Origin of the sequence: Streptomyces sp. NPDC101118, from assembly GCF_044759445.1 — a bacterium.
Lineage (GTDB): Bacteria > Actinomycetota > Actinomycetes > Streptomycetales > Streptomycetaceae > Streptomyces.
Genome location: NZ_JBIVZG010000011.1, coordinates 141,720 through 199,390 on the forward strand (window position 1 = coordinate 141,720; position 57,671 = coordinate 199,390).

43 protein-coding genes and 1 pseudogene (1 of these 44 only partly in view) are annotated in these 57,671 nt (G+C 73.2%); 15 read left to right on the top strand and 29 right to left on the bottom strand.

Translation table 11 applies throughout. From position 1 onward, the window contains the following. Positions 1 to 12 precede the first annotated feature (12 nt). Together ACIQUQ_RS19500 and ACIQUQ_RS19505 are read left to right on the top strand one after the other, a co-directional pair. Entirely contained in the window at positions 13 to 900 is an 888-nt protein-coding gene (locus ACIQUQ_RS19500) for a response regulator transcription factor (protein ID WP_403977260.1), read from the top strand. Then, positions 897 to 2,003: a sensor histidine kinase gene (locus ACIQUQ_RS19505; RefSeq protein WP_403977262.1), complete on the top strand. Its 1,107-nt coding sequence runs from the start codon at positions 897 to 899 to the stop codon at positions 2,001 to 2,003. The genes ACIQUQ_RS19500 and ACIQUQ_RS19505 overlap by 4 nt, the downstream gene beginning before the upstream one ends. 94 nt (positions 2,004 to 2,097) lie before the next feature. Here ACIQUQ_RS19505 and ACIQUQ_RS19510 read toward each other — a convergent pair whose 3' ends face one another. Both ACIQUQ_RS19510 and ACIQUQ_RS19515 read right to left on the bottom strand, forming a co-directional pair. Beyond that, positions 2,098 to 3,177: an NAD-dependent epimerase/dehydratase family protein gene (locus ACIQUQ_RS19510; RefSeq protein ID WP_403977264.1), complete on the bottom strand. Its 1,080-nt coding sequence runs from the start codon at positions 3,175 to 3,177 to the stop codon at positions 2,098 to 2,100. A gap of 175 nt (positions 3,178 to 3,352) precedes the next feature. Then, on the bottom strand, positions 3,353 to 4,531 hold the full coding sequence (locus tag ACIQUQ_RS19515; RefSeq protein WP_403977266.1) for a sulfite oxidase: 1,179 nt from the start codon (positions 4,529 to 4,531) through the stop codon (positions 3,353 to 3,355). 179 nt (positions 4,532 to 4,710) lie between these two features. Here ACIQUQ_RS19515 and thpR point away from each other — a divergent pair, with 179 nt between their 5' ends. Continuing rightward, on the top strand, positions 4,711 to 5,298 hold the full coding sequence (thpR, locus tag ACIQUQ_RS19520) for an RNA 2',3'-cyclic phosphodiesterase (RefSeq protein WP_403977268.1): 588 nt from the start codon (positions 4,711 to 4,713) through the stop codon (positions 5,296 to 5,298). Here thpR and ACIQUQ_RS19525 read toward each other — a convergent pair. Genes ACIQUQ_RS19525 through ACIQUQ_RS19545 form a run of 5 tightly spaced genes read right to left on the bottom strand, consistent with a single transcriptional unit; the run spans position 5,256 to position 12,508 of the window. After that, complete coding sequence (locus ACIQUQ_RS19525) at positions 5,256 to 6,659, bottom strand: lysine N(6)-hydroxylase/L-ornithine N(5)-oxygenase family protein (protein WP_403977270.1); 1,404 nt, start codon at positions 6,657 to 6,659, stop codon at positions 5,256 to 5,258. The two genes, thpR and ACIQUQ_RS19525, sit on opposite strands and share 43 nt — an antisense overlap. Further along, on the bottom strand, positions 6,656 to 7,405 hold the full coding sequence (locus tag ACIQUQ_RS19530; protein ID WP_403977272.1) for a GNAT family N-acetyltransferase: 750 nt from the start codon (positions 7,403 to 7,405) through the stop codon (positions 6,656 to 6,658). The genes ACIQUQ_RS19525 and ACIQUQ_RS19530 overlap by 4 nt, the downstream gene beginning before the upstream one ends. Next, the gene (locus tag ACIQUQ_RS19535) at positions 7,402 to 9,174 is read right to left on the bottom strand and encodes an IucA/IucC family protein (protein ID WP_403977274.1); all 1,773 of its coding nucleotides are present in this window, start codon (positions 9,172 to 9,174) and stop codon (positions 7,402 to 7,404) included. Before ACIQUQ_RS19535 ends, ACIQUQ_RS19530 begins: the two co-directional genes overlap by 4 nt. Next, on the bottom strand, positions 9,171 to 10,709 hold the full coding sequence (locus tag ACIQUQ_RS19540; protein ID WP_403977276.1) for a pyridoxal phosphate-dependent decarboxylase family protein: 1,539 nt from the start codon (positions 10,707 to 10,709) through the stop codon (positions 9,171 to 9,173). The genes ACIQUQ_RS19535 and ACIQUQ_RS19540 overlap by 4 nt, the downstream gene beginning before the upstream one ends. Before the next feature lie 11 nt (positions 10,710 to 10,720). Next, complete coding sequence (locus ACIQUQ_RS19545) at positions 10,721 to 12,508, bottom strand: IucA/IucC family protein (protein ID WP_403977278.1); 1,788 nt, start codon at positions 12,506 to 12,508, stop codon at positions 10,721 to 10,723. Positions 12,509 to 12,739: 231 nt separating this feature from the next. On the opposite strand from ACIQUQ_RS19545, the gene ACIQUQ_RS19550 reads away from it, so the two are divergent. The 3 genes from ACIQUQ_RS19550 to ACIQUQ_RS19560 all read left to right on the top strand — a co-directional run bounded on the left by ACIQUQ_RS19550 (position 12,740) and on the right by ACIQUQ_RS19560 (position 16,231). Beyond that, the gene (locus tag ACIQUQ_RS19550; protein WP_403977280.1) at positions 12,740 to 14,338 is read left to right on the top strand and encodes an MFS transporter; all 1,599 of its coding nucleotides are present in this window, start codon (positions 12,740 to 12,742) and stop codon (positions 14,336 to 14,338) included. 70 nt (positions 14,339 to 14,408) lie between these two features. Then, a complete protein-coding gene (locus tag ACIQUQ_RS19555; RefSeq protein WP_403977282.1) occupies positions 14,409 to 14,948 on the top strand; it encodes an ArsR/SmtB family transcription factor in 540 nt (179 codons plus the stop codon). Further along, the gene (locus ACIQUQ_RS19560) at positions 14,945 to 16,231 is read left to right on the top strand and encodes an MFS transporter (RefSeq protein WP_403977283.1); all 1,287 of its coding nucleotides are present in this window, start codon (positions 14,945 to 14,947) and stop codon (positions 16,229 to 16,231) included. The genes ACIQUQ_RS19555 and ACIQUQ_RS19560 overlap by 4 nt, the downstream gene beginning before the upstream one ends. Positions 16,232 to 16,358: 127 nt before the next feature. Here ACIQUQ_RS19560 and ACIQUQ_RS19565 read toward each other — a convergent pair whose 3' ends face one another. The 3 genes from ACIQUQ_RS19565 to ACIQUQ_RS19575 form a co-directional block, all read right to left on the bottom strand. Further along, positions 16,359 to 18,518: an iron ABC transporter permease gene (locus ACIQUQ_RS19565; RefSeq protein WP_403977285.1), complete on the bottom strand. Its 2,160-nt coding sequence runs from the start codon at positions 18,516 to 18,518 to the stop codon at positions 16,359 to 16,361. Beyond that, on the bottom strand, positions 18,518 to 19,513 hold the full coding sequence (locus tag ACIQUQ_RS19570) for an ABC transporter substrate-binding protein (RefSeq protein ID WP_403977287.1): 996 nt from the start codon (positions 19,511 to 19,513) through the stop codon (positions 18,518 to 18,520). Before ACIQUQ_RS19570 ends, ACIQUQ_RS19565 begins: the two co-directional genes overlap by 1 nt. A gap of 163 nt (positions 19,514 to 19,676) precedes the next feature. Beyond that, positions 19,677 to 20,486 carry an ABC transporter ATP-binding protein gene (locus ACIQUQ_RS19575; protein ID WP_403977289.1) on the bottom strand — a complete coding sequence of 270 codons (810 nt, stop codon included), beginning with the start codon at positions 20,484 to 20,486 and terminating at the stop codon, positions 19,677 to 19,679. Positions 20,487 to 20,708: 222 nt separating this feature from the next. Between ACIQUQ_RS19575 and ACIQUQ_RS19580 the strand changes: the two genes are divergently transcribed. Both ACIQUQ_RS19580 and ACIQUQ_RS19585 read left to right on the top strand, forming a co-directional pair. Beyond that, positions 20,709 to 21,365 carry a DUF2278 family protein gene (locus tag ACIQUQ_RS19580; protein WP_403977291.1) on the top strand — a complete coding sequence of 219 codons (657 nt, stop codon included), beginning with the start codon at positions 20,709 to 20,711 and terminating at the stop codon, positions 21,363 to 21,365. Between the two features lie 207 nt (positions 21,366 to 21,572). Continuing rightward, positions 21,573 to 21,944, top strand: coding sequence for a hypothetical protein (locus tag ACIQUQ_RS19585; RefSeq protein WP_403977293.1), 372 nt, complete (start codon positions 21,573 to 21,575; stop codon positions 21,942 to 21,944). 7 nt (positions 21,945 to 21,951) lie between these two features. Here the strand turns inward: ACIQUQ_RS19585 and ACIQUQ_RS19590 are convergent, their stop codons facing one another. Continuing rightward, complete coding sequence (locus ACIQUQ_RS19590; protein ID WP_403977295.1) at positions 21,952 to 23,193, bottom strand: styrene monooxygenase/indole monooxygenase family protein; 1,242 nt, start codon at positions 23,191 to 23,193, stop codon at positions 21,952 to 21,954. 132 nt (positions 23,194 to 23,325) lie between these two features. On the opposite strand from ACIQUQ_RS19590, the gene ACIQUQ_RS19595 reads away from it, so the two are divergent. Then, on the top strand, positions 23,326 to 24,999 hold the full coding sequence (locus ACIQUQ_RS19595; protein ID WP_403977297.1) for an AMP-binding protein: 1,674 nt from the start codon (positions 23,326 to 23,328) through the stop codon (positions 24,997 to 24,999). A gap of 19 nt (positions 25,000 to 25,018) precedes the next feature. On the opposite strand, the gene ACIQUQ_RS19600 is transcribed toward ACIQUQ_RS19595, so the two are convergent. Both ACIQUQ_RS19600 and ACIQUQ_RS19605 read right to left on the bottom strand, forming a co-directional pair. Further along, positions 25,019 to 25,372: a hypothetical protein gene (locus tag ACIQUQ_RS19600; RefSeq protein ID WP_403977299.1), complete on the bottom strand. Its 354-nt coding sequence runs from the start codon at positions 25,370 to 25,372 to the stop codon at positions 25,019 to 25,021. Between the two features lie 100 nt (positions 25,373 to 25,472). Then, positions 25,473 to 25,886, bottom strand: a complete 414-nt coding sequence (locus ACIQUQ_RS19605; protein WP_403977301.1) for a PaaI family thioesterase — start codon at positions 25,884 to 25,886, stop codon at positions 25,473 to 25,475. Positions 25,887 to 25,987: 101 nt separating this feature from the next. Between ACIQUQ_RS19605 and ACIQUQ_RS19610 the strand changes: the two genes are divergently transcribed. The 4 genes and pseudogenes from ACIQUQ_RS19610 to ACIQUQ_RS19625 all read left to right on the top strand — a co-directional run. Further along, positions 25,988 to 26,383 carry a hypothetical protein gene (locus ACIQUQ_RS19610; RefSeq protein ID WP_403977303.1) on the top strand — a complete coding sequence of 132 codons (396 nt, stop codon included), beginning with the start codon at positions 25,988 to 25,990 and terminating at the stop codon, positions 26,381 to 26,383. Between the two features lie 334 nt (positions 26,384 to 26,717). Then, positions 26,718 to 27,656: a MerR family transcriptional regulator gene (locus ACIQUQ_RS19615; RefSeq protein WP_403977305.1), complete on the top strand. Its 939-nt coding sequence runs from the start codon at positions 26,718 to 26,720 to the stop codon at positions 27,654 to 27,656. Positions 27,657 to 27,754: 98 nt separating this feature from the next. Further along, positions 27,755 to 28,297, top strand: coding sequence for a GNAT family N-acetyltransferase (locus ACIQUQ_RS19620; RefSeq protein ID WP_403977422.1), 543 nt, complete (start codon positions 27,755 to 27,757; stop codon positions 28,295 to 28,297). 309 nt (positions 28,298 to 28,606) lie between these two features. Beyond that, positions 28,607 to 28,795: pseudogene (locus ACIQUQ_RS19625) on the top strand (hypothetical protein); the annotation flags it as partial. Between the two features lie 419 nt (positions 28,796 to 29,214). Here the strand turns inward: ACIQUQ_RS19625 and ACIQUQ_RS19630 are convergent. The 15 genes from ACIQUQ_RS19630 to ACIQUQ_RS19700 all read right to left on the bottom strand — a co-directional run bounded on the left by ACIQUQ_RS19630 (position 29,215) and on the right by ACIQUQ_RS19700 (position 51,622). Continuing rightward, positions 29,215 to 30,534 carry a hypothetical protein gene (locus tag ACIQUQ_RS19630; protein WP_403977307.1) on the bottom strand — a complete coding sequence of 440 codons (1,320 nt, stop codon included), beginning with the start codon at positions 30,532 to 30,534 and terminating at the stop codon, positions 29,215 to 29,217. Beyond that, positions 30,531 to 35,546 (bottom strand): RICIN domain-containing protein, encoded by a 5,016-nt coding sequence (locus ACIQUQ_RS19635; RefSeq protein ID WP_403977309.1) that lies wholly within the window; start codon positions 35,544 to 35,546, stop codon positions 30,531 to 30,533. Before ACIQUQ_RS19635 ends, ACIQUQ_RS19630 begins: the two co-directional genes overlap by 4 nt. Positions 35,547 to 36,227: 681 nt before the next feature. Further along, positions 36,228 to 36,374: a hypothetical protein gene (locus tag ACIQUQ_RS19640; protein WP_403977311.1), complete on the bottom strand. Its 147-nt coding sequence runs from the start codon at positions 36,372 to 36,374 to the stop codon at positions 36,228 to 36,230. A gap of 527 nt (positions 36,375 to 36,901) precedes the next feature. Further along, positions 36,902 to 37,483, bottom strand: coding sequence for a hypothetical protein (locus tag ACIQUQ_RS19645; RefSeq protein WP_403977313.1), 582 nt, complete (start codon positions 37,481 to 37,483; stop codon positions 36,902 to 36,904). A 2-nt stretch (positions 37,484 to 37,485) separates the two neighbouring features. Beyond that, complete coding sequence (locus ACIQUQ_RS19650) at positions 37,486 to 41,409, bottom strand: hypothetical protein (protein WP_403977315.1); 3,924 nt, start codon at positions 41,407 to 41,409, stop codon at positions 37,486 to 37,488. A gap of 189 nt (positions 41,410 to 41,598) precedes the next feature. After that, complete coding sequence (locus ACIQUQ_RS19655; RefSeq protein WP_403977317.1) at positions 41,599 to 42,648, bottom strand: ALF repeat-containing protein; 1,050 nt, start codon at positions 42,646 to 42,648, stop codon at positions 41,599 to 41,601. Between the two features lie 75 nt (positions 42,649 to 42,723). Next, on the bottom strand, positions 42,724 to 44,343 hold the full coding sequence (locus tag ACIQUQ_RS19660; protein WP_403977319.1) for an AbfB domain-containing protein: 1,620 nt from the start codon (positions 44,341 to 44,343) through the stop codon (positions 42,724 to 42,726). 631 nt (positions 44,344 to 44,974) lie between these two features. Next, positions 44,975 to 45,430 carry a hypothetical protein gene (locus ACIQUQ_RS19665; RefSeq protein ID WP_403977321.1) on the bottom strand — a complete coding sequence of 152 codons (456 nt, stop codon included), beginning with the start codon at positions 45,428 to 45,430 and terminating at the stop codon, positions 44,975 to 44,977. An 83-nt stretch (positions 45,431 to 45,513) separates the two neighbouring features. Then, a complete protein-coding gene (locus tag ACIQUQ_RS19670; RefSeq protein ID WP_403977323.1) occupies positions 45,514 to 45,708 on the bottom strand; it encodes a hypothetical protein in 195 nt (64 codons plus the stop codon). A gap of 15 nt (positions 45,709 to 45,723) precedes the next feature. Next, positions 45,724 to 46,227, bottom strand: a complete 504-nt coding sequence (locus tag ACIQUQ_RS19675; protein ID WP_403977325.1) for a DUF4241 domain-containing protein — start codon at positions 46,225 to 46,227, stop codon at positions 45,724 to 45,726. A gap of 216 nt (positions 46,228 to 46,443) precedes the next feature. Continuing rightward, positions 46,444 to 46,911 (bottom strand): hypothetical protein, encoded by a 468-nt coding sequence (locus ACIQUQ_RS19680; RefSeq protein WP_403977327.1) that lies wholly within the window; start codon positions 46,909 to 46,911, stop codon positions 46,444 to 46,446. 103 nt (positions 46,912 to 47,014) lie between these two features. Further along, entirely contained in the window at positions 47,015 to 47,377 is a 363-nt protein-coding gene (locus ACIQUQ_RS19685) for a hypothetical protein (RefSeq protein WP_403977329.1), read from the bottom strand. 225 nt (positions 47,378 to 47,602) lie between these two features. After that, positions 47,603 to 48,943, bottom strand: a complete 1,341-nt coding sequence (locus tag ACIQUQ_RS19690) for a caspase domain-containing protein (RefSeq protein ID WP_403977331.1) — start codon at positions 48,941 to 48,943, stop codon at positions 47,603 to 47,605. A 3-nt stretch (positions 48,944 to 48,946) separates the two neighbouring features. Further along, the gene (locus ACIQUQ_RS19695) at positions 48,947 to 49,363 is read right to left on the bottom strand and encodes a hypothetical protein (protein ID WP_403977333.1); all 417 of its coding nucleotides are present in this window, start codon (positions 49,361 to 49,363) and stop codon (positions 48,947 to 48,949) included. A gap of 237 nt (positions 49,364 to 49,600) precedes the next feature. Next, positions 49,601 to 51,622 carry an FAD-dependent oxidoreductase gene (locus tag ACIQUQ_RS19700; RefSeq protein WP_403977335.1) on the bottom strand — a complete coding sequence of 674 codons (2,022 nt, stop codon included), beginning with the start codon at positions 51,620 to 51,622 and terminating at the stop codon, positions 49,601 to 49,603. Between the two features lie 239 nt (positions 51,623 to 51,861). Here ACIQUQ_RS19700 and ACIQUQ_RS19705 point away from each other — a divergent pair, with 239 nt between their 5' ends. Beyond that, positions 51,862 to 54,225: an FG-GAP repeat domain-containing protein gene (locus tag ACIQUQ_RS19705; RefSeq protein ID WP_403977337.1), complete on the top strand. Its 2,364-nt coding sequence runs from the start codon at positions 51,862 to 51,864 to the stop codon at positions 54,223 to 54,225. 344 nt (positions 54,226 to 54,569) lie between these two features. Further along, positions 54,570 to 56,810 carry a VCBS repeat-containing protein gene (locus tag ACIQUQ_RS19710; protein ID WP_403977339.1) on the top strand — a complete coding sequence of 747 codons (2,241 nt, stop codon included), beginning with the start codon at positions 54,570 to 54,572 and terminating at the stop codon, positions 56,808 to 56,810. Between the two features lie 52 nt (positions 56,811 to 56,862). Here the strand turns inward: ACIQUQ_RS19710 and ACIQUQ_RS19715 are convergent, their stop codons facing one another. Then, on the bottom strand, positions 56,863 to 57,671 hold the 3' portion of the coding sequence (locus ACIQUQ_RS19715; protein ID WP_403977341.1) for an alpha-mannosidase. 2,296 nt of this gene lie beyond the right edge of the window; the window shows 809 of its 3,105 coding nt (coding positions 2,297–3,105); its start codon lies beyond the right edge, outside the window; it ends in the stop codon at positions 56,863 to 56,865.

Here is a 57,671-nt window from a genome sequence, read left to right on the forward strand (position 1 = left end):
ACACTGGGGCGCATGAGCACGCCAGCACCCCCCGCGGGACGGCCGGGCCCCGCGGAGCCCGCCCGGATCCTCGTCGTCGACGACGACCCGACCGTCGCGGAGGTCGTCACCGGATACCTCCGCAGGGCCGGCCACACGGTCGGGCACGCCGCCGACGGGCCCGGCGCCCTCGCCCTGGCCGCCGCCGACCCGCCCGAACTGGTCGTCCTCGACCTGATGCTGCCGGGCATCGACGGGCTGGAGGTGTGCCGGCGGCTGCGCGCCGACCGCCCGGTCCCGGTGATCATGCTGACCGCTCGGGGCACGGAGGAGGACCGGATCGCGGGGCTCGAACTGGGCGCCGACGACTACGTCACCAAGCCGTTCAGCCCGCGGGAGCTGGTCCTGCGGGTGGAGTCCGTGCTGCGCCGCAGCCGGCCCGGCGCGGAGTCCGCCGTCGTGCGGGTGCCCGCACCGCTGCGGGCGGCCGGGATCACGGTCGACCCGGTGACCCGCAGGGCGACCCGGGACGGCGCCGAACTGGCGCTCACCCTGCGGGAGTTCGACCTGCTGGCCCACTTCCTGTCGCACCCCGGGCGGGCCCACACGCGCGAGGAGCTGATGCGGGACGTGTGGGGCTGGGACTTCGGGGACCTGTCCACGGTCACGGTCCACGTACGACGGCTGCGCGCCAAGATCGAGGAGGACCCGGCCGTACCGCGGCTGATCCACACGGTGTGGGGCGTCGGCTACCGCTTCGAGGCCGGTGCCGGTTCCGCGCGACCGGACACGGCCCCGTCCACGCCGGCCGCCGCCCCGCCCACGCCGGACACGGCCCCGCCCACGCCGGACGCCGCCCCCGCCCCGCCGCCGGGCCCCGCCCCCGGACCGGCCGCCGCGCCGCAGGGCGGCCGGCCGTGACGGACTTCCTGCTCATCGCCCTCTTCGCGCTCGGCGGTGCCGTGTGCGCCGGGGCCGCCGGGGCGCTGGCCCTGCGCCTGCTGCGGCGGCGGTCGGTCACCGTGTCTCTGGCCGTCGTCGCCGTGGTGGCGGTCACGGCCATGCTCGCCGGGACCCTCGCCGTCGCCCGGGCCATGTTCCTGTCCCCGCACGACCTGACGGTGGTGACCCTGGTCGTCGCGATGGCGGCCCTCGTCTCGCTCGCCACGGCCCTGCTGATGGGCCGGTGGGTCGTCGCCCGCAGCCGCGATCTGGCGCTCGCCGCACGCGACTTCGGGGACGACGGCAGCTTCGCCGCCCCGCCCGCGCCCGCCACCGCCGAACTCTCCGCACTGGCCGCGGAACTGGCCGCCACCAGCGCCAGGCTGACCGCCTCCCGGGAGCGGGAGCGCGCGCTGGAATCCTCCCGCCGCGAACTGGTCGCGTGGATCTCGCACGACCTGCGCACCCCGCTCGCCGGCCTGCGCGCCATGGCGGAGGCCCTGGAGGACGGCGTGGTGGACGACCCCGCCCGCTACCACCGCCGGATCCGCACCGAGGTGGAACGCCTCGACACGATGGTGGGCGACCTGTTCGAGCTGTCCCGCATCCACGCCGGGGCGCTGGAGCTGACCCCCAGCCGGATCTCGCTGCGGGACCTGGCGGCCGACGCGCTGCTGGGCGCCGACCCGCTCGCCCGGGAGCGCGGGGTGCGGCTGGTGGGCGAGGAGATCGCCCACGTGCCGGTGGACGTGGACGGCAAGGAGATGACCCGGGTGCTGGCGAACCTGCTGGTCAACGCCATCCGCCACACCCCGGCCGACGGCACGGTCGCCGTGGCGGTCGGGCAGGGCGCCGACGGGGCCGTGCTGTCCGTCACCGATGCCTGCGGCGGCATTCCCGACGAGGACCTGCCACGGGTGTTCGACACCGGGTGGCGGGGCAGCCCCGCGCGTACGCCGCCGTCCGGCGCGGGGCTCGGGCTGGCGATCGTACGGGGCATCGTCGAGGCCCACTCCGGCCGTGCCGAGGTGCGCAACGTACCGGGCGGCTGCCGCTTCGAGGTGACGCTGCCCCTGGCCTGACGGGGCCGCGGCCCCCGGGGCCCGCCCGACCGGGGCCCCGCCCGACCAGGGCCCCGGCGCGCCCCGCCGGGCCCCCGCGCGGCGCCCGGCGGGGCTACCGGCCCCCCGCCGCGGCCCGCTGCGCCGCGGCCGCGAACTCCGTCATGCCCTCCTCGAAGCCGACCCGCGGCAGCCAGCCCAGCTCCCGCCGGGCGAGCGACGAATCGGCCGTGACGTGCCGGACGTCCCCGAGCCGGAACTCCCCCGTCACCACCGGTACGGGCCCGCCGTGGGCCCGGGCCAGCACCGCGGCCATCTCGCCGACGGTGTGCGGTTCGCCGCTGCCGATGTTGTACGCCGCGTGCCGCCCCGCCCCGGCTCGCCGCCCCTCCCCCGGGTCCGCGAGCCGCGCCAGCGCGGCCGTGTTGGCCGAGGCCACGTCCCGTACGTGGACGAAGTCCCGGCGCTGGCCCCCGTCCTCGAACACCCGGGGCGCCTCGCCGCGGGCCAGGGCGGACCGGAAGAAGGAGGCCACCCCCGCGTACGGGGTGTCCCGCGGCATCCCCGGCCCGTACACGTTGTGGTAGCGGAGCGAGACCGCCGAGCCCCCGGTCGAGCGGGCCCAGGAGGCGGCCAGGTGTTCCTGGGCCAGCTTGGTGGTCGCGTAGACGTTGCGCGGGTCGGCCGGGGCGTCCTCGGCCACCAGCCCCGGCGCCAGCCCGGCGCCGCAGCGGGGGCAGCGTGGCTCGAAGCGGCCGGCTTCGAGGTCCGCCACGGCCCGCGGTCCCGGCCGTACGACGCCGTGGACGGGGCAGGCGTACCGGCCCTCGCCGTACACCACCATCGACCCGGCCTGTACGAACCTCCGGACCCCGGCCCCCGCCATGGCGGCCAGCAGCACGGCCGTCCCCAGGTCGTTGCAGGCCACGTAGTCCGCCGCGTCGGAGAAGTCCTTGCCCAGCCCGACCATGGCCGCCTGGTGGCACACCGCGTCCACCCCGCGCAGGGCCCGCCGGACCGCGTCGGCGTCCCGTACGTCGCCGCGCAGGAACTCCGCGTCGGGGAGCACCGGCTCCGCGGGGTGGGCGGCCGGCAGCAGCACGTCGAACACCACCGGTTCGTGCCCCCGGCTCCGCAGGTCGTCGACCACGTGGGCGCCGACGAACCCGGCGCCTCCCGTCACAAGTACGCGCATGCCCGGCACGCTACGCAGCGGGGCGCCGGACCGCGCCGTCCCACACCGCCCCGTAAGACTTCCGTCATGCCGGGCCGGCCCGGGCGGGCGGAACGGGCCGGGCGGGGCCGGGCGGGGCCGGGCGGGCCGGCCAGTCCGGTCGGTCCAGTCGGTCCAGTCGGTCCGGTCAGTCTGGTCAGTCCGGTCGGTCCGGTCGGTCCGGTCCCTGCGTGCCCGGTCGGTCCTGACCGGTGCCGGCCACGCACAGCACCGGCTGGCGCTGGACCTGGTTGTTCGCGAAGCCGCCGCGGTTCCACGGGGGCCGGTCCGGCTGCCGGTTGCCCCGCGCGTCCGCGGCCCGGGCGCACAGCACGTACCGGCCCGGCCCGGCGGACCAGGGGAACGTCCACCGGCGCCAGGCCCAGCGGTGCCGGGCACCGGCCGGCGCCGGCTCCAGCTCCGCGGGCCGCCACGTCGCGCCGTCGTCCGTGCTCACCTCCACGGACGTGACCGGGGCGCGCCCCGACCAGGCGCGGCCCTCCAGCAGCACCGGCCCCGGCCGCAGCACCCGGGTCCGCGACATGAAGTCGGGGAAGCCGGGCGGTACGAGCAGGGCGCGCGGCGCGATCCGGGTGACGGGTTCGCCCGCCTCGCCCGGTTCCTGCCGCAGCCGGTAGGCCACGGTCTGCTGGAAGCCCGTGAACGGGGCGTCGAGGACGGTGATCCGGCGCAGCCACTTCACGTGCGCCATGCCGTACCAGCCCGGCACGACGAGCCTCAGCGGGTACCCGTGCTGGGGCGGCAGCGGGGCGCCGTTCATCGTGTGGGCGACGAGTACGCCGTCCTCGTCACCCAGCGCGGTGCGCACCGGCAGTGCCCGTTCGTAGTCCTGCTCCACGCCGCGCTCGACGCCGTGGTCGGCGCCGGTGAAGACGACGTCCACGGCGTCCGGCCCGACGCCGGCCTCGGCGAGGAGCTCCCGGAGCGGGACGCCCGTCCACTCGGCGGTGCCGACGGCCTCGGTCAGCCACGGCTGGCTGACGGGGCGGGGCGAGAGCAGGGCGCGGCCGTTGCCCGCGCACTCCAGGGTCACGCGCAGCGTCAAGGACGGGCGGGCGCGCAGGGCGGCCACGTCGAGTTCCAGGGGCCGGCGCACCCGGCCGCCGACCGTGAGGGTCCAGTCCTCGCCGTCCGCCCACGGGATGTCGTAGTGGGTCAGGACGTAGTGCAGGCCGGGCGGCGTGACGGAGTGGCGCAGCGCCTCCAGGGGCAGGCCGTGGTTGCGGGCCGCCAGCGCGAGCTCGTCGCGCCCGATCCCTTCCTCCGGGCCGGCCAGCCGGGCCGGGCCGCTGACCTCGCCGAGGCCCTCTGCCATGTGCCAAGTCTGCGCCCGCCGCGCGCCGGTCCACCACCGCGGGCGGCGCCTCGCCCGCCCTGACGGGGCCTGTCCACCTCCGCGGGCGGCGCCCGTCCCGCCCCGGGGCGGGGCCGGTCCCACCGCCCGGGGGCGGGGCCGGTGTGACCGGGGCGGGCGCGGCGCGGTACGAAAGGGGGGTGAACGAGACGACCCGGGACGCGAGCACCGTACGGATATTCATCGCCCTCGCCCCGCCCGACGACGCGAAGGACGAGCTGGCCCGGGCGCTGGGGCCGGCGTACGCGGCGTACCCGGACATGCGCTGGAACCGCATCGAGGACTGGCACGTCACCCTGGCGTTCCTCGGCGAGCTGCCCGCCGGCAGCGTGCCGGGGCTGCAGCCCCCGCTGGCGGAGCTCGCGGCGGCCCGCGGGCCGGTGCGGCTGGCGCTGAGCGGCGGCGGGCACTTCGACGAGCGGGTGCTGTGGAGCGGGATCGAGGGGGACCTCGACGAGCTGCACCTGCTCGCCACGGACGTGCGGGCGCTGGTGAAGGAGTGCGGGATCGACTTCCCGGACCGGCCGCTGCGCCCGCACCTGACGCTGGCGCGGGCCCGCAGGGGCGACAACGCCTCCGTGGTGGAGGCGGCCGGCGGGCTGGCCGGGTTCCGCGGCCGTGGGTGGGCGGCCGCCCGGCTGCACCTGGTGGGCAGCGACTTCGGGCGCGGCCCGGGGCCGATCCGCTACCGCGACATCGAGTCCTGGGGGTTCGGCGGGGCCGGGTGACCGGGCGGCTCCCGGTGACGGGGCGGCGCGAAGCTGGTGAACGCGCTGCGGCGCGGGAGGCGGTAGGCCTCGCGGCCGGTGACGGCGTTGAGGATCGCGGCGTTGCGGACGGCGCCGATGTCGAGGTTCGGTGACGAGACGCCGTGCGAGTGGGTGCCGGCGTTGGCCACGAAGATCCGGCCGGTGACGTCCCCGGCGAGTTCGAGGGAGTGGTCGAGGCGCACCCGGGGGCGGCCTCTGCCGTCCCGCGCGACCAGGCCGGCGACGGGCCCGAGGAAGGCCGGGGTGCGGTCGCGGTAGCCGGTGGCTGCGACGACGAGGTCGGTGGTGTGCGCGAAGGCCCGTCCGGTGTCGCGGTGCCGGCAGCGCAGCACCGCCCGCCCCGCGGGGTCGACGGCGGCCGACTCGACGGTGGTGCCCGGGCGCAGTTCCACGTCGGCGAGCCCCGGCTCCAGCTGCCGCCGGTAGAGCAGTTCGTGGATCTCGTCGAGGGTGCCGGTGGAGATGCCCTTGTGGAACTGCCACTGCTCGCGGGCCAGCCGGTCCCGCGTCTCCTCGGGGAGGGAGTGGAAGTACCGCATGTAGGCCGGGGTGGTCATCTCCAGGACGAGCCGGGTGTAGTCGAGGGGCGCGAAGGACCCGGTCCGGGTGAGCCACGCCACCGCGGGTCCGCCGGCGAGGTTGCGGCCGAGGAGGTCGGCGGCGACCTCGGCGCCCGACTGGCCGGAGCCGACGACGGTGACCCTGCGGGCGGCGGCCACGTCGGCCGTCCGGTACAGGTAGTCGCCGGTGTGCAGCAGCCGGTCCGGGGGCAGGCCGGCCAGGGCGTCGGGGACGTACGGTGCGCTGCCGATGCCGAGTACGAGGTCCCGGGCGCGCAGCACGGGCCGGGTGCCGTCGCCGCGTACCGCGTGGACGGCGAACCGCCCGTCCGCCGGGTCCCAGTGGACCCGCTCGACGCGGTGCGCGAAGCGGAGGGAGGGCAGCCGGGCCGCCGCCCAGCGCAGGTAGTCCTCGTACTCGCGGCGGGAGGGGAAGAAGTTCTCGCGGACGGTGAAGGTGTAGAGCCGGTCGTTGTCGTGGAGGTACTCCAGGAACGACAGGGGGTGGCGGGGCGAGACGAGGGTGACCAGGTCGGCGAGGAAGTTCACCTGCATCGAGGCGTCGCCGAACATCAGCCCGCGGTGCCAGGTCAGTTCGGGGCGCTCCTCCAGGACCACGAGGTCGAGGCCGTCCACGGTGGAGGCCAGGGCGGCCAGTCCCAGGTTGAAGGGGCCGCAGCCGATCGCGATCACGTCGTGTGCGGTGCCGCTTCCCGGGCCGGGGCCGTTGCGCGTGCCACTGGGGGTGCCGTCGGTCACGGGAGGTCTCCGTCCGTCCGCGGGTGGACGAGCAGGGCGGCGGTCTTGTCGGGGAGGACGACCTTCCCGGCGGGGCGGAAGCCGGCGGCCTCGAAGGCCCTGAGGGAGGGCGCGTTGGTGACGTCCGGTTCGGCGACGACGCGGGTGCAGGCCGGGTCGGCGGCCAGCAGCGCCTCGGCGAGGGCGCGCAGCAGGGCGCGGCCCCGGCCCCGCCCGGTGCGGTCCGGATCGCCGATGGCGAGGTGGACGCCCAGGTCGTGGGGCAGGTGCGGGTAGTGGCCGGCGAGGCGGTCGCGGGCCACCCGGTACACCTCGGCGTAGGCGAACGGACGGCCGTCGAGGGCGACGAGCAGCGGCAGCACCGCGTCGCCGGCGAGGTGTCCGGCGATCTCCTCGTGCCAGCGGGGGCGCGGCCAGGCCTGGTGCCAGAAGGCGGCGACGTGCGGGGCCGCCATCCAGCGGTGTACGAGGTCCAGGTCGGCGCCGTCGGGCCGGGCGACGCGGGCCGACCAGGGGGCGGGCAGGCGCGGCAGGGGCGGGGCCGGTGCGGGTGCCGGGTCCGGGGTGGCGGGGGCGGACACCGGGTCCGGAAGGTCGGGGGCGGACACCGGGTCCGGGGGGTCGGGGGCGGACACCGGGTCCGGGGGGTCGGGGGCGGACACCGGGTCCGGGAGGTCCGGGGCGGACACCGGGTCCGGGGTGGCGGCGGGGTCGTCGGCGTCGGGGTTCCCGGGTGGCGGGGTCATGGGGCGGCCTCCCTCAGGGGGTTGGGCGCGTCGAGGTAGACGGACTGGGCGTCGAGCGGGGCGAGCACCTCGTCGATGCCGTGCAGCCGCGTGAGCAGGTTGGCCTTGCAGGGCAGGGTCGCGGCCGTCAGCCAGCGGCGGGCGAGCCGGTCGCCGTCGGGGCCGGCCTCGGCGAGGGCGGGCAGGGCGGCGCGCAGCCGGCCGGCCAGGACCCCGAGCAGCCGCCGCTCGTCGGCGAGCCCGTCGACGGCGAGGCAGCCGACGACGGCGAGGGCCTGGTTGCGCAGCAGGTAGTACGAGAGGCGGTCGTCGACGAGGGCGTCGTCGGTGACGGCCAGGGTGGTGGCGCCGGTGCCCAGCCGGTCCAGCACGTCCGGCAGGCGGGAGGCGGCCAGGTAGTAGCCCTGGTTGTCGCGGAAGGCACCGCCGGTGACGCGGCCGCGCGGGTCGAGCCGGACCAGGGTGTTCTGCTGGTGGGCCTCCAGACCGATGCCGGTGGCGGCGTACAGGTGGAGCATCGGGACCAGGACGCGGTCGGTGTAGGCGGCGGTCCAGCGCTCGGCGGCCCCGGTGCCGAGGGCGGCGACGATCCCGCCGAGGGCACTGCGGCCGAGGCCGGGGCGCGGGGCGACCAGGCCGGCGAGGCAGCGCAGGTCGGCGATGCCGTCGGGCACCTCGCGCACGGCGACGTCGAGTCCGGTCACCTCCGGCCCGCCGGGGCGGCCGGGTTCGTCGACGGCGAGCCAGGCCGGGTCGCGGGTGACGGTGAAACCGGGGTGGGCCTTGAGGGTGCCGTCGGCGTGCCCGGCGTCGAGGAGCCGGTGGACCTCGACGCCCCGGTGCAGCTCGGTACGGGTGGACTCGCGGCGGGAGTTGGTGAGCCTCAGGCCCAGCGAGAGCTTGAGCATCACGCGGGCGTCCGGCCGGTACACGGTGCGCAGGCTGGACGTCGGCCACCAGAGGGGGCCGAGCGCGCCGAAAAACTCCAGCGCGCCGGAGTCGAGCAGGGCCCGGATCCGGGGGCGCTGGAGCAGGTCGCGGGCCTGCCAGGGGTGGGCGGGTACGAGCACCCGGCCGGGGCCGGGCCGCCGGCCGGCGAGGCGGGCGAGCAGTCCGGGGGCGTCCCGGCCGTCGAGGGCGGGGGCGCTCGCGACGGCGTCGTGCGAGACGGCGGACGCGTCGGCGGAGAACCAGTGCAGGGGGAAGGAGCCGCGCAGTTCGGGCGAGAAGGCGGTGGCGTCACGGTCGGAGAGGCCGTCGCGGCTCTTGGGGGCGGGGTGGTTCAAGTGCCCGAGGAGGAGGGCCTGTTCGGCGTCGAGGAAGCCGTCGGTGCCGGGCGGGGGCTGGGGGCGGGCGCGGCGGTCGGCGACGAACAGGGCGGTCCGCCGTACGGACTCGGCGGTCCGCTCGACCAGGTCGGCGGCCTCGGGCCGGGGTACGCCGCCGGGGCGGGCGCCGCCGCGCAGCGCGGCCTCGGTGGCCAGCAGGGCGACGGCGGTGACGGGGTCGGCGGTCGGACCGAGGGGGCCGCCGGGGCCGTCCAGGCGGACGGCGGCGAAGCGGTGCCAGCCGGTGGGCGAGCGGTGGGTGACCTCGGTGACGAGGGAGAGTCCGGCGGTGGGCAGCCCGACGCGGAGCGGGCCGGGGGCGACGGGGGTGCCGGTCTCGCGCAGCCAGCACCGCAACAGGGCTTCGAGGTGGGCGTGTTCGGCGGCGGCCCGCGGGTCGGGGTCGTCGAGCGGGTCGGGGACGGATTGCGCCGTGCTCATGCGGCGTCCTCCTCCAGGAGTGGTGCGCAGGTGCGGCCCGCGTCCAGGACGGCGTCCAGCAGGCCGTCGATGTCGGCGGGGGTGGCGGCGGGGTTGAGCAGGGTGAGCTTCAGGCAGACGCGCGGGCGCGTGCCGGGACCGCCGGTACGGGCCATGGTGCGGCCGACGAGTGCGGCGCCGCTCTCCAGCAGGTGCCGGCGCAGGGCGGCGTTGAGGGCGTCGGCGGTGCCCGGCCGCGTGCCGCGGTGGCGGAACACGACGGTGGTCAGCTCGGCCGGGCCGACGAGTTCGAGGTCCGGTTCGCCGCGGACGCGGCGTTCGGCGTGGCGGGCCAGGTCGTGGCAGGTGTCGACCAGCCGGCCGAGGCCGGTGCGGCCGTAGGCGAGGAAGGTGGCGGCGGCCTTGACGGCGTCCGCGCGCCGGGTGGTCTGGAGGCTCCGGCCGAGCAGGCCGTCGTACCCGGCCTCGGCGTCGTCGGCCGGGTTGAGGTAGGCGACCTCGCGTTCGAGGGCGGCGAAGGCCGCGGGGTCGGCGACCAGCAGGGCGCCGGCGGCGGCCGGCTGCCAGCCGGTCTTGTGCAGGTCGAGGGTGACGGAGTCGGCGAGTTCGAGTCCGGCGAGGCGGCCGGCGAGGCGCTCGGAGAACAGCGCGCCGAAGCCGTACGCGGCGTCGACGTGCAGCCACAGGCCGCGCGCGGCGGCGATGCCGGCGATCTGCGGCAGCGGGTCGACCGTGCCGAAGTCGGTGGTCCCGGCGGTGGCGACCACCGCGACGGGCGTACGGTCCGGGCCGAGCGCGTCGAGGGCGGCGGCCAGGGCGTCCGGCCTCATGCGGCGGCGGGCGTCGACGGGCAGAGGGTGGACGGCGGCCTCGCCCAGGCCGAGGGCGGCGCAGGCGCGGTGGGTCGAGAAGTGGGCGAGTTCGGAGCAGAACACCACCGGCCCGGGCAGGGCCGCGACGCCGTGCCGCCGGACGTCGAGGCCGCGCCGGTGCGCGGTGGCGTCCCGGGCCAGGAGCAGGGCCATCAGGTTGGAGAGGGAGCCGCCCGGGGTGAGGACGCCGTCGGCGCGCTCGCCGAGGCCGGCCAGGCCGGCGAGTACGCCGACGACCCAGCGTTCGACCGCGAGGGCGCAGGCGCCGGAGTCGTAGGTGTCCAGGGAGGCGTTGCCGGCACCGGCCAGGGCGTCGGCGGCGACCGCGACGGTGAGCGGGGGCGGCTGGAGGTGGGCGGCGGCCCAGGGGTGGGCGAGGTCGATGCCGTGTTCCGCCAGTACGCCGGCCAGCAGCCGGAGCGCCCGGTCGGTGCCGAGTCCCCGGTCGGGCAGCCGGGCGGGGCCGAGGGCGGCGGCCGCTGCGGCGAGGACGGCGGCCGGTGTGCCGGCGGGCAGGGGTCCGTCGGCGCGGCGGGCGGCCGAGGCGGCGCCGGCGGCGACGGCCAGGGCGGCGGTGACCCGGGCGAGGCCGTCGCGGGCGGCGGCGAGCCGGGGCGGAGGGAGGGACGACGCCGGGGGGCGGGTCCCGGTCAGGGGTGTCACGGCGGTACTCCTCAGCCGTCGGCGAGCGGGTTGGGGTGCGTGCCGTTCGGGTGGAGCGCGTGGCGCAGGGCGCGGTCGCCGTAGCGGGTGACGACGATGCGGTCGCGGTTCAGGCCGTACCGGGGGATCTCGGGGGTGAGCAGGTCGTACTCGGTGAACCGCGGGGCGAGTTCGGGGTGGCGGTGCTGGAAGTCCAGGACGGTCTGGCGGACCAGGCGCCAGAACTCCGGCTCGGGGACGCCGAGCTGGTCGGCGCAGAGGGGTGCGAGGTAGCGGAAGTGGCCGACGAAGACCTGGTCCATGACGTGCTGCCTGATGACGGAGGGGTGCTTGCGGGGCAGGACGTGGTCGTGGCCGTCGGGTTCCGGGCCGCGCTCCGGCACGTCGGTGAAGGAGACGCAGACGTCGTCGACGAAGTCCTTCAGGTAGAGGCGGACGGGCACCTCGTCGCGGTCGTAGCCGATGAGGGTGTTCTGGCCGTGCGGGTTGAAGGTGATCCCGTACCGGTAGAGCACGTGCAGGAGCGGTACGAGCAGGGTGTCGAAGAGGCGGCGCAGCCAGTCGCGCGGGTCGAGGCCGGAGGCGCGGGCGAGTTCGGCGGCGAAGGCGGTGCCGGTGTGGTCGGTGTGGAGGAGGGCGGCGAAGGTGCGGACGCGTTCGTCGGGGTCGCGGTGGGCGGAGACGGGTTCGCGCCAGATGCAGCCGAGGGTCTCCAGGTGCTGGTACGGCGCGTCGGGGAGGGCGGACAGGTAGGGGTGGCGGACGGTGACGGACGCGACCTCGCCGAGGAAGGCGGTCCGGCACGTCCCGGTGAGGAAGGCGTCGCGTGCGACGAGTCCGGTCAGCCACTGGGTGACGACGGGGGCGCCGAGGGCGCAGTGCGGCGGGATGCCGCGCCAGACCAGGGTGTTGAGGATCCGGAGGGGGAGCTTCACGTCGTGACGGCCGGGGCGGCTGGTGTTGGCCATGGTGCGGACGGACTGGCCCGGCAGGTACTGGTCGGGGCCCTCGCCGAGGGGGACGATGCGGCGCTGCGCCACGTCGGCGGCGTGCAGGGTCTGGACGGCGTGGTCCCACTGCCAGGGGTGTACGGGCAGCCACACGTAGGCCCGGGGGTCGAGGCCGGCGTCGCGCAGGACGGCGGCGAAGCGGCTGCGGGTCTCCTCGTCGAGTTCCCGGGCGAGCAGCGCCTCCTCGGACAGCTCCGAGGTGCCGCGGAACTCGGCGAGGCCGCGGTGGACGGCCGCCCAGCGGAGCCGGAGGGGGCGGGCGGACTCGGGGGCGTAGCGGCGTACGTCCTCGGCGGAGAAGCCGATGCGGCCCTTGTTGGCGACCAGCAGGCTGTGTCCGGTCATCCGGCACTCCAGCTCGGTGTGGCCGAGGGCGCGCAGTTCGGCGGCGGTCTCCCCGGGGCGGGTGAGGCGGGCCGCGTCGGCGGCGAGGGTGGCGGAGAGTTCGGTGAAGTAGGTGGCGATGGTGGAGGGGTCGCTGTCGAGGGTCGATGCGGCCTCCATGAGGAAGCGGAGTGCGTCCCAGGCGGGCTGGGCGACGGAGTTGCCGAGCATGCCGGTGGCGGTGCGGGTGATCGAGGCGGGGTCGACGCGCAGCCAGCCGAAGGCCCCGGGGGTCGCGGAGAAGGCGTAGGTCGTGCCGCTGTGGAGGTCGACGCGGTAGCCGCCGCCGTCGGTCGCGACGGCCTTCAGCATGTCCTCGAAGCACCATTCGCCGATCGCCTTGGCGAGCAGCCGGCGGTTGGCCTCCCGCCACGCGGAGGGGGCGACCTGGGGCAGATCGGGCACGGGATGACGGGGACGACTGGGCATCGGGCGGCTCCGCGGTCTGTCCGGATCGGTGCGCACGGGGCGTCTGGACGCCCAGGCCCGGCCAAGATTAGGTTAGGCTTACCTTAGGGACAAGGTGCGCTTTCGGACGCCCGGGCGATCACTGCCAGTTGACGGTTCATCAGGTGCTCACCAGGTGCAACACCGGTGGCAGACCGGCCTGTTGCTCCGGATCGGAGAGGTCCGCCGATGCCCCACCGCTCTCGTACGCCCCGCTGGACGCTCGCCCTCGTGAGTGCCGGGGGCGTGATGATGACCCTGGACGTCACGGTCGTGAACGTCGCGCTGCCGGGCATCGCCCGCGACCTGGACAGCGGGCTCGGCACCGTCCGGTGGACGGTGTCCGCGTACTCCCTGGCCTTCGGCGCCCTGCTGCTGTCCGCGGGGGCGCTGTCGGACCGGACCGGCCGCCGGGCCGTCTTCACCGCCGGCATGGCCCTGTTCACACTGGCCTCGGCCGGGTGCGGGCTGGCGCCGGACGCCGGCGCCCTGGTGGCCGCGCGGGCCGTCCAGGGGGTGGGCGGCGCGCTGGCGTTCGCGCCCACCCTCGCCCTGATCGCCGCCGCGTACGAGGGCACCCGCCGGCAGTCGGCGATCGCCGCGTACGCCGCCCTCGCCTCCGCGGCCGGGGCGCTCGGGCCCGTCGTGGGCGGCGTGCTGGTCCAGGCGCTGGGCTGGCGGTGGATCTTCCTGGTCAACGTGCCGATCGGGGTGCTGGTGGTGGCCGGGGCGCTGGCCAGGATGCCGGAGCCGGCGGCGCCGGGGGGTGCGGGGCGCCGGGCCGATCCGCTCGGCGCGCTGCTGGGGGTCGGGGCGCTGCTGGGCGTCCACTACGCGCTCACGGCCGGGCCGGACGCGGGGTGGACGGCGTGGCCGGTGCCGGTGTCGGCGGCGGCCGGCGTCGTCCTGGCGCTCGGACTGGTGGCCAGCCAGCGCCGCGGGGACGGGCTGGTGGACCTGGACCTGCTGCGGATCCGCGCGTTCGCGGGGGCCGCGGTGCTGGGGTTCCTGGCGCGGCTGTCGGGGCTGGGCGTGCTGGCCTTCGTCACGCTGTGGCTCCAGGGTGCGCAGGGCCACTCGCCCCTCGAAACGGGCCTGCGCCTGCTGCCGCTGACGGGCAGCCTGCTGCTGGCCGGCCTCTTCGCGGCCCGCCTGCAGCGCGCCTTCCCGGCCTCGACGCTGGTGGCCTGCGGGTTCACGGCCCAGGGGCTCGGCCTCCTCGCCCTGGCGGCATCGGCGTGGCCGGGGGGCGTGGGCGGGGAGGGAACGACCGTCGCGGGCCCCGGCACCTGGGAGTCCCCGGCCGCCGCCACGTGGCCCGGCGCCGGGCCGGCCCTGGCCTTCGCGGGCCTCGTGGCGATGGGCGTGGGAGCAGCCGTCATCTTCCCGCCGCTGCTGGGCGTGGCGGTGGGTGCGGTGCCGGCCGACCGGGCGGGCATGGCCTCCGGGCTGACCAACGCCTGCCACCCCCTGGGCACCGCCACGGGGGTCGCCGTCCTCGGGGCCCTGTTCTCGGCCCGCCTCGACGAGGTCCCGGGTTCCGCCGCGACGGCGGCGGGCGGGGGCGCCTCGCGGGAGGCCTTGGAGACCGGCCGGTTCGACCTGCTCTCCCCCGCCCTGCGCCCGGCGGCCGAGGCCGCGTTCTCGGCCGCCTTCGCCGCGGTCTGCCTGGCCGCCGCCCTGGTCTGCCTCCTCGGCGCCCTGACCGCCCGCACCCTCAGGGCACCGGCGGACCCCGCCGCGGACCGGGCCGGACGCGCCCGTTCCCGTACCGCACGCAGCAGTTGAAGAACAGGTTCCGGAAACGCGCACGGATAACCCCTTGCCCAATGGTCAAGAAGTGTTGACCATTGGGCTCATGCCCACTGACGATCTTCCCGAGACGTTCCACGTCACCACGGACGAGCAGCTGCGCGCCGTCTCCAACCTCACGCGGCACCGGATCATGGCCGTGCTCCGCTTCGAGCCCGCGACGATCACCCAGATCGCCGAGCGGGTGGGCCTGGCCAAGGGGAGTTCGAGCTACCACGTACGGCTCCTCGAACGCGCCGGCCTGGTGAAGGTGGTGCGCACCCGGAAGGTGCGGGGGGTCAACGAGCGGTACTACGCGATGGCCGCGCGGTCGATCGCGCTGCCCGATCCCGGCGAGGGCGGCCCGGACGTGCTGATGCGGCACGCGGTGGCGGACCTGGAGGCCGCGCCGGCGGACGGTGCGCGGCACGTGCGGATGGCGCACCTGCGGCTCACCGACGAGCAGTTCGCGGAACTGGGCGCCCGCCTGCAGGCGCTGGCGGACGAGTACCGGGAGCTGTCCGACCCGGCGCTGCCGGACACGTCACTCGTCTTCGCCCTGTTCCACCCGGCACAGGGCGCGCAGGCCGGGGGTGACGCCAAGTGACCTCTGACGCAAGGAAGTTCCCGACCGGGTTCGGACGGCTCTGGACCGCGCAGACGGTCTCCTCGCTCGGCGACGGCGTGCTGCACGCCGCACTCCCCCTGCTCGCGCTGACGCTGACGCGGGACCCGATGGCGCTCGCCGTCGTCACGGCCGCAGGGACGCTGCCGTGGCTGCTCTTCGGCATGCTCGGCGGTGCGCTGGTCGACCGCTGGGACCGCCGGCGCACGATGTGGGTCGCGGACGCGGCGCGTGCGGCGCTGCTCGCGGTGCCGGCGGCAGCGGCCGCCCTGAACGTCCTCACGATCCCCCTGCTCGCGGCCGTCGCCTTCCTGCTCGGCCTCGGCGGGCTCTTCTTCGACACGGCCGCCACGGCCTACCTGCCGGACCTGCTCGGCCGTGACCCCGCGCTCCTGGAGCGCGCCAACTCCCGCCTCCGCGGCACCCAGACCGCCGCCTCCGGCTTCGCGGGGCCGCCCGCGGGCAGCGCCCTGCTCGCGCTCGGGCGGGCGGTTCCGCTGCTCGCCGACGCGGTGTCGTTCGCCCTCTCGGCGCTGCTCGTACGGTCGCTGCCCGCCGCGCCCCGGCCCGTACCGCAGGTCCGCGAGTCGCTGCCGCGGCAGGCCCGGGCCGGTGCCTCGTACGTGTTCCGGGACAGGCTGCTGCTCGGGCTGGCGCTGCGGCCCGCCGTCGGGAACGTCGCCTTCGTCACCGTGGAGACCGTCCTCGCCCTCTTCGCGCACGACCGTCTCGGCATCGGCACGTTCGGCTTCGGCCTGCTCCTCACTGCGGAGGCCACCGGCGGTCTGCTCGGCGCGGGCATCGCGTCGTTCCTCGGCCGGCGGCTCGGCACGGGCGCCGCGCTCACCTGCACGGCCGCCGTCGAGGGGCTCGCCGTCCTGGGCCTCGCCGCCGCCCCGAACCCGTACGCCGCCGGGCTCGCGCTCGCCGTCTGCGGAGCGGGGGTCGGCGCCACGATGGTGCTCGCCCCCTCCCTCCGGCAGGCGATCGTCCCCGGCCACCTGATGGGCCGGGTGGCGTCCACCTCCCGCATGCTCGCCATGTGCGCCGCCCCGTTCGGCGCCTTCCTCGGCGGCTGGCTGGCCACCGCCTACGACGTGCGCACCCCGCTCTACGCAGCCGCCGGCCTCCTCCTCACCATGACCGCCGTCACCTCGACGATGACCGGCAACCGGCGCGTCGAGGCGGCCCTGCGTGCCGCAGCGCAGGGCGCCGAGCCGGACCGCCCGGAATCCCGTGAGCCCGTCGGGCGGGAGGCCGTCTGAGGCTCCGCGCCCGCCGGGGCCGTACGGCCGGCCCCGGCCGGGGTGGTACGGCCGGGCCCCGGCCGGGGTGGTCCTGCCTCGCGGACGGAGGACCGGCTGTCGGGCTGCCGGGCGGGCGGTCGGGCGGTCAGGTCCGGCGCAGGAGCCAGATCAGGTACGGGGCGCCCAGGACGGCGGTGACGATGCCGGCCGGAATCTCGGTCGGGGCCAGCAGGCGGCGGCCCAGGGCGTCGGCGGCCACCACCAGCACCGCCCCCAGCACGGCCGCCATCGGCACGGCGCGGGCCGCGGCACCGCCCACGAGCCGCCGGGCCAGGTGCGGGGCCACCAGTCCGACGAAGCCGACCGCACCCACCGCCGCGGCCGTGCCCGCGGCCAGCACCGCCCCCGCACCGAGCACGAGCAGCCGGGCCCGGCCCAGGTCCAGCCCGAGGGCGCGCGGCAGTTCGTCGCCCAGCGCCAGGAGGTTCACCGGCCGGGCGGCGGCCACCAGCGCCACCGCGGCCAGGGCGGGCAACGCGAGCCAGCCCAGTGCCGTGAAGTCCCGCCCGTACGTGCTGCCGGCGAGCCACGCCAGCGCGGAGCCGAGGTTCAGCTGCGCGCCGACCACGATCATGTTGACCAGCGCCATCGCCGTGGCAGCGGCACCCAGCCCGACCAGCACCACCCGGGTCGGGTCCAGGCCGCCCGCGCCGCCCCTCCCCCGGGCCACCAGCACGACCAGCGCCAGCATCAGCACACCGCCCGCCCCGGCGGCCGCCGGCAGCACGGCGAGCGGCGCCGAGGGCACCAGGACGATGACCGCGACCGCGCCGAGTGAGGCACCCCCGGTCACCCCCAGCAGCCCCGGTTCCGCCAGCGGGTTGCGCACCACCGCCTGCACCGCCGCCCCGGCCACCGCCAGGCACGCCCCGGCCAGCGCGGCCACCAGCACACGGGGCAGCCGGAACGCCACCACCGCCTCGGTGAGTTCCCCGGCCGAGCCGGACACCGCGGCGGCCAGCTCGCCCCATCCGACGTGGACGTCGCCCACCCGCAGCGACACCAGCACCGCCGCCGCCAGCACCGCGAGTCCGCCGCCCAGCACCACGGCGAACGCGGGCCCGCGCCGCCGGGCGGACACGGTGACCGCCGCCCCCGTGTCCGCGTCCCCGGTGCTCACCCGCCGGGCCAGGACCATGAACACCGGGCCGCCGACCAGCGCCGTCACCACCCCCACCGGGATCTCCGCCGGCTGCGTGGCGGAGGGCCGCACCACCAGCTGCGCGGCCGCGTCCGCCCCCAGCACCAGCACGGCGGCCACCAGCCCCGACAGCGGGAGCAGCAGCGCGTGGGCGCGGACGCCGGTCTGCCGTACGACGACCGGCGCGATCAGCCCCACGAAGCCGACCGGGCCGGCCAGCGCCACCGCGGCCGCCGCCAGCACCACCGCCAGCAGGAACGCGAGCGGCCGGACGCGCTCCACCCGTACGCCCACGGACCGGGCCGTCTCGTCGCCCAGGGACAGCAGGTCCAGCGGCCGGGCCAGCAGCGGCGCGGCCAGCGCACCGGCCGCCACCAGCGCGCCCAGCGTGAGCGGCCGCGCCAGCCCGGTCTGCATCAGCGTGCCGTTGCCCCAGAAGAACAGCCCCCGGGTGGCCTGCACGTCGAGCATCTGGAGGAACTCGGCCGCCGCGGTGCAGGCCAGCGCCACGGTCGCCCCGGCCAGCAGCACCCGGCCCGGGGCCGGCACGCCGCCGGCGCAGAGCACGTACACCAGCGCCACGGCCAGCAGACCGCCGAGGAACGCGGCGCCGCCGGCCGGTACGGGACCCAGCCCGGCGCCGGTGAACGCGACGGCCACCACGGCGAGGTGGGCCCCGGCGTTCACGCCGAGCGTGTCGGGGGCGGCGAGGGGGTTGCGGGTGGCCCCCTGGACCAGCGCCCCCGACACGCCGAGCGCGATGCCGACGACGAGGCCGGTGAGGGTGCGCGGCAGCCGGCTGCCCAGCAGGACGTCCTCGGTGCGCGGGTCGCCGTGGCCCAGCAGCAGGCCGGCGATGTCGCCGAGCCCGGTCCCGGACGGGCCGAGGCCGAGGTGGACCACGGCCGTCAGGCACAGGGCGAGGACGAGGCCCCCGCCCACGAGCAGGGCGCGCGAGCGGGGGGTGGCCGGGGGGCCGGCCCTGCGACCGGCCGGGCCGGTGACCGGGTGCCCTGCCGCGCGGGAGGCGAGGCCGGTGGCGGTGCCGGCAGGAGCACCCCCCTCTGCGCCGCCCCCGCCTCCGCCGGGTTCGTGACGTGTCATCAGACCTTCAGTGCCTTGCCGGTCTCGACCAGCAGGTGGACGGCCGACAGCGGTCCGCCGAAGAGCCAGGTCCCCGGGTCGAGCGGCAGCGCCCGGTCGTTCTTCACGAAGTCCAGGCCCCGCCACACCGCGTTTCCGGCCAGTTCGCCGGTGAACGGGTCGTCGTCCTTCGCGGCGACGTAGAGGAAGGTCGCGTCCCGCTCCACCCGGGTCAGCCCCTCGACCCCGACCGTGGTCATGCCCCAGCTGTCCGGCTGCCCCCGCCAGCCGTTGCGCATCCCGGCCAGGCCGAGGACCTGCGGCGCGAACGCGTCGTCGGTCAGCATCCGGATCGAGGCGGCGCCGTTGGCCGTGAACCCCTGGGCGAGGGCGTACGTGAGGCCCGCCTTGCCCGCCCGGTCCAGCCGGCCCCGCAGCCCGGCCGCCTCGGCGTCGATCCGCGCGACCACCCCGGCGGCCCGGTCCGCCCTGCCCACCGCCTTCGCCAGCTCCGTGAAGTTCCGCTTCATGGTGCCGAGCTGCGGCTTGGTGGTGTACGTGAACGACACGACCGGCGCGATGTCCCGGAGCTGCCGCAGGCCGGCCTTCGAGCGCTCGTCGTCGATGACGATGAGGTCGGGCCGGAGCGCTTTGATCTTCTCCAGGCTGGGTTCGTTCCGGCTGCCGACGTCGGCGACGGCTCCGGGCAGGCCCGCGCCTGCGGCGGTGATCCAGGTGCGGTAGCCGGTGTTGTCGGCGTTGCCGACCGGGGTGACGCCGAGGGCGACGAGCTCCTCGGCGTACGTCCACTCCAGGGTCACCACCCTGGTCGCGGGCCGGTCCAGGGTGACCGTGCCGCGCGCGGTGGCCACGGAGACGCGGGCGGCGGTGTCCCCGTCGCCCTCCGTCCCCTTCTCCCCGTGGTCGCCGACGGTCCCGGATCCGCAGGCCGCCAGGGTCAGGGCCAGGGCCGCCGCGGTGGCGCCCCTGGCGAGGGTGCGCAGGAAAGCGTGCATGGTGGGTCCTCCTCGTGTACCGGTACCGGCCGTGCGGGCGCAGCGCGCCCGCGGTGGGGTGACAGGGCTGACGGGGTGACACAGGTGGCTGGGGCGACGGACGGCCCGAGCCGTGCGGGTGGGGCCCCGGCCGTGCGGTGGGCGCCCGGGCCGGCGTACGCGGTCAGTCCGCCGCCGGGCTTCCCGGCCGCCGCGGGAAGCAGGCGAGGTACCCGCTCGCCGGATCGCGTACGACGTCGACGCGCAGCCCGAACGCGCGGTGGATGACGTCGGGGGTGAGGACCTCGCCGGGCGGTCCGGCAGCGGTGACCGCGCCGTCGGCGGCCACCACGACCCGGTCGGCGTAGGCCGCCGCCTGCATGAGGTCGTGCAGGACGACGCCACAGGCGATGGCGTGCTCCCGGGCCAGCCGGCGTACGACGTCCAGCACCTCGAACTGGTGCCGCAGGTCGAGGTACGTGGTCGGCTCGTCCAGCAGCAGCACCCCGGCCCGCTGCGCCAGCACCATGGCCAGCCAGGCCCGCTGGCGCTCGCCGCCCGACAGCTCGTCGAGCCGTCGTCCGGAGAGCGGCGCGGCGTCGGTGACCTCCAGCGCCCAGCCGACGGCCTCCGCGTCCTCGGCGGTGTGCCGGGCCAGGGCGCCGCGGTGGGCGTACCGGCCGTGCCGGACGAGTTCGCGGACCGTGACTCCGGCCGGCACCTGCGAGGTCTGGGGCAGGAAGGCCAGGCGCCGCGAGAGTGCGCGGCGCCCCAGGGAGGCCAGCGGTGCCCCGTCGACGTGCACCTCGCCGCCGAGCGGCGGGAGGAGTCCGGCGACGGTGCGCAGCAGGGTGGACTTGCCGCAGCCGTTGGGGCCGAGCAGGACGGTGATCTCGCCGGCCCGCAGGGTCAGCGTCACGTCCTCCAGCACGGGCGAGCCCGCGTGCCCGACGTCGAGCGCGTTCGCCACGAGGCGCACGTCAGCCAAGGACACCGTGTTCCCCTCCCCACCGCGGAACCGACGGCGCCACCATACAACTTAGGTAAGGCACACCTCAGTGCTCGCGCAGAAGCCCGTCGCCTCGTAATCAGGTCGAGACGTCGCGCACCCCCGCGCGCCCCCGGGTTGCGCGTTCAGGCCCCTTGCGCAGCGGCGTTCCGCCCCTCCGGGTGAACGCCGATGGCCGGGGCGGCCGGTCCGGTGTTCACTGGGCCCATGCCCTTCCAGCGCTACGGCGTACTGTCCGGCACCCTGCACCAGCACTTCCGGGACACCCCCGACGACGAGGGCGCCTGGTTCCACGTCAACCTGCGGGTGGACGCCCCCGACGGGCGGTACCGCTGCGCCGTCGACGTGGACAGCCACGACTCGGCCACCGGCGTGCAGTGGAAGGCCTTCACCGTGGACGCGGCGGCGCTCGGCCCGGTGGCCGCCCTGGCGCCGGGCTACCACGAGCTGGCCCGCACCCCTGCCTCCGGGGCGCTGGACTACATCCGGCACCCGGCGCTGAAGGGCCGGCCGTCCTGGTGGGCGACGCTGCCCGGCTGGCTGCGGAAGCTGCTCGCACCGCTGGTCGGGCCCGCACTGCCGTGGACCTCGGGCTCCAACCTCGACGCCGCCCTCGCACTTGAGCCGATCCTCGCCGTCGGCCGGCCGGTCCTGGTCTTCGGTGAGCCGTTCAGCGCCGGCCTGGGCATGCACAACATCCACCAGAACCAGGGCGACCCGGCCGGCAGCCAGTGGTGGGCGGAGAACGGCACCTGGCAGGACGGGGCCACCCTGACCCGCCGCCCCGACGGCCGGTACGACGTCTTCCTGAACAAGTTCTCCACCCAGGCGGACCAGACCGGCAAGGGCGGCCACCCCCTCTAGGCCGTACGCTGAGTGATGTCCGTTTTCACCCGAATGGCTCTGTTCGCGTGGTGGATGCCGCCGTCCGGGTGAAGAGTGGTCGCAGGCCCGCGGCGCGGCACGACCGCGGGGTGCGAACGGAGGCATACGGCCATGACAGAGTCATCACGACCTTCAGGTACCCCCGGGTACGGCACACCGGGCGGCCCACCGGCCAACTCGTCCTGGGTGTCCGGCGGGGTGACCTTCGCCGGCATCCTGCTCCTGATCAACGGTGCACTGGCGGTGCTCCAGGGCATCGCCGCGATCGCCGAGGACGACATCTACGCCCGCTTCGGCGACTACATCTACAAGATCAACCTCACCGGCTGGGGCTGGATCCTGCTCATCATGGGCGTGCTCGCGCTCGTCGCCGGCTGGGGCGTGCTCAGCGGCGCCGGCTGGGGCCGCCTGATAGGCATCGGCCTGGCCTCGCTGAGCATGGTGCTGCAGTTCCTGTTCCTGCCGTACCAGCCGCTCTGGTCGATCGTCATGATCGGCATCAACATCTTCGTGATCTGGGCGCTCGCCGTCTACCAGCCAGAGGCATCGGAGGTCTGACGGGACTTCAGGAAGGCCGCGCGGCCCGCGCGGCCAGCCACGCGTCGGTCCGGTCCGGGTCGAGGAGCCAGTCCTCGAGCCCGGCCGGATCGGCGTAGGCCGCCGCGAACCGGTCCGCCACGGACGGGACGGCCGCGGCGGCCCCCAGCACCCGCTGGACGTGCGGCGGGGGCGGGGCCTGGAGCATCAGGTTCGTGAACGCGACGCTGTACCGGGCGTGCTCCCAGAACAGGGCGTGGGTGCGCCGCATCCACGCCTCGTCGAAGGCGCGTCCCCCGTGCGCGAGGATCTCGCGGAGGTACGTGGCGGCGCAGCGGGCGGCGTTGTTCGCGCCCTGGCCGGTGACCGGGTCGTTCAGCACGAGGGTGTCGGCCATGCCGAGGACGGGGCTGCCGGGCGCGGGCAGCGCGACGGGGTGACGCACCCGGGGGGTGAGCGCGCCGTACAGGGTGGCGCGGGCGTCGGTGGGTTCGGCGCCGCGGCACCACTCGTACTCCCAGGGGACGTGCCGGCGCAGCAGGCCCAGGGTCCGCTCCAGGAAGGCCGCGGGGCCGGGCCGGTCGGCGAACACGTCCAGCGGCCCGCCGGGCACGGCCTCCCACAGCAGGATCGTGCAGGGGCCGGACAGGGTGAGGGCGGGCTGCAGGAAGAGTTCGCCGCAGCCGGTCACCGCGGTGATCCTGGCGTGTTCGGCGCCCGGCCCGGGCGGGGTGCCCACGCCGTGCAGGTATCCGCAGGCGAGGGTGCGCTGCGGCTTCTCGTACGGCGAGTGGGCGGCGTCGGCCGGGAACAGGGCGGACAGCCCGCCCCGCCCGGCGGCCACCAGCGTCAGGTCGTGGCCGGCCGCCAGCCGGGCCAGCCCGTCGCGGTCCACGGTGCGGTACTCGGTCCGGCCGCCCCGCTCCTCGAAGAGCTCCAGCCAGGCCGGCAGCTTCACGCGCTGGTCCACCGACTGCTGGCCGTCGTCGAGCCGCGTCCCGAACCCGGTGAGCCGGGCGCCGTCCGGGCCGGCCAGGGCGAAGGTCATGTCCCGTACCAGCGGCGTGCGTTCCGCCCAGAGGTCCAGGCCGAGGGCGCGCTCCAGACTCCGGGCCGGGCCGAACATGGCCTGGGTGGACAGCGGGTGGCCGTCCCTGACCTGGCCGGCGGTCCGTGCGGCCGTCAGCGTCACGTCGTATCCGTGCCGTTGCAGCCCCAGCGCGAGGTGCAGCCCCGCCTGGCCCGCCCCGACGATCGCGATCCTGCGCACCGCGCCCTCCTCCGCGAGACACCCGTGGCCGTCACCGTACGCAGGGCGCGGCGCCCGCCGCCGGGCGTCGCCGCAGGCTGTCTCGATCCGACCCGTCCGGGGTCTGGCCCCGGCCCGCGCCCGGCGGGGATCATGAAGCGCTCACCGCAGTCCCGTCGTTCCAGGAGGTACGCCGTGCCGATCGCCCCGAGTTACGCGTCCGGGCCCTCGCGGGTCCCGCTGCTGGGCCGCACGATCGGGGACGACTTCGACCGGGCGGTACGGGCGTTCCCGGACCGGGACGCCCTGGTCGAGCGCGACACCGGGCGCCGGTGGACATACGCGGAACTGGCGGCCGACGTCGACGCGCTGGCCCTGGGCCTGCTGGGGCTGGGCATCGCCAAGGGCGACCGGGTCGGCATCTGGGCGCCCAACCGGGCCGAGTGGACCCTCGTGCAGTACGCCACCGCCAAGATCGGGGCGGTGCTGGTGACCGTCAACCCGGCGTACCGGGCGCACGAGCTGGAGTACGTGCTCAACCAGTCCGGGGTCCGGCTGCTGGCCGCGGCCGACCGGTTCAGGACCTCCGACTACGCGGGGATGATCGAGGAGGTGTCACCCCGCTGCCCGGCCCTCGAACACGTGCTGCTGCTCGGCTCCGAGCGGTGGGACGGCGTGCTGGCCGAGGGCCGGCGCGCGGACCCGGCCGTGCTGGCCGCCGCGCAGGCGGCGCTGAGCCCGGACGACCCGGTCAACATCCAGTACACGTCGGGCACCACCGGCTTCCCCAAGGGCGCCACGCTGTCGCACCACAACATCCTCAACAACGGCTTCTTCGTGGGCGAGTTGCTGGGGTACACCGAGCGGGACCGGGTCTGCATCCCGGTGCCCTTCTACCACTGCTTCGGCATGGTGATGGGCAACCTGGCGTGCACCAGCCACGGCGCCACGATGGTCATCCCGGCCCCGGCCTTCGACCCGGCGGCCACGCTCGCCGCGGTGGCCGCCGAGTCCTGCACCTCGCTGTACGGGGTGCCGACCATGTTCATCGCCGAACTGGCGGACCCGGGCTTCGACTCGTACGACCTGTCCAGCCTGCGCACCGGGATCATGGCCGGCTCGCCCTGCCCGACCGAGGTGATGAAGGAGGTCATCGGGCGGATGGGAATGGCGGAGGTGTCCATCTGCTACGGCATGACGGAGACCTCCCCGGTCTCGACGCAGACCCGGGTGGACGACCCGGTCGAGCGCCGGGTGTCCACGGTGGGCCGGGTGGGGCCGCACCTGGAGGTGAAGGTCGTCGACCCGGACACCGGCCTGACGGTGCCGCGCGGCACGCCGGGCGAGCTGTGCACCCGCGGGTACTCGGTGATGCTCGGCTACTGGGGCGAGCCGGAGAAGACCGCCGAGGCGGTGGACGCGGCCCGCTGGATGCACACCGGGGACCTGGCCGTGATGGACGAGGACGGGTACCTCGCCATCACCGGGCGGATCAAGGACATGGTGATCAGGGGCGGGGAGAACCTCTACCCGCGCGAGATCGAGGAGTTCCTCCACGGCCACCCCGACGTGCTCGACGTCCAGGTGATCGGCGTGCCGGACGAGAAGTACGGCGAGGAGCTGATGGCGTGGGTGCGGATGCGGGAGGGCGCCGAGCCGCTCACGGCGGAGACGGTCCGCGCGTACTGCCGGGGGCGGCTCGCACACTTCGAGGTCCCGCGGTACGTGCACGTGGTGGACGCCTTCCCGATGACGGTCACCGGGAAGGTCCGCAAGGTGGAGATGCGCGAGGCGGCGGCGGGCATCCTGGGCCTCAAGTCGCCCTGACCCGCCACCCGACCGGGTGTCAGCGGAACTCCCGGACGACCCGTATCCGCCCGACGATGTGGGCGTTGAACTCGTCCAGCTCCTCGGCCGGCACCCAGAGCTCCAGGATCGTCTGCCCGCCGGCCTGCCGCACGGGATAGCGTGCGAGGAACTCGCTGTCCACCTCGAAGCGGGTGACGAACCCGGCCCCGCTGTGCGGGACGTTCCAGTCGCGGGCGATCCTGACCGCGTAGTCCTCGTTGAGCACGGGGTAGAAGATCGGCTGGTCCGGCAGCCGGGGCGGCCAGGCCCGCCAGCCGAGCTCCGCGACGAGCGCCAGCTCGCGGGGGCCGGTGGGGCGCCACAGGGTCGTCGTCGCTCGGCGGCCGGTCATGGTTCTCTTCGCTCTCGGTCACGGGGCCGCCCGGTGCGGGCGGCGGGGTGACGGAACGCTAACCGCACGCCCCCGCACCCGGCACGTGCTTTTCCTGCCGTCAGCCGAGCAGGGCGTAGACCGTGGAGGCGCGGGCGGCCGGTTCCTCGGCGCCCTCGGCGGTCATGGTGACGTCGGCGAAGGCCATCCGCTTGCCGAGCTTGGTGACGTCCACGCGCACGAGCAGGTCGGCGCCGACGACGGGGCGCTGGAAGCTGGTCGACTGCTGGACGGTGGTCATCGGACCGTACGCACCGCGGGCGGCCGAGATCGCGATCACCGTGGCGGTGTCGGCGGCGGCCATCATGGCCTGCCCGGACAGCCCGCCGCCGTCCCGGGCCAGTTGGTCGGACCAGGGCAGCCGCAACACGGCGTGGCGCTCGCCGGTCTCGGTCACGGCGAGCCCGAGCGCGAGCACCCAGGGAGCGAAGTTGTCAGCAAGGATCTTGTCGGCCTCGGCCACAGTCAGCGTCACCCCCCGATTCTGACCGCCCACCCACCCCACCCACAACACCCGCTCCCCCACCCACCCGAAGCCGGAGCGGTCCCGGAACGGCCGTCGTGGATGATGAGCCGGTGCACGTCCACACGCAGAGCCTGCCGCAGGACCCCCGGCAGCCCATGACGGTTCAGGTCCTCACCACCATCGGGTCCGCCGTGGTGATCTGGGGCGGTGACCCCCAGGAGGCAGACGGCCGGCACCTCGTCGAATGGACCGTCGACGAGGACATCCACTGGGGCCGGAACACCCGGCCCGCCCCGGCCTCCGAGGCGGAACTCCGCCAGGAGGGCGACCAGGTGATCATGCGCGGCCTCCTCCGCCTCACGGAAGACGGCGCGGCCCACCTCCGGATGGGCGACTGGCCCGTGCTGTTCGACCTGGCACCACCCGTCCCCGACGGCACGGACGAGTCCTGGGTGGAGATCAGCGTCCGGTCGCAGAACGTCACCCTGCACCCCTACCGAACCTGACCGACGGGCCTCAGGCCCCCGAGGGAGCCGGCGCGACGCGACGCCCCTTGGCCTGTACTGCTCTGCGGACCTCCCGGAAAGCCCGCCGCCGGCCCGAAGCCCTTCCCCCGCGCCACGGGGACAGTTCCGGATTCGGCCGTGCCTCCGAGGATCTCACTGCGCGCCGGGAGTCCCACGACGCGGACGACCACGATGAGGCCGGCCAGACTCAGCCAGGCTCGACTCTGCCGGCCTGGAACACCGCGCCCGTCAAGACTTGTGGATGAGGAGTGGTTGGCTGCCGGCAGGCATAGGGGCTTGAGTCTCCAGTAGGGGGAGACGCAAAGGTGGGGGCATGGACGGCGACACGCTCTACTCGATCGGCGAGCTCGCTCGGCGGACCGGTCTCACGGTCAAGACCATTCGGTTCTACTCCGATCGCGGAATCGTGGCGCCGACGGACCGCAGCCCGGCCGGCTACCGCCTCTACAGCATCGACGCCGTCGCACGCCTGGACCTCGTGCGGACCCTGCGCGAGCTGGGACTGGACCTTCCCACGATCCGCAAGGTCGTGGACCGCGAGCTCTCGCTTCCCGAGGTCGCCGCGGCACATGCCGAAGCACTGGCAGTGCAGATCCGCGTCCTCCGTTTGCGGCGCGCGGTGATGACGGCGGTGGCCGAGCGCGGGTCCACCCCTGAGGAGACGGAACTCATGCACCGGTTGGCCCAGCTCTCCGAGGACGAACGCCGACGTCTGATCGGCGATTTCCTCGACGCCGCTTTCGGCGGTCTTGACGCCGCCCCCGCATTCCGGGGGGTCATGCGCTCGATGACCCCCGAGTTGCCTGACGACCCGGAGGGGGAGCAGGTCCAGGCGTGGGTGGAGTTGGCTGAAATGTCCCTGGACCCGGATTTCCGTGCCGTCATGCGGCGGATGGCCGAGGACCAGGCAGCCGAGCAGGCCCGCAACCACACGATGGGCCCGCGCCGCGACATTGCCGCAGTCGTCCGTGAACAGGCCGGCCCGGCCCTGACGGCTGGAGTCGACCCGGCCTCGCCCCAGGCCGATCCGATCGTCGCGGCGTTCACGGCGCACTACGCGCATCTCCTCGGCCACCCCGACGACGTCGCGCTTCGCCGCCGGCTGGCGACTCGGCTGGAGAGCGTCAACGATCCGCGCAGGGAGCGATACCTCCAGCTGCTCGCAGTGGTCAACGGCTGGCCGGCCCCGGAGAGTCTGGCGCCGGTGTTCGACTGGTCCGTCCAGGCTCTGCACGTCCGGACACGGCAATGACGGGGTGGTCGCAAGGCGGCACGGGCCGGACGCGGCTGGCGTCGGGTGAAAACGCCGCCACATATGATCGGTTGGTGAATGCCCCCGTCGTACTTCAGGTGGCCGCGACGACGGCCTCTCCCGCTCTCGTTCTTCGCCCCTGGCTCATGGAGGACATCCCCGCGCTGGTCGAGGCGAGCCGGGATCCCGCATTGCGCCAGTGGGCGAGCACTGTCGTGGACAACGATGCTGACGGGGCACGGTGGGTGCAGGCCCAGCAGCGGGGCTGGGCAGCGGGGAGTCGGTTCGGCTTCGCCGTCCTCGAGGCACAACCCGGCTCAGTTCGAGCACAGTTGGTGGGCAACGTGGTCCTCAAGGAAGTCGTCTCCGGCAAACCGGCGGCCGAGGTGGGCTACTGGACCGCGGCGCACGCTCGCGGGCGGGGAGTGGCCCCCCGCGCTCTGGAAGCACTCACCAGCTGGGCCTTCGACACCTTCGAGGGCGACGGGCTGGAGCGTCTCGAACTCCTGCACCAGGTGGACAACCTGGCATCGTGCCGGGTTGCACAGAAGAGCCGGTACGACTTCGACAGCGTCCTGCCCGCGGCGCCGCCCTCCTTCCCCCGCGATGGCCACCTGCACGTACGGCGCACGAGCGCCTGAGATCCTCCCGGCCTCTGCTCCCCTGCGGATCGGCTGAGGCTGCTCACCCCGCGAGGGTCTCGGGGCGCCGGCAGCTCGCCCTCGTCGTCCGTGGTCTTCTTGACCGGCTTGGGATCTTTCGCGTTGTACTGCCGGGTGAACGCGGCGACGGCTTCGCGGGCCTGATCCTTGTCCTCGGCGTTGTAGATGTCCTGGATCGCGCGGTTGGCCGCGGGCTGGGCCGACTTCGGCAGGGAACCGAGAACATTTACGGTTCGTGAACCCAGCATCATTGTTCGCGTCGGGGAGCACCTCGGCCGGGGCCTTCCAGAAGCCGAGCGCGCCGTCCCCGACGGCCGGCACCGGGGCGCGCATGCCCCGGCGGTCACAGTCGCGGTCGTCGACTTCGGCGCCACCCCCGAGGGCGAGGCCGTACTGGACGCGCTCAGGTCGCTGCCTGACCTCATGGGCCGCAAGAAGGTCGGCCCAGCCGAGATCGACACCGGCCTGCTGGCCGGCGAGTTGCAGCTGGGCGGGCTTGAAGGGATCGGCGCATTCAGTCCTGGGGCCATCCACCACGACGGCGTCCGCGCGATCGAGGAGTACCTCCCGCACCGCGCCGCAGCCGTCCCGGACACCGGGCACGTCTTCACCACCGTCAACGGGCGCCCGCTCGAACCCCAATCGCTCATCCGCATCGTGCGTGCCGTCGCGGCCATCCACCCGGACCTGGAGAACCTCGCCCCCGCACTCTCGGCCGACGCCGTCACCCACTCGCCGGCGACGGGTCATCACCTGACCGAGTTCCTGCTCGCTCTCTCCGCCTATGAGGCCTCGCGGCACGGGCCCTGAGAGCCGGGGCGGCTCCGGGGTGAATGGCGCGGGCGCCCCTCCCGCGGGAGGGGCACCCTGGGCGCGTATCGGATCAGGCAGGTGAGTCAGGTGCGCTGCACCAGGTGGTCGATCGAGAAGAGGAGGTGGGTTTCGCCGTACTCGAAGAGGCTGCTGAGGCTCTTGTATCGGGTGTACTGCTCCTCGGTGACCGGCAGCTGCAGGACCTGCAGGGTCCGCAGGAACAGCCGGAACCCCAGGTCGGGGTCGACCTGGATGACGACCTGTTCCAGCGCGCCGAACACCGCGGTGCCCTGCAGAGGGCGGAACTCGGGGCTGATCGCAACGCCTGCGGCGGACGGTGCCTGCTCCCGGATCTCGCGCAGGACCGCATCTCTGGTGTCGGTGCGGACTGCCGAGGTCGCGGGGACGTAGGCGGGTGCGACCTCGGCCAGCCGTGCCTCGGACAACTCCACGACCTGCTCCAGCCACTCCCGACCGCCGATGTCGAACATGTCGAGGTTGTAGCCCCGGTCCGTCGCCGCCAGCCACAGCAGGGTGATCGTGTCGTCGGACAGACCGGAGTCGAGCATCCGGCGGGTGTCCTCCAGCACGATGGCAGCCTCGGAGCCCGGAGGGCGCTCGTAGCCGTCGTACGTCACGGCGATTTCGAGGGCCGCGCGAGGAGTGCGGTAATGCCATCCTGCCGTGAACAGCCTGGAGAGCTGGGAGAGTCCAAAGTCCTGGTCGACCCCCTGTCGGGCGGTACTGACCGGCGGCCAGCTGATGGTGAGGCCGTCGTGCACGACCGCCGGGGGAAAGCCGAACTGCCAGCTCAGGGCCAGCAGACGGCGGTACTGCTCATGCGAGACGGACACGGAGGACGTCTTGAGCGCGCGAAGGAACAGCCGCAAGCCGAGGTCACCGTCGGCACCGGTCACCACCTGCTCCAGAGCATCGACGAGGTCCGGTTGCCGCGACGAAGCGTGGGCAAGAGCCGGGGCGCTGGCCCGGATCTCTGCCACGACCGCCTCGCACAGTCCCACGTCCCGCACGGGCCGCACCGGAGGCGGCCCATAGGAGCGCTTGTTCTGCCGGAGCCGTGCCGTCGAAACCTCCGAGACCCTCTCCAACCAGTCACGGACGCTCATCCCATGGTCGCGCAGGTCGAAGGCATGCCCCGAGGCGGCCAGCCACACGGTGGACAGGACTCGCTCCGGAAGCTCGGAAGCCAGCAGCCGACGAGCATCCTCGCCAAGTTCGATGGCCTCCTCCCCGTCGGACTGGTCGGCGATCTCCTCCGCGTACCCGAGCGCGGCCGCCAGGCCAGTGCTTGAACCGGCAAGGCCAAGGCGTTCGGTCAGGGCGCTCAGACCAAAATCGTCGCCGTAGCCGAGTTGGTAGTATGCAGGACGTTCCTGGCTCACGGAGCCACCCCCGTCGGATATGCAGTCATGATGGCGAATCCACCACGCCCCTGACCTCTGTGGCTCTTCACTCTCAGCAACTTCACCCTGACCCCGTTACCGGCGTTCGTCACAGTCACACCGTCTGCGTGGTAAACCTTTCCCAGGGAAGGATAGGCAGTCCAGCGCCCTGTGGTGTCCAGCACCAGGGAGCCATCCGGTGCCGCGGCCACTGTCTTTTCAAAGGCCTTCCATTTTGCTTGATCTATCACTCTTCGGCCATTCTTTATCGTACTGAAGTGGTCCGCCACCACGCGCTCGATGGCTTGCTGGGCAATCTCCTGGCTGGTCCATATCGTGTTCGGCTTCCCCGTCTTCCGGGCCAGTTCGAACGCTTCCTCCGGCGTCGGGGTAACGTGCTTTTGAAGGGCGTGCATTTCGCCCGATTCCCTGAATTTGCGGAGGTTCGGAAGCAGTTCGTCGCTCAGATTCAGGCAGTTGTGCACGAGCACATCTGACGCCTTTGATCCTTCAGCTCGAACATAGAAAGTGTGCAGACCGCTGACCGTGAGGTCATAGACCTCCTGGGAGAACGCGTCTGTCTCGCCGCGCACCCCCGTTACGGCAATCGCCTCCCCGTCGGGACGGAACAGCCAGTCTCCCGCGCGCAGTTCCGAGGCGAGAACCCATCCGCGCTTCTTGGCATAGATCTTGTGCCCGGGCGTGGTGTCCAGGCTGCTGCCGTCGGCGAGGCTGATGGTGACGAGCTTGTCCGCGGGGTGCTGGAAGGTATCGGTGACCGGCTCGGGGCGGGCGGTCCCGGTGGCCGGGTCCCCGGCCAGTACCGCGTCACCCACCCGGAGCATGCTGATCGGGCGATGCGATCCGTCTGCCATCAGCACGGAAGTGTGGCCCGGGAAGCTGTTCGTCCTGCATGAGGTGAAGATCGCTTCAGCCATGTTGGCCTTGTACTCGATGGCTGCCAGGGCCTGCGGGTTGATCCTCAGGGACTTCAGCGCCCGTGCGGCGTCGGCGATGCCGATTCCAGTACGCATGGCGGCGTCGAGAGCGGCGATGCCGTCGGCGATAGGCCGAAGGATCTTGCCCGAGAACAACAGCGCGACGTCCACGCCGGCCCACCCGCATCCGCCCCAGCTTCCGCTCTGGCCGCCGGGCCACAACTGGACGCACTTGATCCAGTGCCCGAAGAGGATGTCCACCGGGTCGACGCCGGCCTGGTACTCGCCGATCGTGATGTTGTGCGTGATCTCCTGAGACAGCTCGTCCGTCGGGTATTCGCCCAGGTAGACAGTCTCGTCAGCCGGGCAGGTCGCCTTCGTCGGGTCCAGGATCTCTGCGGTGCACAGGTACAGGTCGAGGAAGGCCTTGTACCGGATCTTCACGGTCAGCGTGCAGTCGCCCTTGTAGACGAGTGCGTCGATCCAGCCTTCGCAACCGTCGGTCTTCTTCAGGGTCTGGGGTTCGCCGATCTGCTCGGTGCGATCGGTGAGGTAGAACATGTTGCCGATGGACGCACCGGCTGCGTCGGGGACGGTTCCGGTGTTGATCTGCTTCGCCTTTGAGGCCTTCTCGGCCCGGTCGGCCGCTTCCTGGGCTTCCTTGGCGTACTTCTCGGCGTCCTTGGCCGCTTGTTCGGCGGCGGTGGCGTCGGCGGCGGCGCGGTCGGCGGCCTTGCGGGCCTCCTGGGCGGCCGTGGTGGCCGCCGCTGCCGCGGCGCGGGCCGCCTGGGCGTCGAGTGCGGCCTGGTCTGCGGACTCGCGGGCGGCCTTGGCGTAGCCCTCGGCGCGGCCGGCGGCCTTGTCCGCCGCCAGTGCGTCGGCGGTGGCGTCGCGGTCGTGGCCGATGGTGCGGGCCAGTGAGGCGGCTGCCTTCGCGGCGTACGTGGAGGCGTCGGCGGAGTAGCCGAGGGCTGCCTTGGCGTAGGTGCGGGCGGTGGCGGCGTACTCGGCTGCCTTGGCCGCGTACGCGTAGGCGGCCTTGGTGTCGCCCTTCGCGGCGTCGGCCAGTTCCTTGGCGGCTTCTGCTTCCTCCTGCGCGTTCTTGGCGTGGGCGTCGGCCACGGCCTCCTGCTGCTCGGCGATGGTCTTGGAGCCCTGGCCGGTCAGCACGACCAGGCCGGCGGCCGAGTCGGTGGTGATGTAGGGGGAACCGAGCTGGATGGCGTCGTTGGCGGGCTTGGCGACCTGCTTGGCGGCCTTGCCCGCGTCCACGGCTGCCTGGGCGGTGACGTGGGCGTAGCCCGTGGCCTTGGCCGAGGCGGCAAGGGCCTTGTCCGCCTGGTCGGAGGCCTTGTCGGCCTGGGACTTGGCGTCCTTGGCCTTCTGCTCCGCCGTGTCGGCCTGCGTGACGGCCGCCCGGGCTTCCCTGGCGGCGTCCTGTGAGGCGGCGAGGGCGTCGGCCGCGGCGCTGGTCGCGGTGCGTACCGCGGCGTCGGCCTTGAGCTTCTCGGCCTGGGCGGCGTCGGCGTCGGAGCGCGAGCGCTTGGCGGCCGCCTCGGCCCGGGTCGCGGCGGCGTCGGCGTCCGAGGCGGCCTTCGTCGCCGCGTCGGCCTCGCCGCGGGCCTTGCCGGCCGCCGTTTCGGCCTGGGTGGCGTATGTGTCGGCCTGGTTGGCGGCGGTCCTTGCGGCGTCTGCTTCCGTGCCGGCGTCGAGTGACGCGGCGTAGGCGGCCTTGGCGTCGGCCTTGGCGCGGGCGGCGTTGGCCTTCTGTTCGGCGTTCCAGGCGTCGTCGCGCTTGGTCTTGGCGTTGTCGCGTGCCTTCTCGGCGGCGGAACGCTTCTGCGAGGCCGTGGTGGCGGCCGCGTCGGCCTTCTTGCCGGCGGCCTGAGCCTGGGTGGCGTAGGTTTCGGCGTTCTTCTTGTGCTCGGCGGCTTCGGCCTGCTTGGCCGCGGCGGTCGCCTTCTCGGCCTTGGCGGTGGCTTCTTCCGCCTCCGCCGCGCGCCGCTTGGCGTGGGCCTGGGCGGCTGCGGCCTTGGCGTCGGCTTCGGCTTCGACGGCCTCGCCGAGCTTGGCCTTGGCCGTCTCGGCGCTCTTCTTGGCGTTGTCGCGGTGCTCCTTGGCCGACTCGGCGGCGGCCTCGGCCTGCTCCGCGGCCATGCGGGCGGCTTCCTTGCGGAACTCCGCCTTCGACTGCGCGGCCTGGGCCAGTGCCCGCTGCGTGATCGTCTCGCTGTCCCCGGCGGAGGCGCGGGTGGCGGCCTCGGCCGTCTCGCCGGCCTTCACCATCGCCTCGAGAGCAGCGGCGGCGCCCTTGGTGACCTGGGCCTTTTGCTGGCCGACCAGCAGACCGCGGCCGCGCGGGGCGCCAGCGTCGTCGGCGATCGCGTACGCCTTCTTCGCGGCCGTGTCGGTCGCCTCGGCCGCGTCCGTGGCCGTGGCGGCCCGGGCCTTGAGGACCGCGAGCTGCTTCTTCGCGCCGGCCTGCGCGTCGGCGATGCCCTCGTCGGCCTGGTCGAAGTCGGCCTTGGACGGCATCTCGCCGTTGTGGCCGGACGGCACGATGACGAAGCGCTGCGAGTCGTCGCTCTGGCACGTCCACAGGCGGGCGTCGGAGCCACCGTTGAAGTTCCGCAGGTCCAGGCACTTGCCCGTGCCGGTGTTCTTCAGGTGCGTGGTGGTGTGGGTGGTGTACTCCCACGTCTGGGCCGGGGTGCTGTTGCACGTCCAGATCTGGATGGCCGTGCCGTTGGCGTTGTCCGCGCCCGCCACGTCCAGGCACTTGGACGACCTGACGTTCCGCAGGTGCAGGCCGAGCGCGTCACCCTCCAGCCGCCACTGCTGGGCGGCGCTGCCGTTGCACGCGTACACCTGGACCGGCGTGCCGTTGGCGGTGCTGGCGTTCTGGACGTCCAGGCACTTGTCCCGGTCCGCCCGTACCTCGATCACGGCCGGCTTGTCGCCGACCCAGCCGATGCCGCCGGGCTTCCAGTAGTCCTTCCAGCGGGCCAGGTGGTCGGCGACCCACGAGTGGCCCAGCATCTCGCTCAGCGCCTGCGCGCCGTCGGCGAGGGCCTTGGTGGCCTTCTGGTTGGTGTCGAGGATCTGGTTACGCGGAGCGGCCTGCGCGGAGATCTCCCGCTGCCACTCCGCGGCGGCGGTCTTCGTGACGCCGTCGAGCACGTTGGCCGGGTCGAGCGGGTCACGCCAGGCGCAGGTGGAGAACCGGGTCTTGAGGTCCTCCACCGCGATGCGGAACTCCGGCGTGCCGGGGGCGGGCGCGGTGCGCGTGAAGCCGCCGGCGGACAGGAACTGACGGGCGTCGTCCGCGCCGGTGGGATTCGAGGCCGAGTCGCTGATCAGGTACTTGAACGCCGCATGCTCGGCTTCCGCCCGGGCCAGGGCCTCCCCGGACAGCTCCCTGGGGTCGGGCTCGGTCCCGTACAGCGGGGTGCCCAGCTTGCTGACGGCCTTGCGGGCCGCGGTGCCGGCGGGAGGGGTGGACTCCTCGTAGAAGTCCTTCTCCTCCTTCCAGTACCGGTCGCCGATCCAGGGGGCCAGGCCCGTCTGCTCGGTGAAGTCCTTCTCGTCCGAGCCCGTGGACCCCGGCGGCTTGTGGAAACTGGCTTCGGTGAAGCCCGCGGGGCTGGTCAGGCCCGCGAGGGGCTTCTGCCAGGCGTCGCGGCGCGCGTAGATCGCGGCCAGCTCCTTCGCGGCCGCCGCCCGGTCCTTCTCGTACGCGTTGCCCAGCGGCGTGGTCCGCCAGTAGGTGCGGTCGGCGAGCTCGTGCAGCGTGGCGGCCGGCTGGTTCAGGCCGTCCTGCGCCGCGGCGGTCATCGCGGGACCGCCCAGCCGCAGCACGTCGGACATCAGGCACTGGTCCTGACGCAACTGCTCGGCGGCGGTGTCCTCCCGCCAGTCATAGGTGTTGCCGGTCGGCTCGGCACGCAGCGGGACGGAGCCCGGCTGTACGGCCAGGCCGCCGAGCAACGCGAGAACGGCGGCGGACGTGACGAGAGGTGTCAAGCGAGCGGATTTTCTGTTCCGGTACGTGGGCAGCCCTGATCCGGGGCGCATGAAGAACCCTTCTTCGGTCGACAGTCCAGGCCTGGGGCCTGATCGAAGAGGGGGGAAGTTCAGTTGTGAACGAAGCTCAAAAGCATGGCGCGCGTGGCCGGCGGCCGCGAGACGACTCGCGGGGTGGCACGACGGCGCGGCCCTTGGACGGCGGTGTCCCCCAGTCACCGATGAGTACGGCGCGGGACCTGGTCAGGGTCCGCCGTACTCGCAAGTCACCATATGCACACCCGCAACACGTGTCACGAGGGTGGAATGAGCCACGGCTGATCTTCGACGGCCCGGACGGCGTCTGTACGACGAGCAACGGTGAGGTTGCCTTACCCGGCCGTCGCCCGTGCTCGGCTGACCGACCGCCCCGACGGTGTATCACTGAAGGCGCGCCACGCTGGACGGGGCATGCTCCCGCCCCGGTTACTCCGAGGCCAGCCGCCAGGCCGAGCAGGACGCGCTGGAGGCCGCCCGGCACGGCGGCTGGGTGGCCGGCTCGAAGGCCTCCGCCGGATGCCAGGACCGCGCGGCCGCGTTCGACGAGGAGCTCAAACCGCAGTACGGCATCGCCTATAGAGGCAAGGCCTCGAGCTTGATTGGCGCCAGTTCGCATGCCTTGACGACGCGCAGGTTCGCTGGTCCGGGAAAACCAGCGAACCTGGCGAGCACGGGCACCGGGCCCTCGTAGCGTCAGTCGCCGATGAAGAGGAGGTAGCCCGATCGTCGGATCGCCTGGTGGGCCTCCTCGATGACGCGTCTCAGCACAGGTGTCTTCGCCTCTTCCGGGAGCTGCTCCAGCCCGACGACGAAACGCTCGAGCTGAGGAGTGTTGAACATCGTCAGATCGTAAGGTGAGACACCACGACGCAGGCTGTCCTCAGGCGCCCCCTGGCACATCTCACGAAAAGAATCCTCCACGTCGTCACCAAACTCCGCTTCCGTGTCCTGCACACGGTTCAGTCGGCGAATTCCCAGACCCATCCCAAATTCCCCCTCATTATCCGCCTATGGCATCGGTAACAAGTCACCGCGGCAGCTCCGCTGGCCGACGCGGGGGCGGCCGATGTACCCGCCTGACGATGGAGTGGGTCTCGATGCCGGCTCTGTCCGACGTCGGCCGGCGCGGAGAAGGTGATCGCGTGCGTGACCTGGGTGCACGGTCACTCCGCGGCCCCCGGACAGACTCATTTCTCGCCAGCAGGCAGCGGACGGGCGTCGCGAGGCGGACGCCCCGCCGAAGCTGCGTGAGCTGCTGGTAGCCAGGAACGCCGCGATCCCGTCCGATCAATCAGATCGGGCGGGATCGCGTGAACTCTTCCTAAGAGAGCTCAAGAACAGTCGATGCTAGGCACTGACGTGGCAGCTCACTCCGTCCGTGGCCAGGCCAGCTGCCAGAGACCCGCCCCCGCCTCCTGCCTCGCCAGTCCGGTGGACGCCTCTGCGAGCTTCTGTGCGATATGGCTCTGGGTGAGCACCACATCCGGGATGCGGGGGACTCTGTCTCCGTCGTACAGCACGAGTGAATCCCAATCCTCCGGATCGGAGATGCCGCGCCGGTCGACGATCACCGCACGTGTGGGCACTGGCAGCTTCGTCGCGGCGACGGTCACGGCCGCTTCGACGCGCGCCGCCTCCTCGAATGTGAGCCCGTCCAGCCAGAGTGTCTGGATCTCGCAGCCCAGCGGCTCGTAGGCGAACGTGTCGATGATGTTGGTGTTAGCCGAGAACCACCAGGTCATCGTGATGTCGGCGATGCGGTGACCGAGCAGCAGCCCCAGCTCCTCCTGCTCCATGGGCACCTGCTCGCCCTCGACGTCGAGGACGAACGGAACGCCTCTGACCGGGTGCGGCAGGACGATCCCTTGCTCAGCGAAAAGCTCCACCTGCTGCGCGAAGACCGACGTGGCCGCGGATTCCCGGTACCAGCGAATAAATCCGTCAGCCATGGCTAGCAACTCGGCAGCGTGAAGATGTGCACATTGTCTTCTCCAAAGACCTTCTTGGCCTGCTTGATCGCGGATTCCGGCGTGTTGTCGGCAAGGTAGTAGATCGCCTTCACGCCAGCCTGGTCGGCGGCATATTTGTTGATCTTAAGTGCGGTTCCGAACTTGGACGGGTTCTTGGCTTTTGCTCCGCCACCGACGAACACGTACTCACCGTTCGGCCCGATGACATCGAGGCCGCTGGAGCCGACGTTGGGCATTTCGATCTTGATGTCCTGCCCCTTCTCGTCCTTGGCCAACGTCCCGCCGATCAGCTTGGCTATGTACTCCTCGCGCTTGAGGCCCAGACCGCCTGGGTCATTGCCTCCATCGGCCATCGGCACGAACGAGCGGTTCGGGCCGTACGCGAAGAATGCCGCACCGCGTGACGCGGAGCGGCTCTTCTTCTTGTCAGTCACGCATGCCGGGAGCTTCTTCCACGCCTTCTCGAGGATCTCGTCGCTCTTGTCGACCAGCTTCTTCGCGGTGGCTGACCTGTCGAGGAACCCGCCGATGCCCCAGATGACCTTGCCGATCTTGGGGAGCTTGCTGACCAGCTTGGCGGCCTTGGCCCACGGCAGGTTCGAGACGATCGCCCACACGCACGTCGGGATGTCGGGGTCGTCCCAGCACTCCTGAATGTCCTCGGCTGCGAGTTCGATGAGGATCTCGGCGCCGTTCTCCGTCAGGTAGTCGAGGAGGCCCATCTCTGCGAGCTGGCGTGCTGCCTCGTACTGCTCGACGGTGATACCTGCAGCTTCGAGTGCCTCACGCTCGCCGTCTTCCAGGTCGAGCAGTGAGCCGTCGCTCTTCTCCTTGGTCTTGGCGGCCTCCTGACGCGCCTTGCGTTGCGCTTCGCGCTGATATTCCTCCGCTTTCTTGGCCGCTTCACCGGCTTCCTTGGCGTACGCGCCGGCGTTCTTGGCCGCGGTCTCGGCTGATGTGGCGTGTGCCTCCGCCGAGGTGGCCAGCCTGGCTGCGTCGAGTGCCTCCTTCTCCGACCTGGCTGCCGCGGTCTGGGCGGTGCTCGCTTCCTTCTCCGCGAGGGTGGCCGCGCTGTTGGCGGCCGTGGCCTGGTTGTCCGCGTCCGTGGCGGCGGCGCGGGCGCGTTCTGCTTCGGCCTCGGCCTGGGTGGCCGCGGTGCGTGCCGCCGCTGCGTCCGCGAAGGCCTGCGTGGCGGCCTGGTTGGCCAGCTTCACGTCTGCCCGGGCCTGGGCGTCGGCCTTGCCGGCTCGGGAGGCTGCCGCACGGGCCTTGGCTCCGTCCTCGGCAGCCTGCGCGGCGGACTTCATCGCGGCCACCGCGGAGCGTGCGGCGTCCGCGGAGGAGCGGGCCGCCGCTGCCGACGCCTTGAAGGCAGGGGCCAGCTGGGCGTTGGCGCGTGCTGCGGCGGCTTCCGCCGCTTCGGCGGCCTTGACTGCCTCGGTTGCCCTGGCCTCGGCCTTGGTGACCTCCTCCTGGCCCATGGCCAGAGCTGCCTGTGCCACCTCGGCGGCGAAGTCGGCGTCCATGTCCGTGGCGGTGAAGGGCGCGACGAGGAGGATCGCGGAATTGGCCGGGTCCGCGATGCCGGCGGCGCTGGTACGCGCCGACGTGGCGGCCTGGAGCGCGACGGTGGCCTGGACGCGGGCCATGGCCGCTTCACGGGTGGCTCCGTCGGCCTCCTCCCTGGTGCGGTTGGCCGCCTGGAGGGCCTGGTTGGCCTGGATCGCGGACAGCCCGGCCACTCGGGAGGCTTCGTGGGCGGCGGTGCCCGCGCGCGCTTCCTGCGCGGTGGCCTCAGCCGCCTGGGCGTTCGCCCGCTGCGTCGCGGCGCGGGTGGCCGCAGCCTGGGCTTCGGCCTTGTTGGCCGCGGCGTTCGCCGTGAATGCAGCGGCTTCGGCCTTGTTGGCTGCGGCGTCGGCTCGCGCGGCGTGTGCGGTGGCCTGACCGGCTGCGGCGCGGGCTCGCGCCGCAGCGCCGGCGGCCTCGATCGCGGCCTGGCGGGAACGCACCGCCGCACCCGATGCCGCGTCAGCGGCATCGCGCGCCTGGCCGGCGGCGCCCTTGGCTGCGTTGGCCGCGGCCCGAGCCTCGGCCGCCGCGGTGCGGGCGGCCCCGGCCTGTTCGGTGCCCTCGGCCTTGGCGGCCAGCGCCTCGGTCGCGTTGGCGCGCGCCTCCTCAGCACGGTGCAGCCGCTCCATCTCGAACGCCTTGTTACGGGCGTTGCGCGCGTTCGTCTCGGCGAGGGCCGCCTTGTCGTCGGCGCCCGCGGCAATGGTCTCCTGGGCCTGGGCCGTGGCGCGCTTTTGTGCGGCCAAGGCCGCCGCCGCCTGCGCGTCCGCGCGCTTGGCCGCAGCCGTACGCTGCTCCGCTTCCGCACGCACCCGGGCCTGCGCGGCACGGTCCCGCTCCTGTTCGGCGCGTACCCGCGAGGCCTCCGCCAGCTCGCGCTCTCGCTGGGCGATCGCCCGCTGGTCGGATGCGACCTTCGCCTGGCGCTGTGCCTCGACTCGTGCGTCGCGAGTCTTCTTCGCGTGCGCCCATGCCTGCACTTCGGCCTGTTCGGCGTCGGTGCGGGCCTGGCGTGACTTGGCGGCCGCCTCCTTGGCGATCTTCGCCTGCCTGGCGGCCGCCTCGGCGAGACGGGCCGCAGCCTTGGCGTGCTCCTCGGCGTTGGCCCGCCATTTGGCGGCCCGCTGAGCGTGGAGCTCGGCTTGGTTCTTGGCGTTGAGACCGGCTGCGTCGGCGGCTGTTGCGTCCACCGCGTGCTGAGCTGTCGCCGCCGCCTTGGCCGCCGCGTCCGCCGCGGCCGAGATGCCGGATGCGACCTGGGACCACTGGACTCCGTACGTCAATCCGGTCTCGATCAGGATGTCCGCCTGCACCTTGGCCTGCAGTGCCGCCACCTGTGCCTGCTTCGCGGCCGTCTGCGCGATGTCGACCTGCCGGGCGACCTCGGCCTTGACCGGCCCGTAGTCCGAGACGCGCTTGCCGGCACGGTCGGCGTCGAGCATCCGATCGGCTTCACGTGACTGGCCGGCCGCCGAGCTCATCGCGTTCGCCGTTGTCTTGAGCGCTTTCACCGCCCTGCCATGAGCAGCGATCAGCTTCGTACGCGACTCGGCCGCGCGGGCGGTGTCCTCCGCCAGCTTGCGCAGCTTCTCCGCTGCCTCGAGAGCTTCCTTCTGCGCCTTCTCCTGCGCCTCCCGGTCATCGGCGTCCTTGCGCGCCGCGACCAGGTAGCCGTTCGCCAGGAACTCCGCGATCACCTTGTCGTCGCCCGTGGCCAGGGCCGCCTGAGCGGCGCGCTTGACCTCGGGGCCGCCGATGGCGACGAGCATCTCGACCCGAGTGCGGTTCTCTGCCGCGCGTTCCTTGTCGTTCTGCTCCGTCGCCCTGTCCCGCTGTCGGGCGATCTCGGCGCCGAACGCCAGGAAGTCGACACGATCCCGTGCGGAGCCCTTGAGGACCCTTTCGACTTCCGAGTTGAAGTACGGGCCTCCCGTGCCCCGCAGGGCCTGAATCTTCTGCAGGTTCTCGACGTCGGCCGCGTCGCGCTTGTCCTTGGCCCTCTGGCGTGCCTCGGCCTCGCCCCGCTCCAGGAAGTCCCTGATCGCGTTCGGCTCCGTGCTCTCCAGAGCCTTCCGGGCGGCCTCGCGGACTTCCTCCTCCTCATCGAACTCGGCGAAGTCCTCCACCAGCTGCCGGTCGCGTTGCGCGCTGATGTCATCGAGCGCGGAACGCGGCGGGAGAGCCGCCGGCGGTGGCTGGTTCCGCAGGGCGGCCAGCAGGCGCGTGACGTCCGCCTTCGAGCCCGTACGCTCCTCAGCCGCGGCCTGCGCCGTCATACCTCCCAGCAGCGCCACGGCCAGCGCGGCCGACACCGCCTTGCGCACAGCGCCGGGCACGTGGCCCCTCGCTTGTCGCCGTCCGGCCGATGGCCGGAATCCACCCAACACAGGAAAATCCCCCTCAGTAGAAGAAAAGGAATCCCCCTGCCCGCGCCGGGGCGGACAGGGGGAACGATTCGGCCCATGGACGTTCGCCGGAGCCGGTGCGACCGAACCGTCGGGCCGCTGTCCGCCGGCCGCGTCGCGTCAGCCCGTGACCCGGTTCTTGTTGTCCCGGGCCCCGTCGGCCATCACCTTCCAGAAGCCGGCTGTCTCGCCGGCCTCGACCTGCTCCGTGGACCAGTCGCGACTACGCGCTTCAGCCGGAGCGCTGACGTGCTTCCACACCTCGTCCGCGCTCTCGTTGGACACCCGGCCCGTGCTTCGCCAAGCCTCGGCCTGGGCCGTGGCCGTGGCCTGCTCGGCGATCCAGGCCTTACGGGCGCCGTCCGCGTGATCGGCCACAGCCTGCCAAGCCCCCTCGGCCTCGGCGCGCAACTGCGCTGCGCCGGGCGACGACCTCAGGGCTGCCTCGGCAGTCGCCACCCTCGCGATCAGCATCGACAGCTCATGGCGACGACGTACCTCGGCACCGGTCACCCGAAGCCGAAAAGCCTCAATGTCCAATGCCGCACCGGAGGCCCAGCCATAGCCGAAGAACTCCGCCACGTCCTCGTCCGTGGAACCGGCACGCAGCGCCCACTGCGCCGCCACCCGGACCTGCTCACCCGGATCACCCATCGCGATCCCCCGGACGAAGGCACGGTGCCGGTCGGCGATCAGGAGCCGGTGCTCCGTCTCGGCCGATCGCCCGGTGCGGTCCCGCTGCTGGGCTGTTGCGTAGCCGGTCTTCACGAATGCGGCACGGTCGGCATCCGATCCCCTCAGCGCCCGCTCCGCGGCCGACCGCACCTCCGGGGAGAACCCCACGGGGTGCGTACGTACGACCCGCTCGCAGAATTCGCGGTTGCGCGACCGTGTATCGCTCAGGCGCTTCCTCGCGACATCATGGCCACCTCCAGGAGCCAGCCAATCCGCGATCGCCGCATCGCCACGCGTACTGCGCAAGGCGTTCCACGCCGAAGTACGTATCTCCGCGGGCAACCCGGACTTCGCGATCTTCAGCACATGCTTCCGCGCTTCATCGGCCGCGGTGGCCGCTGTCAGCGCCGCCGGATCGTCAACCGCCACGGTGCTCGCCCGGACCGGAGCCGCGTCGACGAGGACCCCGCCGACAGCCAGTACACCGATGGCCACCGCGGATGCGACCCACCGCTGATGCCTCATGCCGCGGTCGGCCGACGTGCTTCCCTTGCCTGTCTTCCCCATTGTTCAGGGAGCCAGCGGTGCGGAGATCCGCCAGGCTGCCCGGCGGCCGAATTCGGGCGTGCCTCCGGTGCCGATGGGCCCGGTGACCGCGAAGTTGGAGCGGGCGAAGACGTCCCCCCATCCAGGCGCGAGCCACATCGGCCCCATCTCGCTCTGCTGTGTGAAGGACACGCCCCCTCCCTCAAGAGGCTTGCGCAGGCACCAGGAGGCACTGTTCCGAAACGCGGCACTCCGATCGTCGGCGGCCGTCTCCACCCGAAGTGCGCTGCCCTCCTCGGCCTTGCCGCTCCTGAGGTAGTAGCCGGGGTTGCGCACCGACTCGAAGGAGTAGCAACCAGGCTCACCCGCAAGTGACGGCACGATGACCCAGGTGGCGTTCTGGCGGTCGGCCGACGCGCTGTGGTCCGCGAGGCCGCTGCTCATGAGGACCCTGCCTCGGCCCTCCCCGGACTGACGCGCGTGCTGGCTGACGTCCCCCGCCATCAAGGACTGGCGCTTGAGCCGGTACTGCGCCTCCGGCTTCAAGAACCGCGCCACATCGTCGTCGCCGGCGGCGAGAGCCTTCTTGGCCGCGGCCACCAGGTTCGGGTTGACGCCGCCGCGTTCCGCAGCGGCCTGGATCTGAACGGCCAGCCTGCGATTTCCCTCCGCGATCTTCTTGCGCCGGATCTCGTCATCGCGCTTGTAGGCCGCGTCGGCGCCGGTGTGGATGTACTCCTTCCAGTCCGCCGGATCGGTGCTGAGTGCCGCCCGCTGTCCCGCGGCGAACAGCTCACTGCCGCGCAGATCGGCGGGGGCCTGGCGCAGCAGCTCACGGATGAAGTTGTCGTCGCTCAGCGCGAGCATGGCCTTGCCGGGTTCGATGCGGAACAGGGCCGCGGCGCTCTTGCGACGCTCGATCTCCTTGCGCCGCTCCGCCTCCTTGCGGTTCTGCTCCTCGAGCTCCTTCAGCTCGTTGGCCAGATCCCGCTTGTGGGCCTCCCGAGCACCGTTGACGATGAACTCCCGCCAGTCCGCCGCTTCCCCGAGCAGTGCCTTCAGCGCCGCGGCCCGCACCTCAGGGCCGGATGCCTCGTTCCTGGCGACAGCCCGGATGAAGTTGTCGTCGCTGAGGGCAAGCAGCTCCGGGGTACTGGGGATGCCGATCGTGAGCAGGACCTGGGACTTGGCCAGCCGGGCTGCGCGCTCTGCCTCCGCCTTGCCTCGCTCGCGCTCCTGGTCGAGCTTGTACGCCTCGTGGATTCCGGTCACGATGAACCGCACATGGTCCCCGGCAGCCGTGCTGGCCAGCGCCTGCTCGGCCGCAACACGGACCGCCTCCAGCTTCTCGCCGGAGTCATTGGCCTTCTGCCACAGCGCGTGGATGAAGTCGTGATCGCTGAGAAGGAGTACGTCGGCGGTCGGGTCGAGACGGACCACAGCCGCGGCGTCGACGCGCTGCGCGTCGGTCGTCTGGATTCCCGCCGCGCGGACGGAGGCCTCGGATGGCCCGCCCTCGGGGGCGCCGTCTGCGAGGGCGCTGGGCGCCACGGCGCTCGTGACGGCCGCCAATGCGGTGGCCGTCACCAAGCTGCTGGCGACGATCCGCCGCATCCGGGTGGACACGGTGTGCTTGCTGGTCATGCTGGTCGAACCCCCCGCCGCCATGAGGCGGCAAACACGAATACGTACGACAGCGGCGCGCCATCGGCAGTGGTCAGCTACCGAAGGCAGCACGCCGCCCCTGGGCTGGGCGCCACGCTGCGACGGTCCATGGCATCAGCGCGAAATCTCCCCCACGGGGGAGTAACAGGCACGCGGAGACGGACCGGACAAAACACCCACATCGACGCTACCCGGCAGTAACGATCTTGCTCAATTCGTTTTCGGGCGATGCCTGGCCGAAACCCCTCGTATCGGTCCGATCGAGTCGGTGAATGGCCAAGGGGTTCGCATCAGGCGCGACATCGACGACCTCGAGCTCATCAAGCAGATGAGCGCCATTGGCCAACGACTGTTCCGCACGTCGCGCCACGGCGGCAGTCAGCGGCTCAGTGCGTTGGTGACCTGGGCCAGGCGAGGGGTAGGCCAGCCGAAGTTGTGGGCGGGGTTGCGGAGGGAGTAGCGACCGTCGTTGACCAGATGGCCTTCTTCGGCCCTATACCAGTGCGTGGGGCCGTACTGCCCCTGATGGGCGAGGAGCGTTGCAGCGAGCCGCTCCGGCGCCTCGATGCCCGTGCGGGCGCGCAGCGCCGCGGTGACCCGCTCGACGGCGTCACCTGGTACGGCGTCGTCGCCGAATGCCGGGAGCAGGAGCAGTAGTCGGGAGGGGGGCGCAGGTGCTGCCGCCGTGCAGGCCGTTGTCGGCTGCGGCAGCCAGCTCGGCCCAGGACAGGCCGGGGCCCATGAAGTGCCCGTCGTCCTGTGCCAAGGTTTCGGCCGCGTCCCAGTCAGGGTGGTGCACGAGGTAGCCGATGCCTGCTTCCCCCTCCAGGGCGCGATACACCACATACAGACGGTGGTCATCGGCGAGCGGCACCGTGAATACGGGCCAGGTGGCGCCCCCCAGAAGCTGGGAGAGCAAGGCTCCCGCTTCCTGATCCTGCGTATCGCCCAGGTGCAGGTGCACCAGCCAGAACAGGTGCTCGTCCAGGAGCTCGGGCTGATGACGGAAGGGGCCTCCGTCATAGCCCGGGATCCGGGCCGGAGGAGTCTGCGGGCTGTTCGTCACGAGGGTCATCATGTCCCCCGGCCACCTCAAGAACGCCTGCTGGGGTGCCCGCAGCCTTGCGGGAGGGGCTTCGACGGTCCCTTTCAAGGAAGCGCTCCGGCCAGCGTGCCCAGGTGCGGGATCACTACGACCGAAGCCACGCTGCCGCTGTCCGTACGACCGAGCCAGACGACGGTTCGCCCTTCGTTGGCCACGAAAGTGAGAAGGTCCGCGCCCTGAGACTCGTCAGCGGACCGCTCGAAGTGCCCGTCGAACAGGTCCTCGGTGTCACGGGACACGAACGTGCCATGCTCTCAGGTCTCGCATTCCTCCCGAAAGCTGCGGAACGGCGCGGTCAATGTCGGCCATGCAACGGCGTCGGAGAAGCAGCCCATGGCAGTGTCCGTTTCGAACCCGACCTCCTGCCCCTTCTGAAGCCGCTCGACATCCTCGGCCACCGCGAGACCCATTTCCCAGTCGGCGACGGGGTCATTACTGACGCTCAGGCGAATCGCCGCACACTCACGGCCGGAGACGTACTCGCCCATGAACTCGTGAGGAGCCGCCACCCAAGCGGCATCCACTCGATGAACCCCGGGCGGAATCCGTTGCGTAAGCTCGCGGGGCTCCTCGTCCGTCCACGGGGAGTCCACGATGAGACGTCCACTGGGTATCCGGACCGACGTCACCTCCGACACCTCGATCACTTCGACGAAGGTCAGCGGATGGTCGTACAGCACGCCCAGCCGCGCTCCCACGGTAAGGACCTGCTCCAGGTACTCGGAAACCTCCAAACCTGCCCTCAGCCGAGCATCCATATCTCGTACCATGCCTGACCTCTCACTGCCGGATGAAAGCGCGGTGTTCGCGGCCGGCATCGAAGAACAGTGGACACCACTCTCCGCCTGAACCTGCCCGCGTACCGCACGACAAGGGTCCGAGACTTGAGTTGGGGAGGGAGACGGCCGGCGACTCGGCCTCGCCACCACCTGAGCACGCGCCGAGCTGCAGGAGATCGGCTAGCTGTGGATGTTTCAGATGTGAGCCCGGATCTGCTTCACCGGATGGCCCAGGCGCTCCGCCAGTGCTGTCAGCTCGTCCTCGCTGAACCAGGGGCGTTCCGGGTTCCAGACTGCGATCTCGAAGCGGGCGAACCCACAAGGCCAGTCGTAGTCCAGCACGTCCAGAGTGGTTGATCCTCCGCAGCACGGGACCTCGACCGAGAGCGTGGTGAACCCGTCGGCGCAGCGAACCGCAACGAGGTCGCCCCACCACTGCGCGTCGATGTCTGCGCGACACAAGGGGCAGCCGATCCTCTCCAGGTTCTCCCCGCAGTGGACGACGGTCACCACGTCGTGCCACGTCACGTCGATCTCCACGTCCACTCCGTGGGCAACCCCAGGAGTCAGGTCGGTGACGAGCGCGATGACTCGATCAGCAGCATCGCGATCCGGCTGCCACCGCGGATCGCTCGGAATGACCGACAGGACGTCATCGCTCATGGCTTCCCCACCTCGTCAGGCGCCTTCAACGTCGCGACACGACGCCATGATCACACGCTCGCATGTTGCGTCCCGGCCCGGCCGGTCCGGTTCGGTTCGGCGATCAGGCATCGACATCGAAGACGCGAGCGACCCACTGATTCATCCGGGCCGCGAAGTCCGAGGCTGAGCCAATGCCCGAGGCCGGCAGGGAACCCGCGTCGTTGAAGCCGGCGATGAAGTCCACGTCGGCCCAGCCACCCCGAAAGAGCACAACCGCCAGCTCAGCCTCTCCCGGACCGGAGATGACCACGCCGACCGAGTCGGGAGCATGGAGCCGTGCCCTGTCGCTCTCCAGGGGCTCGGGCCACGACGCCTCGGCGTCCCTCCAGGTCGCCTGGCCCACGACGAGACCTGCCGTCCTCCAGCCCACCGCCTGGCGAGCCAGAACCGCAGCCGCCTCGTCAAGATCAACAACCCGTTCCATGAGGTGATCGTCCCTCATGGATGAGCCCGAAGATTCAGGAATTCGGCACCCGAGACTGCGAGACAAGGCGCCAGCCGATGTCGGCGGGGGCGAGGTCTTTGAGTGCCTGACGGCTGGCTGGCGTCGCACCCTCGCTGCCGGCCTCATGCCGCCACCTCCGCGAAGAGACAGCCGGCCCCTGGACAGAACCCGACCGGTCCGCAGCCGGCACACCCGATCCGTGACTCAGCCCCTCTGGATCTCTCTGCTGTCCATGAGCAACCCTTCAGTCCCGTCCTGCGCCTGCACCACAAGCTCATCGCCGCGCATACCGACTGCCAGATACCAAGTGCCCGGCACCAACTCTCCTACCGGCGTCGGCTTACCGTCCACTCCAAAGATCTGGCGACGCAGCGGGACTGCGAACCAGAAGGCCACGAAGCCTGGTGTCTCTGCTACCAGAGCCTCCGTCCCGGCGTCTCTGTACCGAATGCCGTCGGTCTCGAGAAGAATCCCTCGGCGGCCGTCCTGGCTCTCGGCGACGAGGGCGTCTCCGCGGCGTTCCACGGCCAGATGCCAGACGCCAGTGGCCAATTCCGTCACCGAGTGCAACGTGCCGCCCTCCCACATGAGCAGACGCGGCTCAGGCACGGCGAACCACGCTCGTTTGAAGTCCGGGTCTGGTGGGGCTGCGATGACGCCGGCGAGCCGCTGCCTGAGCTGCATCCGTGCCAGATCGTTCAATTCCTCGAACTCTTTGCCGATGCCGAGGCCGACGCCGATGCTGTCGAAAGGGGTTTCCATCCGGACGGGAGCGGACATCGCCGGTTCGGTTTCGGCCTCTTCCAGCACAGCCCGGTTGCGGGCGATTGCGATGAAGCCGCCCGTGTTTCGGTTGCGCTGTTGCGGGAGCGGGCGGGACCGGCTGGCCAGCTGCTGGTGCAGGTGGCGGTAGAGGGTGTCCATGTCGAGCGGGTCGGGCCGGCCGGGGATGCCGTCGGTCAGGGTCCGGATCAGCTCGCCGGTGAACGCCGTGTACGTCTCCCCCGGCGGGGAGAGCGCCGGACGGGTCTCGGCGGAAGCGGTGAGCAGGCAGCTTCCCTCGACGACGGCCTGGTCTGCGATGTGCGTGCTCGCGCCCATGTTGCCGACCAAGGCACGGCCGCTGTAGCAGCAGTCCAGGATGACCACGGTGCGCAGGGCCCGTGCCTGGAGGTCCAGTACGGCCCGGCGCAGGTACTCGTAGCGCAGTGAGGTGTATTCGCGCTCGCGGTCGGAGTCCGGGAGGGTCAGGTACAGCTCGTCCGTGTACGGGTCTGTCAGGCCGTGTCCGGCGTAGTAGACGAGCAGGGTGTCCTCGGCCTTGCGGGCGCTCTCGCGGACCGCGTCGAGCACTTCGCGGGCGGTGCGCGGCTGCAGGATCACTGTGCATGCCGTTTCCGGCAGGCCCCACACTCGTCGGTCGGTGAGAGCCGTCCGGAGGCCTTCCAGGTTGCGGGCGACCGCGGGGAGGTTCTCCAGGGTGTCGTATTCGTGGACGCCGACGAGCACCGCCTGAGAGCGGGTCGGGTCCGACAGCTCGGCCACGGTCTACTCGCTGTCTCTGTCCGCCGGGGCGGGTACGAGCCCGGGGTGTGCGTTCCAGATCCTCAGGATTTCCTCGACGGCCTCGGGGGACCCGTCGTGCAGGGTGATCACCGCACCATCCCGTTCGAGCCGTACCTGGGGTGGATGTGGACGCGTGCGCCTCCAGGCCGCAACCGCGGTGATCAGGCTGGCCAGGGCGATGCTGTTGCTGAGCACGACGTTGACGATTTCCAGGGCGTCGCCCATGTGGCCCTGGTCCGGACTCCGCCCGGACCTCGTGGAGATGGCCGCCAGGCGGCGCAGCTCGGGATCCGCTGCCAGCCAGCGGTGCAGCGACGTCGCATGTTCGGTGGCGGGATCGTTGCCCCGGACGCCCGCCGTACCGCCCGTGCCGTCGCTGAACGCGAGGTTGACCTCCACGCGCCGGATCCTTCCCCCCGATGGTGACTGGCAGGGCTCATCGTAGGGGCGGGCCCGCACGCCCGGCCGGGGTTTCCGCACGGATCGGACCGGTACGGCACAATCACGGGCAACTGACGGGCCGGGCCTGCTGGCCGCGGCTGCCGAGAACCCCGGTGGCAGCGTCCCGAGATCGAGACCCGACGTACGTCGACGGCCTGTGGCCGCCCGGTGGGGGCGGCCACGGCAGTTCGGGCGTCAGAGGGTGGCGGCCAGTTCTGTGCCCTGCTTGACCGCGCGCTTCGCGTCCAGTTCCGCGGCCACGTCGGCGCCGCCGATGAGGTGGGCGCGGACGCCGGCCGCGGTCAGCTCGTCGTACAGGTCGCGGCGCGGCTCCTGGCCGGTGCAGAGCACGACGGTGTCGGCGGGCACGGTGTGTGCGGTGCCGTCGACCGTGATGTGCAGGCCCTCGTCGTCGATCCGCTCGTACGTGGCGCCGGCGACGGTGGTGACCCCGCGGTGCTTGAGCTCGGTGCGGTGGATCCAGCCGGTGGTGGTGCCCAGGCCCGCGCCGACCTTGGTGGTCTTGCGCTGGAGGAGGTGGACGGTGCGGGGGGTGGCGGGCCGCTCGGGGGTGCCGAGTCCGCCGCGGGCGCCGTACGTCGTGTCGACGCCCCAGTGCCGGAAGTAGACGGCCGGGTCCTGGCTGGCGCCCTCGCCGCTGTCGGTGAGGTACTCGGCGACGTCGAAGCCGATGCCGCCGGCGCCGACGATCGCGACGCGCTCGCCGACCGGGGCGCCGTCGCGCAGGACGTCGAGGTAGCTGAGGACCTTGGGGTGGTCCACGCCCTCGATCTCGGGGGTGCGGGGGGTGACGCCGGTGGCGACGACCACGTCGTCGTACCCCTCGGCGGCCAGGCCGGCCGCGTCGGCGAAGGTGTTCAGCCGGACCTCGATGCCGTGGGCGGCCAGCTGGGTGCCGAAGTAGCGGATGGTCTCCTCGAACTCCTCCTTGCCCGGGATGCGGCGGGCGATGTCGAGCTGTCCGCCGATGTGGCCGGAGGCCTCGTACAGGGTGACGGAGTGGCCGCGCTCGGCGGCGGAGACGGCGCAGGCGAGGCCGGCCGGGCCGGCGCCGACGACGGCGACGCGCTTCTTCAGGCGGGTGGGGGCGAGGACCAGTTCGGTCTCGTGGCAGGCGCGCGGGTTGACCAGGCAGGACGTGATCCTGCCGCTGAAGGTGTGGTCGAGGCAGGCCTGGTTGCAGCCGATGCAGGTGTTGATGGTCTCGGAGCGGCCGGCTCCGGCCTTGGCGACGAACTCGGCGTCGGCCAGGAACGGGCGGGCGAGGGAGACCAGGTCGGCGCGGCCCTCGGCGAGGATCTCCTCGGCCTTCTCGGGGGTGTTGATGCGGTTGCTGGTGACCAGCGGGATGCTCACCGCGCCCATCAGGCGCTGGGTGACCCAGGTGTACGCGCCGCGCGGGACGGACGTGGCGATGGTGGGGATGCGCGCCTCGTGCCAGCCGATGCCGGTGTTGATGATGGTGGCGCCGGCGGCCTCGATCTCCTTGGCGAGGGAGACGACCTCGTCGAGGGTGGAGCCGCCGGGGACCAGGTCGAGCATGGAGAGGCGGTAGATCAGGATGAAGTCCGGGCCGACGGCCTCGCGGGTGCGGCGGACGATCTCCAGGGGGAAGCGGACGCGGTTCTCGTACGAGCCGCCCCAGCGGTCCTCGCGCCGGTTGGTGTGCTCGGCGGTGAACTCGTTGATCAGGTAGCCCTCGGAGCCCATGATCTCGACGCCGTCGTAGCCGGCGAGCTTCGCGAGGCGGGCGGCGCGCACGAAGTCCTCGACGGTCTCCTCGACCTCGTCGTCGGTGAGGGCGTGCGGCACGAAGGGGCTGATGGGGGCCTGGAGGGCGCTGGGGGCGACCAGGTCCGCGTGGTAGGCGTAGCGGCCGAAGTGCAGGATCTGCATGGCGATCCGGCCGCCCTCGGCGTGCACGGCCTCGGTGATCGCGCGGTGCTCCTCGGCCTCGGCCTCGGTGGTGAGGCGGGACCCGCCCTCGAAGGGGCGGCCGCGGTCGTTGGGGGCGATGCCGCCGGTGACGATCAGGCCGACGCCGCCGCGGGCGCGCTCGGCGTAGAAGGCGGCGAGGCGCTCGAAGCCGCGCTCGGCCTCCTCCAGGCCGGTGTGCATCGAGCCCATGATCACCCGGTTCGGCAGGGTGGTGAACCCGAGGTCCAGGGGGCTCAGCAGGTGCGGGTACGGGGTCATGGGGGCGCCTCCTCGCGCGGTGTCCTTGAGCCTGTTGTACCGACCGGTAACCGGTTTTGCAACTAGGTGCATAAGAGGTGTGGTGCGGCTCATGCCGGGTCCGCGGCAGCCTCGTGTACGCCACCCGGGCCGGGCAGGACCGCTGGTAGGATCCAAGATCACCGAATTCACGGCGGACGGGTGTGCGGCGGGGGGCCGTGCGCAGCCCCTCCGTTCGGCTCGCCCGAGGGGGGCTCCCGATGCACCAGCGCACGTCCCGCCGTACCAGGCGCCTGACCACCCTCGCCGTGGCCGCGGCCCTGGCCGCCACCGGCGCCCCGGCCGCCACCGCAGCCCCGGCCGCCCTGCCCGCGGCGGCGGCCCCGGCCGCCGGAACCTCCGCCGGAACTTCCGCCGGAGCCTCCGCCGGCACCGCCACCGGACCGGCCGGCGTCCAGCGGGCCGCGGCGGTGCCGCGCCTCCCGCGCGGCTCCGAGGTCCTCGCCGGCGGCCCGGGCGGCCTCCTCACCTGGCAGCGCGACGCCGACGGCTCCCTCACGTGGACCCGGAGCGCGGACGGCGTCAGCACGCGCCTGGGCCGCGACAACACCGACGTGAGCGAGCCGGACTGCAACTGCCACGGCCTCCACGACACCATCGCGTTCACGGACACCGAGGCCCCGTGGGTCGCGGACAGGGTGACCGTCCGCCGCATGGACACCGGCGCCGAGAGCAGCGTCCGCCTCCGGGCGCGGGGGCTCCGCTACCTCGGCGCCCTCGGCCAGACCGTGATCGCCTTCCGCGACGATCCGGGCCGGGCCGAGGTGCACCTGCTCGACCTGAAGGGCACCCGGGTGACGGACCGCGTGCTGCCCGGCGTCCCCGCCCACGCCTACCGGCCGCGCCTGGCCGCGCTGGCCCCCGGGACGTTCGTCCTCCGCTACCAGACCGGCCCGGAGGTGTGGGATCCGGTGCGCGACGCGCTGGTCGACGCCGGGGCCGGCCGGGTCCTGCGCACCTACGCCTCCGCGGGCTGGGGCCTCCCCTCGCTCTCGGCGACCCACATCGCCTGGTCCGGGACCCTGCGGTCGCAGGAGACCGGGACGTGGCACAACGTCGTGCGGGTGGCCGAACGGGGGTCCGCCCAGGTGGCCGTACGGCTCACGTCGAAGACGGCGGACGACTGGGTACGTGCGGACCTCATGGGCGGCTGGCTCCTGACCGGCCCGCGGACGCCCCTCGGGCTCGGGACGGCCGGCGTCGACCACGGCCTGTACGCCACGCCTCTGGCGGGCGGTACCCGTACCCGGCTCCTCGACCACGTCACCGCGGTCGTCCCCGGCCCGGCCGGCACCGCCTACGTCTCGGGCGGTACGACGGCCCGGGGCGAGGGTGTGTACCGGATCGCGTCCGGAGCCGACGGGAAGCCGGTGGCGACGCTCGTCGGCAGCACCGGCGAGCCGACCCGCCTCACCCTGCGCGACAAGGACGCCCCCGCGGTCGTCCGCCTCGACGGGACCCGGACCGGGCGGATGCGGTGGCAGCTGTCCCGCTACAACGCGCGGGTCACCGTGGTGCTCCGGCACACGGCGACCGGCGCCACCGTGACCGCGGACACGGCCGGCAGCGACCCGTCCGACGGCCGTGAGGACGCCGCCGAGCTCCGGCGGCTGCCGGACGCGTGGTTCGCACTGGACTGGCAGGGGATCCTGGAGGACACCGACGGCCACTCCTACCGGCAGGCCCCCAACGGGGCGTACACCTACACGCTCACCGCCCGGCCCGAGAACGGCATAGGCCCCGACCTGAAGGTCACCGGCGGGTTCACCGTCCGGCGCGCGGCCGTCCTGCACGACCTCACGGACGACGGGACGCCCGACCTGCTCGCGCGGACCCGGGGCGGCCTGCTGGCCGGCGTCAACTCCCTGTACTGGAAGACGCTGGACCGCACCGCCACGGACCACCGCCACGGGGACTTCTGGGAGAAGTACCCCCTGCTGGCGGTGGGCGGCGACGTGGTGGGGGGCCGGGCCGCGGACCTGCTGGCCCGGGACGCCGGCGGGGTGCTGTGGGTGTACCCGGGGAAGGGCGACGGCAGCTTCGCGAGCCGGGTCAGGATCGGCTCCGGCTGGGGCGCGTACGACCGCCTCGCGGGCGGCTCGGACCACGACGGCGACGGCCGCGCGGACCTGCTCGCGCGGGACCGGAGCGGGGTGCTCTGGCTGTACCGCGGCACCGGGTCGGCGTCGGCGCCGTACAAGGCCCGCAAGCGGATCGGCGGCGGGTGGAACGCGTACGACCGGCTCACCGCCGCCGGGCAGCTGGGCGGGGGCGCCGCCGGCGACCTGCTCGCGCGGGACCGGGACGGCGTGCTGTGGCTGTACCTCGGCAGGGGCGACGGCACCTTCGCGCAGCGGGTGCGGGTCGGCGACGGCTGGGGCGCGTACCGCGACCTCGTCGGCTGGGGCGACGCCGACCGCGACGGGAAGGCCGACCTGTACGCCCGGGGCAGGGACGGGCGGAGCCACCTCTACCGCGGCACGGGCGACTGGCGGGCGCCGTTCGGTCCGCGGAGCGGGCTGCCGGGGTGGCTCGACGAACGGGCCTACGCCGAGGTGCTGTAGCGGGCGGGCCCCGGCCGTCCTGCGGCACGCACGGCGGTCGCCGGCCGTACCGCGGCCGCCCGGCGGGGCCGTCCCGCGGGACACACGGCGGGGCCGTCCCGCGGCATGCCCGGCGGGGCGTCCGGCCCACCCCGCGAGGCCGTCCTGCGGCACCGCCGTGCGTGGTTCGTCCGGGTACGCCCGCGCGCGGGGTGGCCGCATGGCGGCGGCGCCGGGAAAAGACCTGCTGGGAGCGGGGATCGGGGCTGGTACAGTCCGCGGTCGATCACGTGTCGGCGGACAGGTGTGCGGCGGGGGGATCCGAGGCGCGCCGGGTCCGCCCGTACCCGCCCAGGGGGCTCCGCATGCACCACCGCACGTCCCGACGCCTGCTCGCCGTCGCCGTCATGACCGGCCTCGCGGCCACCGGCGCGCCCGCCGTCGTCCCGGCGACGGCGGCCCCGTCCGCGCCGTACGCCGCCGCGGGGGCGGAAGTGGCCTCGGGGGTGCCGAAGTTCGCCCCGGGGAGCGAGATCCTGGCGGGGGGCCCGAGCGGCTTCCTCACGATCGACGCGCGCGACGAGATGTCGTGGACCCGGTACGCGGACGGCGCGCGCACGGCACTGGGCAAGGACTCCTACGGCCGGGACGCGGTCCACCGGCACGGGGGGCTGACCGACACCGTCGCGACCCTGGACACGGACAGCCAGGGCATCACAAGGCTCGTGACCCTGCGGGACATGGCCACCGGGGCGGTGAAGCGGGTGGACCTGGCCGCCCCGGGCTACTCCTACGTCGGCGTCTCGGGCTCCACCGTGATCGCCCGGAGCTACCTGCCGGGCGACGCCCGGCTGCACCTGCTGGACGGATCCGGCAGCGAAGCGACCGACCGGATCGTGGCCGGGCTGCCGGCCTTCTTCTTCAACGAGTCCCTGGAGGCCCTGACCGACGGCGCCTTCCTGCTCGGCTACGACACCGGCACCGGGGACGCCCGTGTCCGGCACGCTTCGGTGATCGACACGGCCACCGCCACGGTGACCGACACCTACCGGGTCTGGGAGACCTGGGGCTCCGCCAGGATGTCCGCGGACCGCATCGTGTGGTCCGGCCGGACCACGGGCAACCAGGTCGCCCTCCGCCTGGCCGAGCGCGGATCCGCCGAGGTGACCAAGACGGTCGTCGGTACCGCGGACAACTTGCCCCCGATGGTGGGGCTCCTGGACGGCTGGCTGATCTCCGGGATGCGAAGGGGCTTCGACGAGGGCGACGCCGACGAGGACCTCGCCCTGCGCGCCCGGCCCCTCGGGGGCGGCACGGCGAAGCGCCTCCTCGACCACGCGTCCTCGATCGTGCCCGGCCCGGACGGCACGGCACTGGCCATGGGCGGGACGGTGGCCCACGGCGAGGGCCTGTACCGGATCGCCAAGGGCGCCGACGGGAAGCCGGCCGCCACGCTCGTGGCCGGCACGGGCCAGGCCTCCCAGGTCACGCTGCTGAAGAGCGGGATCCCGTCCGTCGTCCGCCCGAGCGGGCCGGGCCCCTGGGCGCTGCGGTGGCAGCTCTCGCGCCGCAGCGTGGGCATCTCGGTGAAGGTGCGGCACACCGCCACGGGATTCCTGGACAGTGCCGGCGGGTTCCCGGAATCCGAGGTGGACGAGAACGGCTGGTTCCAGTGGGACTTCGACGGAACGGTCCACTCGCCCGGCCGCGGAAGCTACCGGCAGGCGCCGAACGGGGCGTACACCTGGGAGCTCACCGCGTGGCCGAAGAACGGGATCGGTCCCACGCTGCGCGCGAGCGGCGGCTTCACCGTCAGGCGGGCCGCCGCCCCGCACGACTTCACCGACGACGGCACGCCGGACCTGTTCGGCCGGACTCCCTCCGGGGAACTGGTGCGGACCGGCAGCATGTTCACCCATTACCTGCCCGAGGACGCCACCCGGAACCGGCTCGGCGACTACTGGGCGAAGTACACCGTGCTGACCGTGGGCGGCGACGTCGTCGGGGGCAGGAGCGCCGACGTGCTGGCCCGTGACGGGGCGGGCGTGCTGTGGGTGTACCCCGGGAAGGGTGACGGCACCCTGGCCGCCCGGACCCGGATCGGCGGCGGCTGGAACGCGTACGACCAGATCACCGCCGGCAGCGACCACACCGGCGACGGGCGTGCCGACCTGGTGGCCCGGGACCGTTCCGGCGTGCTCTGGCTCTACAAGGGGACGGGCGACGCGGACACGCCCTACAAGTCCCGCGTTCGGGTCAGCGGAGGCTGGGGAACGTACAACCTCGTCCGCGCCGTGGGCAGCCTCGGCGGCAGCCCGGCCGGTGACCTCGTCGCCCGGGACAAGGACGGCGTCCTCTGGCTCCACCTGGGCAGGGGCGACGGCACCTTCGGCAGCCGGATCAAGGTCGGACCGGGCTGGAACAGCTACCAGGACATCGTCGGCTGGGGCGACGCGGACCTCGACGGCAAGGCGGACCTGTACGCCCGCGCCAAGGACGGCCGGAGCTGGTTCTACCACGGCACCGGCGACCAGCAGCGGCCCTTCCCCGGCCGGGACCACCTCGACCGCTTCTACGCCGACGGCACGTACAACACCGTGTTCTGACGGTCACCGTGGCTCCGGCCGGGCGCCCGGCCGGAGCCATCGCCCACCGGCTTCAGGCCCGGCGCAGGCGCAGGGTGACCACCTGGAACGGGCGGAGGGTGAGCGGGACGGTGCCCTCGGGCAGGAGGGGGCCCACGGCCCTCCCCGGGAGGGGGCGTTCCAGGAGGTCCGTCTCCCGGGCCTCCGCCACCCCGAAGCCCGGCGTCAGGGTGGCCCGCGCCCGGCCGCCCAGGGCTTCGTACAGGCGGACCACCACGTCGCCGCTGCGGTCCTCGGCCAGTTTCACCGCCTCCACCACCACCGCGTCCGCGTCCACGGACACCAACGGGGCCACCGGGCCGGCGCCGGGGCGCGCGCGGCCGGGGAGGTTGAACCAGTGGCCCTCCCGTACCGCGTCGGCCACGTCCGCGCCCGGGACCAGCGCGTAGCGCAGGGCGTGGGTGCCCCGGTCGGTGTCGGGGTCGGGGTAGCGGGGCGCGCGGAGCAGGGACAGGCGGACCGTCGTCGTCTGGCCGCCGTCGGGGCGGACGTCGCGGGTGACGTCGTGGCCGTACGTCGCGTCGTTCAGCAGCGCCACGCCCCAGCCCGGTTCCGCCGCGTGGATCCAGCGGTGGGCGCAGATCTCGAACTGCGCCGCCTCCCAAGAGGTGTTGGTGTGGGTGGCCCGGTACACGTGCCCGAACTGGGTCTCGGCCGCGGTGCGGTCGGCCTTCACGTCCAGCGGAAAGGCCGCCTTGAGGAGCGTCTCGCTCTCCTGCCAGTCCACCTCCGCCGCCAGGTCCACCCGCCGGGCGCCCGCGCGCAGGGTGAGGGTCTGCACGACCCGGGAGCCGCCGAAGGAGCGGGTGACGGCGACGGTGG

Coding starts and splice junctions, on each gene's coding strand:
- ACIQUQ_RS19565 (WP_403977285.1), bottom strand. CDS start 18,518: ATGACACGTCACGAACCCGGCGGAGGCGGGGGCGGCGCAGAGGGGGGT.
- ACIQUQ_RS19710 (WP_403977339.1), top strand. CDS start 54,570: ATGCACCACCGCACGTCCCGACGCCTGCTCGCCGTCGCCGTCATGACC.
- ACIQUQ_RS19570 (WP_403977287.1), bottom strand. CDS start 19,513: ATGCACGCTTTCCTGCGCACCCTCGCCAGGGGCGCCACCGCGGCGGCC.
- ACIQUQ_RS19555 (WP_403977282.1), top strand. CDS start 14,409: ATGCCCACTGACGATCTTCCCGAGACGTTCCACGTCACCACGGACGAG.
- ACIQUQ_RS19645 (WP_403977313.1), bottom strand. CDS start 37,483: ATGGCTGACGGATTTATTCGCTGGTACCGGGAATCCGCGGCCACGTCG.
- ACIQUQ_RS19600 (WP_403977299.1), bottom strand. CDS start 25,372: ATGACCGGCCGCCGAGCGACGACGACCCTGTGGCGCCCCACCGGCCCC.
- ACIQUQ_RS19680 (WP_403977327.1), bottom strand. CDS start 46,911: ATGAGCGATGACGTCCTGTCGGTCATTCCGAGCGATCCGCGGTGGCAG.
- ACIQUQ_RS19675 (WP_403977325.1), bottom strand. CDS start 46,227: ATGGATGCTCGGCTGAGGGCAGGTTTGGAGGTTTCCGAGTACCTGGAG.
- ACIQUQ_RS19635 (WP_403977309.1), bottom strand. CDS start 35,546: ATGCGCCCCGGATCAGGGCTGCCCACGTACCGGAACAGAAAATCCGCT.
- ACIQUQ_RS19500 (WP_403977260.1), top strand. CDS start 13: ATGAGCACGCCAGCACCCCCCGCGGGACGGCCGGGCCCCGCGGAGCCC.
- ACIQUQ_RS19580 (WP_403977291.1), top strand. CDS start 20,709: ATGCCCTTCCAGCGCTACGGCGTACTGTCCGGCACCCTGCACCAGCAC.
- ACIQUQ_RS19685 (WP_403977329.1), bottom strand. CDS start 47,377: ATGGAACGGGTTGTTGATCTTGACGAGGCGGCTGCGGTTCTGGCTCGC.
- ACIQUQ_RS19535 (WP_403977274.1), bottom strand. CDS start 9,174: ATGAGCACGGCGCAATCCGTCCCCGACCCGCTCGACGACCCCGACCCG.
- ACIQUQ_RS19550 (WP_403977280.1), top strand. CDS start 12,740: ATGCCCCACCGCTCTCGTACGCCCCGCTGGACGCTCGCCCTCGTGAGT.
- ACIQUQ_RS19615 (WP_403977305.1), top strand. CDS start 26,718: ATGGACGGCGACACGCTCTACTCGATCGGCGAGCTCGCTCGGCGGACC.
- ACIQUQ_RS19595 (WP_403977297.1), top strand. CDS start 23,326: ATGAAGCGCTCACCGCAGTCCCGTCGTTCCAGGAGGTACGCCGTGCCG.
- ACIQUQ_RS19510 (WP_403977264.1), bottom strand. CDS start 3,177: ATGCGCGTACTTGTGACGGGAGGCGCCGGGTTCGTCGGCGCCCACGTG.
- ACIQUQ_RS19640 (WP_403977311.1), bottom strand. CDS start 36,374: ATGTTCAACACTCCTCAGCTCGAGCGTTTCGTCGTCGGGCTGGAGCAG.
- ACIQUQ_RS19530 (WP_403977272.1), bottom strand. CDS start 7,405: ATGACCCCGCCACCCGGGAACCCCGACGCCGACGACCCCGCCGCCACC.
- ACIQUQ_RS19705 (WP_403977337.1), top strand. CDS start 51,862: ATGCACCAGCGCACGTCCCGCCGTACCAGGCGCCTGACCACCCTCGCC.
- ACIQUQ_RS19700 (WP_403977335.1), bottom strand. CDS start 51,622: ATGACCCCGTACCCGCACCTGCTGAGCCCCCTGGACCTCGGGTTCACC.
- ACIQUQ_RS19660 (WP_403977319.1), bottom strand. CDS start 44,343: ATGACCAGCAAGCACACCGTGTCCACCCGGATGCGGCGGATCGTCGCC.
- ACIQUQ_RS19515 (WP_403977266.1), bottom strand. CDS start 4,531: ATGGCAGAGGGCCTCGGCGAGGTCAGCGGCCCGGCCCGGCTGGCCGGC.